Genomic DNA, 57,671 nt, shown 5'->3' on the forward strand with positions numbered 1-57,671 from the left:
CTTTTGTTTTTAACATAACGTTACGAAATTCATCCAAATAAGATAAATGGGCATTTACACGCTGCACTTCATTTTCTGGCAAGGCAATCATTAAGCTTGGATAAATAATATTAAATTCATGTAAAAATGTGTTTAACGTTTGTTGAAACTGTCCCGTATCTTCTTTTTTCATCGCTTTTTCCATTTGAGAAAAGGCATCCATTACTTTTCCTTCTCTTTCCATCCAAAGTGGTTGATATTTCGATACTTGCGCATCGACAGCGAGCTGCAGGGCTAACACATTATCAATTTTAACTTGTTTCCTTACATCTTCTTCCGCGAGAGATTGTTTCGCCTTGTCGTAAGCTAAAGAAATAACTCTAACTTGATCTGGCGTTACTTCCTGCTTTTTTTCATTCCCCTTTATTACAAACTGCTCCGAGAAATGTTGCAGTACTTGTACTGCTTTTTCATCTTCATTACGCTTCACTAATTGTAATGAGTCATCTAACAACCCTGCTAGTTCACTCCACTCCTCAGCATATATACGTAACGGAAACATGATAATTAGAAATGCAATCAGTCCAATTAATGTTCTCTTCATCACGGTCCCCCCTATAACTACTAGTACAAAATATGTTAATGTGGACAAGAATAGAACAGAACGGGACCGAAAAATATATTATCGTTTTACAAACAAAAAAATTCTCTTTAAACAGAGAATTTTTCTTTTGAAATCCTTTTCTTTTTTACGAAATATTTATACAAGCTATAACAAATTATGCTACCACATAAAATAAATAATAAAATAGCACACGCTGCATGCATAAAAAACTCTTCTGGTAACATTAATATAATCGGATCCGTTTCAATATCAAACATCCAATAATCATTACTGAATAAAAGCTTATGGAATATCACAAAACTCTTTTCAAAATTAATAGCAATCGGTAACACAAGCGCAATCGGAAAGATAATTGTTACAATCGATCCATGTAGTAAAAACTTTTCATTTTTCTTTTTTAACAAATAAATGCCGCCTATCATTGCAATCATAATTGTTGCATACATTACATATTGAATCTTTACTAAAATGTTTTTCACATCTACAAAATGAATACGGCCATTTGTAGACATATCTAGTGTTGGCAAATGTAATGCTCCGTCATAAAATGGCGATAAATATGTGATCAGCACATTATAATTTCTTTTAATGTCACCTTTCGTCATATCCGCTAAATCTGGAATGTTTAAAAAATCAATTTCAAAATAATATAGCCATTTTCCATATACAACCGCCGTTGTTGCGAGTGCAAATATAGAAAATGCTATGCTATATGAAACAACTATCGTAATCAATCGATCCAATATTTTTGTACCACTCTTATTTTTCTTCATTTTCTCCCCCTACATATTCTAACTATCATAAAGAAAACTGTTTTCGATTCTCACGTAAGCAATAATAATATGTCATACAAAGCACAGCAATGCTTAACCAGAACGTAAAATAACCAATTTCTCCTACAAACAAATGCATAATTCCGTATCTCGGCATTTGCCAGAACAAATAATCAATTGCATCATTATGTAATGTCCATATAGCGGCTACCGCAAAATGCCATTTTTTTATACGGTAAAACGGTGCATATAGCACTGCTTGTACTGCCATCGCAAAATGCGAAAGCATTAACATATACCCGATAAGGCCAATAGGACCTTTTACATAGATCATAACCCCATTTACAACAACAGCCCATATACCATATTTTATTAAAGTAACAATCGCTAGCGCCTCTATTAATCCCCAATTTTTCTTTATTAAAAAAGCGATTAAAACAAAGACAAAAAAGAGACTTGCCATAGGACTATCGGGTACAAACGGCCAAAATATAGGTGAAGTTTCTTTTAATTGATTTCCATACCATATAAATCCGTATATTGTACCTAATATGTTAACAACTAATAAAAATAATAATACAGAGCGTTGCCTTAACATTGCATACAAGTAAACCAAGCTGTATGTCCAACACCTTTCATTCTTTCATCAAACTCTACTCTATTATATAGTAAACTTTCTATCATCAAAATAAAAAGCTGACTACAAATTTTGTAGTCAGCTTTTTATTATTTTTTATTATACTTTGCAACGAATTCCGAAAGCTTCTTCAGTTCCTCATCTGTACCTTTAAATACACCTTTAGGCATGGAACCTTTTCCCTCTTTCGCAATTTTAGCAATTTCTTCTGGCTTTAAAGTTAAGTTTTGCAGTGCTGGTGCTGCTGCGCCGCCCTGTAAATTGTCACCGTGACATGTTAAACAAGTATTTTTTTGCATTAATTTATAACCGTCATCATTTTTATCAACTGGTGCTGTTTTTACAATTGCTCCTTGTTTTTTTGCAGCTTCCCAGTCGTGGTGTGCTACAGATTCCCAAGTTAAAAAGATAATCGATGCAACTGCTAAAAGCATAAATCCCGTTGCTACAGGACGCTTCAATGGGCGTCTTTCTGGGCCTCGATCAAGAAATGGAGCTAACAGTAATGCGCCAAACGCAATCCCTGGCATAATGAACGCTCCAATTACAGTAAATGAGCCAGAAGCATAAGAATACTTTAATAACTGATACAAGAATAAGAAATACCAATCTGGAAGTGGTATATACCCAGCATCAGTTGGATCCGCCATTCTTTCAAGCGGTGACGGATGCGCCACTGTTAAACATAAATAACCGATTAAAAAAACTGCACCAACCATCCATTCTTTTAACAAGAAGTTCGGCCAAAATGCTTCTGTTTTCCCTGGGTATTCCGAATAGTCTTTTGGAATATTTGGTTTCCGAGCTACTGGTACCCGAGAATCTCCTACAAACTTCATCCCTTTGCCGCGATGCATAATCTCCCTCCTTTAGTTCTTTCCCCTTTAATTTAGCAATCTCTTATAGCGGACCGGAAATACCTTGTTTGCGAATCATGATGAAGTGGAAGGCCATTAAACCTAGAAGTGCTGCTGGTAAGAAGAAGACGTGAATAGCAAAGAAGCGAGTTAATGTTTGAGCGCCAACAATTTCGGAATGACCAGCGAGTAATGTTTTAATGTAAGGACCAATAAGCGGCGTTTGCTCTGCAATTTGAATCCCTACTTTCGTAGCAAATAACGCTTTCATATCCCACGGTAATAAATATCCGGTAAAACCAAGACCTAACATAACAAAGAAAATAAGAACACCAACAATCCAGTTTAGCTCACGAGGCTTTTTATACGCACCCTGGAAGAAAACTCTAAGTGTATGTAAAAACATCATTACAATTACGAGACTAGCACCCCAGTGGTGCATACCACGAACAATTTGCCCATATGCAACTTCATTTTGCAAATAATAAACCGATTCCCAAGCATTTTTAATATCAGGCACATAATACATCGTCAAAAACATTCCAGATAAAATTTGAATTACAGTAACGAAAAAGGTAAGTCCGCCAAAGCAATAAACGAATGCAGAAAAGTGATGTGCCGGGTTTACATGTTCAGGTACTTCATGATCAGCGATATCACGCCATATTGGTGTAATATCTAACCTTTCATCTACCCAATCATAAATTTTATTTAGCATCTACTTTGCACCCCCTCTTGGCTTCGCTTTTCCTAGGTACAGCGTTCCATCTTTCACTTTAGATTCGTATACATCAAGTGGAGCAAGGGGCGGCGTGCCTTTAATGTTTATCCCGTCTTTTGTGTAACGGCCCCCGTGACATGGACAAAAGAATTGATTCGGATGTGCTTTGTCCGAATTCCAGTTCACTGTACATCCTAAATGTTTACATACTGGAGAGAACGCAACAATGTCTCCGCTTTCATCTTTATGAACCCAAGCTGATTTTGGCTCTTCGGACTTGTACCAACCATCAACCTGCTTCACCTTAAAATCGAAACGTTTCGGCTCTGTTGTAATATCCTTTACTTGTGCAACAGCAACCATATCCGTTCCCGCTTCTTTTCTTAACACCGGATCAAGCGCAAATCGCGTCATCGGCATTAAAATACCCGCTGCCATAAAGCCTCCTACCCCTGTAAGAGTGTAATTTAAAAACTGTCTTCTTGACACACGATGTTCTTTCTCGCTCACGAAAATTTCCCCCCTCTATCAGAAATTGTCCCCTCGTGATAAATTATATAAAAAATAAAAACTAGGACACTATCATGATATAATACGCTCATGCACAGGTCAATATCATACTACTCATAATAATAAGAACTTTCTGTTTATTATTGTTTTCCCCATTTTTCTTCTAACATTACCATTATATTTTTTATATGTGCATGAATCACTTCTCTTTTCGCTTGATCACTAAATTGTTCTAACGCTAATGAAGGAAACCAAAATAAATCTCCCTGCAATTCTTGCATATCTTCTTTCCATGAAAAATCACTTGTAACATAAGCAATATGCTTAAAACCTTGCTTTTGTAAATGATTTGTCCATTCTTGCAAACGACCTTTTTCATTCTTTTGACTTTCTACTAAATACGTAAATGCAGGTAATAAAAGGACTCTTCCTTTATATTCTCTTTCCAACTCCATACTCAACAGTTCAATAAATTCACCTTGTTCTACTACCGTTTTCATTTCTTTCGCTGCCGAAATTGATAAAAGTGGTATAATACCTGTATCTACATATTCTCTTGCTTGCTCAAACTGTTCCACATCTTTTACAATCCATTTCAAATGTCTTCCCTCCCCCACCTATAAATGACAGAACTTTCACTTTATATATATTAAACCATACTAAAAGAGGTAAAAAAAGAAAAACTACCTATATTAAGGTAGTTTTTCTTGAAAAAGTCTGAAATTTGTAAAATTTTATGAATCCAAATGAATTCTATAACATCTTTAACTCCGCTGTTAACCTATGAAACGCTTCCTTATCTTGCTTATCCAGCGCTTCATCAATTTGTTTCAAAAGACGTTCTCTTCTAAAAGAAAATACACTTTCTTCTAAAAATCTTTCTGCAAGTAAACGATCTTTTTCATTTACTTCAATGTGCTTTGGTAAATACGGGTTTTCTTCTAATACAGCTACGTAATTGGCATTTTGAAACGATGATTTAAAATTGAGTTGAATATAAATATCCTCATCTCGATTTAAACGAATATCATGAAACGATTTTTCAGCATCTGTTGTCATAACATTTTGTTTAAAAAAGTGAAACGGTGTATCTTTTACACAATTCGCGGACATTACTAAGCCACGCGGACAATATTTTGCATGCTCTACGAAGTGGACTTTATGCATCAATTGGTCGTGACTCATTAAATAATTCAAAATCCATACACATTCACGCTGTTTCAGTTGGTAATTATTCAAAAACCATTTTACAAAATCCTTCTTCTCGTTTACAGAAACAGGGGTATTCATAGCAATTAAGTCCCTCCTCTGTCTTTCTCTTTTCTTTTTAGATTCAAGAAGCGGCATTCAGTTTCCTTCCAACTTATGAAAAATCCTCTAAATTATATAACAATTCTTCAATATGAATTTGTGTCGGGTCTAGTTGTATTAACTGAGTAAATACTTCTTTCGCCTCTTTTCGCATACCTTCTTCCAATAAGAAATAACCGTACTCTTCCAAGAAGTCTGGATGATTCTTAAAAGAAGTATATGCACTTTCATAGTGTTTTAATGCATCCGAATACATTTCTAATTGTTTTTTTGCAAATGCAAGATCCCAAAGTAGTTGTGTATCTGGTTCTCCGCTATCAATTGCACGCTCTACAACAGCGATTAACTCTTCATATTTTTCTTGTTCCTTTAAGATGTACGCATATTTTAATGTTGCACCTAAATGTCCTGGATCTAACTCAAGCGTTTTTTGAAGTACTTCCTCTGCTTCCGCAATTTTCCCTAATTTCGCCGCAATGTTTGCTAATTCTACATAAAATGGTACAGAAAGCTCATCTACTTTAATTCCTTCATGAAGTGTTTCATAGCTTTCTTGAAGCATCCCTTCTTTTTCATAGCTTTTCGCTAAATACATGTAAAGCGATGCATACTCAGGATCTAATTCTTTCAGTTCTTGCCAAGCACCAATTGCTCTTTGGTATTCTTCACCTTGGTATAACGTGAAGGCATATCCAAATAATGAGTGAATATCTTTTTGTTCCTCTAAACCTGCTTCGTAGTAAGAAATCGCCTCTTCCCAATTTCCAATCGCGCTTAACGTTTCTCCAAGGCGTAGCGCAATGACAACACCACCCATTACTTTATGTTCCGCTAATAGCGACTCATAATAAGTGATTGCCTTTTGTTCTTCACCTTTACTACTATATAACTCTGCTAATCCAAACGTAATGACAGGTTCATCAGGCATCATTTCTTTCGCCTTTAATAGTTTTTGTTCTGCTACATCATCGAAACCTTGCATTTGGAATAAATCCGCTACAAGTAATAACGATTGAACATATAAATCATCATTTTCCGGAATATCATGAAGCACTTCAATCGCTTCATCTTCTTTATCTAGATCAATATATAATTCTGCTAAAAATACAGTGAATTCACTTTCTTCTGGATACAATAAACGCAAGTCTTCTGTAATAGATAACGCTTCATCCGTAAATCCCAGTGTATGATAGTAACGAGCGATATCATATCTCTCTTCATCATTCGCAACTTTTAATTGTTCTTTTAACAATTGTAATCCTTTTTCCGCTTCACCATTTTCAATATATGAAACAGCTTGTTCAAACTTTTGCATAAACGTCTCCTTTAATTCTAAAAAATATTCTTTTCTGTTCATTTACCCCGCTATTAACGGGCAGTAAGACCCCACCTCAAAATTCAGCTAGGGCAAAGAAGTTAGTTTTGGGGGCAACTGCCCGTAAAAGCCCGATTGGTTCAACTAATAATCAGCGGGGGATAAACATCCCCCCACTGATTAAAGTTTCACTTTATCATAAGCAACTCATTGTTAGAACGCAACCTTTAGAATGTGCATGCTTCTTCTTACAGAGTAGTTAATTGTTCAAAAGGTTCGGATATGATACCGATACCTTCTTCTATTGTACCGCTTTCTTTTATGACCGTGCAAATAACTTCTCCCACTAATTATCGAGCCATACCAATCTTGATTTACAGAACAACTTAATTACCAAACTTCAACTTTTTTAATGCGATAAAAAAGACTCCTCTAATAGGAGCCTTCACAATTTCTTAAGAATATGTTTCCTCTTTCTGTACTTGCTCATTTACAAGTTCTTTCAGTAACTCTATAATTTCATCATTTTCTTCTTTCAAACCGACAGTAATACGAATGCCATCATGTATACCAAATGCAGCACCAGAACGAACGATATAGCCTTTCTTCATTAATCGTTCGAAAGCTTCATTACCAGGAATACCGAGTTTTAAGAAAATGAAATTTGTTTGAGATGGATAATAGAATACGTTATATTCCTTACAAAATGCGTAATATTGATGTAATCCTTCTTCATTCTTTTTCACACATTCTTGTAAAAATGCTTGATCTTCTAATGCAGCAAGTGCTACAGATTGCGCTACAGTCGATGTATTAAATGGTAACCTTGCTACTTCTAGCTGCCCGATTAACTCCGTATTACCAACTGCATATCCGATACGAAAAGCAGCTAGACCATATGCTTTTGAAAACGTACGTAATACCATAAGATTTTCATACTTTTCAAGAAGTGGTAACGTTTGCGGATAGTCTTCTGCTCCCGCATATTCATAATATGCCTCGTCCATAATAACGAGCGCTGACTTAGGAACTGATTCTAAAAATGAAAGTAATTTTTGTTTCTCTACATATGTACCTGTCGGATTATTCGGATTACAAATCCATACAATCTTCGTTTGATCATCTACTTGCTGTAACATCGCATCTAAATCGTGAACGCCATCTTTAAGTGGTACTTCACGAACTTCTGCTCCTTCAATAACAGCATGGTGATGGTATTGTGAGAATGTTGGATTCGCCATTACAACATTTGTTCCTTCGTGTAGTAACGCACGACTAATCATTTGAATAACTTCATCTAATCCACTACCAAATAACAGTTGTTCCGCTTTAACACCTAAATGTTTTGCTACTTGTGTCCGAAGTTCAAAGGCATGTCCATCTGGATAAAGAGCGTATTGACTCGTTAAAGAAGTTAATGCTTCTGTTACGCGTGCTGAGCAACCGAATGGATTTTCGTTCGATGCTAATTTCACAATTTTTGATAATCCATATTCCCTTTTTACTTCTTCAATATTTTTCCCAGGTACATATGCTCTCAAAGTTAACAATTGTTCTTTTACTCTCATTTTTCTTCCCCCAGTCGTTTTATTCAATTCGATTACAATGAGGTTATAATCTCTCACTGCAATCGTTTATCTTAACCGTCACTATTACGAGGACACCTTGAAACAAGCACTCCTTAGCTCTTAAACCATATCCTTTTGAAATGCCTCTAACGCAATATGAACAGTCTCATCTGGAATAGATACGACATTCACTACCCCATATTCCTGCATAAGTACCATATGAATTGCTCCAGCATTCGCTTTCTTATCTTGTTTCATCAACCCGACGAGGCGTTCTACATTCAAATCACGTGGCATTTTTGGATAACCGTACTTTAAAAACCACTGCTTCATCTCTTCATAAGCAAGATTAACCTTATACACTTGCTCACTTAAGAATATAGCAAATAACATTCCAACCGCCACTCCGTCACCGTGAGTAATATTTCCGTATCCTAGTTCTTTTTCAAGAGCATGGCCTAACGTATGGCCAAAGTTTAAATGTGCACGTACACCTTTTTCTGTTTCATCTTGTGCTACAATGTTTGCCTTTACAGGAATTGCCTTCGTTAATATGTGGATTAATTTCTCATCACGAAGATCTGCTAATGTTTGCACTTCTTCTTTTAGCCAATGATATAGGTTTACATCACCAATTAGAGCATGTTTTATCACTTCTGCATAACCCGAGCGCCACTCTTTTTCAGGAAGAGACTGTAAAAACGGCGTATGATATACAACTGCTTCCGGTTGATGGAATGCACCTATCATATTTTTACCTAACGGATGATTGATTGCTACTTTCCCACCTACCGCGCTATCGTGAGCTAATAAAGTAGTCGGAACTTGAACAAAGCGAATTCCACGCATAAACGACGCAGCAACAAAACCAGCTAAATCTCCAATCATCCCGCCTCCAAGTGCAACAATTAAAGAATTTCTATCTAATTTATTTTCAAGAGCTGACGTATGAGCCGCATAGAAATTTTCAAAGGACTTCTCTTTTTCACCACTCGGTACAACAAATGAAAATACTTTTTGATCTATTTGCAACGCGTCTACAACTGTCTGTAAATGTAAAGATGCAACAGCTTCATCTGAAATGATCATAATATTTGATACAGATGGCTGCATGTTTTGAACGATTGTTGTCAAATGTGACAACGATTCTTTTCCTACATATACATCATATTCTTTTGATTTCGTTTGAATATGTATGTTTCCCATTAAAATCCCCTCGCATATTCATTATGTTTCTCAATATTTTCACGAATAAGGTCCATACGATCTAATCCGAATTGTTCTATTAAAGCTGTCGCTAATTCCCAAGCTACAACCGCTTCCGCAACGACACTAGCTGCTGGAACAGCACAACTATCTGAACGTTCAATACTTGCTGTAAAAGGCTCTTTCGTATCAATATCGACACTTTGAAGAGGTTTATATAGTGTAGGTATCGGTTTCATCACTCCGCGCACAACAATTGGCATTCCAGTCGTCATACCGCCTTCTAAACCACCCGCGTTATTTGTTCTTCTTGTATATCCATGCTCTTCATCCCACAAAATTTCATCATGAACTTCGCTACCCGGTCTATGTGCTGCTTCAAAACCAATTCCAATCTCGACTCCTTTAAAGGCATTAATGCTCATTATTGCGGCTGCTAATTTTGCATCTAGTTTTCGATCATAATGCACATAGCTGCCTACTCCAATTGGCATTCCTTCCACAATTACTTCCACGATGCCACCGATTGAATCACCATTTGATTTCGCATCATCAATTGCTTTTATCATTTGATTACCAGCTTCTTCATCTAAACAGCGTACAGGTGATGCTTCTGTAATACTTTTTAATTCTTCAATTGAACGATACGTAGTCTCTTTAGCCTGTACACCGCCAATTTCAATTACATGGCCTGCTACTGCAATACCAAGTTCCGCTAACACTTTTTTTGCAACCGCACCAGCAGCAACACGTACTGTCGTTTCGCGTGCCGAAGAGCGTTCCAGTACATTTCTCATATCTCTATGACCATATTTAATCGCACCATTTAAATCAGCATGTCCAGGTCTTGGTTTTGTTACTTTCCTTTTCATTTCTTTTTCTTCTTGTTCCGTTAACGGCTCTGCACCCATAATTTTTGTCCAATGTGCAAAATCACGGTTTTCAACAACAAGTGCAATTGGAGAACCTAATGTCTCTCCATGCCTAACACCACTTACAATTTGCACTTGATCTGTTTCAATTTGCATGCGTCTACCACGCCCATATCCCTTTTGCCTTCTAGCTAACTCTTCATTTATATCATCCGCTACTAATGGTAGTCCGGCTGGAACACCTTCTATAATCGTTGTAAGTTGTGGACCATGAGATTCACCAGCTGTAATATATCGCATACGTTATTCCTCTTTTCGTATATGTATTTATCTCGCTATATTAAGCAATAATTTTATCTTTCATTACTCTAAAAATATGAAAGAGTTATTCATACATCAGCCATTCGCTTATTCTCCGATAGGCCTTTACTTTACATATCAATATATCATAACAGCTCTAACTTCGTAACTAATAGAAATAAAAAAAGTGCAAGAAGAATACCCCTATTCTCCTTGCACTTTCTACTATTATCACAGTGATTAAAGCGTTTACAAATTATTTCAAAATAATTAGTAAATCCATTCATTCATTAATTTTGAGTAGTCAACTAATTCTTCTTCTTTAAAGAAAATAGCAATCTCGCGCTCTGCACTTTCTAACGAATCAGAACCATGGATAATGTTTTTTGCAACAGTTACACCGAAATCTCCACGAATTGTTCCAGGAGCTGCTTCATGTGGTCTTGTTTTACCCATCATGTTACGAGCTGTATCTACTACACCTTCACCTTGCCATACCATTGCGAATACAGGACCAGATGTAATAAAGTCTACTAATTCACCAAAGAAAGGTTTTTCTGTGTGCTCAGCATAGTGTTGTCCAGCGATTTCTGGAGTGACTTGCATTAATTTTGCACCAACTAATTGAAAGCCCTTCTTCTCAAAACGAGCTACAATTTCCCCAATGAAGGCACGTTGTACACCGTCTGGTTTAACCATTAGAAATGTTTTTTCCATAAAAAATCTCTCCACTTCTGAATTATGTATGTAATTGTATATCCCCACACACATATTAACACCCTTATCACAATTGTGCAATAGTTTTGAAATAGAGAGATTATTTTATTTTTTAGAAAAAACACTAAAATTTTCGTTTTCCAATATACTTTGCTACATTTTGTAATGCATACTTTGCTTGTCCACGTGGGAGTGGTTTTATCATTTCTAATGCTTTATGTAAATAACGTTCACTAAACGCAAATGCTTTATCAATAGCAGCACTATTCTTTACAGCTTCAATAATTTCTTTCATTTCGTCCGCTGTTGTATTTTCATGTACAGATCTGATTTTCTTACAAAGGATTGGATCTTCCATAGCATATAAGGCAGGAAGCGTAATGTTTCCTTGCAATAAATCGCCCCCAGCAGGTTTTCCAAGCTTCTCTTCTGTAGAAACGAAGTCTAAAATGTCATCAATAATTTGATACGACATCCCTACGAAATAGCCATACCAAAACAGACGGCTTACCGTATCACGATTAGCGCCAGCAGCAATCGCTCCTAGTTGGCAACTTGCAGCAATTAATAAAGCGGTTTTTCGCTTTATTCTTCTTAAATATGTTCTTAAATTTTGGTCATAGTTATACTTATCTTTAATTTGTTCGATTTCACCTTTACACACTTCTAAAATGGTATGCGATAGCGCCTGATGCGCCTCTGGAATTTCAATATTCGTTATACATTCAAGAGACTTAGCGAATAAATAGTCCCCTGTATACATTGCAATACGATCTCCCCATTTCGCATTCACAGTTGCACTACCACGTCGTAAAAACGCAGCATCAATAACATCATCGTGAACAAGAGAAGCCATATGAATAAGTTCTAACGCAACAGCTACATGCTTAATTGCATCTAACTTATAATCTCCAAATTTCCCCGCAAGCAACACAAATACAGGACGAATTCGCTTCCCACCAGCTTCAATAAGTTGTAATGCCGCCTCTTCTACTAATGGCTGTTCAGAAGCAACTGTCTTTTTTAATTCTTTTTCTATCACATTAATATCCGATCGTAAAAAAGAGTACATAAGTTGTAACTTCATATTGTTCACCTTAACCTAAAACTTCTTTTTTCTATTTTGATTCTGGTTTCATGCCTAAATGCATCGCTGCTACCCCAAAAGTAAATGGCTTCACTTGCACACGTTCAAGTCCAGCTTTTTCGAACATATTAGCCAATTCTTTCATACCTGGGAATGTACTAGCAGATTCTTGTAGCCATGAATATTCTTTATAACTTTTCGCAAATAACTTTCCAAATAACGGCATGATATATTTAAAGTATAAAATATAACCTTGTCGAAAACCAATCATTGTTGGTTGAGATGTTTCTAAACAAATTACTTTTCCACCTGGTTTTACTACACGCGTCATTTCTTTTAATACGTGCATATAATCCGGTACATTACGTAAACCAAATCCAATCGTTACATAATCAAACGTGTTATCTTCAAATGGAAGTTCCATTGCATTCCCGTGCAGAAGTTCTACTTGTTTTAATTGTAACGCCTCTACCTTTTGCTTACCAACAGATAACATATTTTCGCTGAAGTCTAAACCAACAACCTTGCCCTGTTCACCCACCGCTCCAGCTAGCGCAATTGTCCAGTCCGCTGTTCCGCAACATACATCAAGCGCTTTACTACCTGGCTTTACATCCATAATGCGCATCGTCTCTTTGCGCCACGCTTTATGTCTTTGAAAACTAATTACAGAATTCATCACATCGTATTTATCAGAGATTTTCTCAAATACATCATGTACTCTTTCTTCTTTTGATTGTTGCATGCTCGTACCTTCTTCCAATGTAAAATTGCTTATGTCTTCGATGTATCTCTTAACACAGAGTTTATTTCGCTTATATCTGTGTGATTTTCTAAAAATTGATTTTCTTTCTTTCCAAGTTTCATCATCCATCCATTCATAACTGTTTCTGCATCTGCTTTATCGTTCACAATCCCTTGAACAGCTTGAAAAACAGGTGAATGTTGTTTATTAACATGTAGTTCACATTCTTTTTGGAGACGATTTTTCCCTAGTACATATGTTATAAACGGCTTCCAATGCGCTAAATGAAAATGATCACATGTTTTTTGCAACAGTGCAGACTCAATCATTACTACACTCTCCATTATGTCATCCACCGTTTTATGCGCTTTTTGATATAACATTATTTTGTGTTCATTAATTTCTTTAATTCCTTCAGCAAGCGCACGAATTAAAACAATATCACGATTCATAGACAATAAGTAATAATATAACCCGCTATAGTAATCACCAGCAAGCACTGTTAACTGGCGACGCTTATGCGATTCATTCGCTTCTTCCCCTGCTTTATTTGATACTCTTTCATGTGTATCAAGCGCAATTTGCACAAGCATAATCGTCACTACATAATGCTCAATTTGTTCTATATGTAAATTTGCACCTTTTAAAGCACCATATAACAATGCGATTTTCTCTTCATCAATAAATGGTTCTTCAATATAGTTTATAAAATAAGGATGGCGTAATTTCACCATCAATTTCTCTCTTATACCCGCATACCCTCCGTAGATGTCACACACAAAAATCACCCTTGTTTTCTAATTCATAAAACTTATTATAACACATACACTCTATTTTCTATAACCAAAACTTGGCTACTCTTTCCAAACTTCTACCGAACTACATAACATCTTCTATTCTTTTAAGTAATCTTTCTATTCTCACTCTGCCTCGCTAAAACTATATCATTTATTTACAAAAAAAAAAAAAAAGAAAAGCAGTTTCCCACTTTTCTTTACTTCGTTTTAATAAAAGATAAAATTTCACTACGTGCTGCAGCATCATTTTCTAGCACACCACGTACTGCTGTTGTTACTGTTTTTGCACCTGGCTTTTTCACACCGCGCATCGTCATACACATATGTTCCGCTTCTACTACTACCATTACACCATGCGGCTCTAGTACTTCCATAATAGAGTTCGCTACTGTTGATGTAATACGTTCTTGCAGTTGTGGACGACGTGCAATTGTATCTACAGTACGAGCTAATTTACTTAACCCTGTCACTTTTCCGCCTTGCGGAATATATGCAACGTGAGCAACTCCATAGAATGGAACTAAATGATGCTCACACATCGAATAAAACGGTATATCTTTTACTAGTACAAGCTCCTCATGATCTTCTCCGAACACTTTGTGTAAATGTTCTTTCGGATCTTCATGCATACCTGAGAACACTTCTGCGTACATTTTTGCAACACGCTTTGGTGTATCAAGTACTCCCTCTCGATTAGGATCATCTCCAATTGCCTCTAAAATAAGGCGTACTGCATGTTCAATTTGTTCTAAATTAACTTTTGCCATCCGCTAGCCCTCCCGAAAACCTAAAAGTGATACGAACACATTCTAGCATATTTATGTTTTTAAAAGCAAAAAGAAGAGTTTCCAAAAAGGAAACTCTTCTTCCCTGTTAATATGTAAGGATTATTTAACCGCATCTTTTAATGCTTTACCAGGTTTGAATGCAGGTACTTTACTTGCAGCGATTTCAATCTCCTCACCTGTTTGTGGGTTACGACCTTTACGAGCCGCACGCTCACGAACTTCGAAGTTACCGAATCCGATCAGTTGTACTTTATCACCTTGTTTTAAAGCTTCTAAGATAGAATCAAAAACAGCGTCTACTGCTTTTGTTGCGTCCTTTTTAGAAAGGGAACTTGCTTCTGCAACAGCATTGATTAAATCTGTCTTGTTCATGCCATTCACCTCCTCCCAAAGATAAGACTGTATAATGATCATAAAATGAGTCTTACTTTCATTTGTAGGCAATTTTTGCAAATTCTATACTACAAAGATGTAGATAAATCATTATCAACGCCTATATTATACGATTCTCCTTTATAATTCAATATTTTTAAGGAAATTGTTACTCTTAAAATGTGAAAATCTGATGAAACTTGACAATTTACAACAATATATTAGATAATAACTGTTTATTTTCCTATTCTATATGCGAAAATTTAAAAATCCCTCTACGATGAGAGGGATTTTTTCTTATAATATAATCGCAATTAATCCGCCAGATCCTTCATTAATAATTCTTTCTAGCGTTTCTTTTAATTTATATCTCGCATTTTCTGGCATTAAAGATAGTTTCGCTTGAATGCCTTCCCGAACAATAGAACTCAGTGAACGTCCAAATATATCAGAATTCCAAATTGATAATGGATCATCTTCAAAATCTTGCATTAAGTAACGAACTAGTTCTTCACTTTGTTTTTCCGTACCAATGATTGGCTCAAACGTAGACTCCACATCTACTTTAATCATATGAATAGATGGAGCTACAGCTTTTAATTTCACACCAAATCTTGAACCGTGACGAATAATTTCTGGTTCATCTAAGCTCATGTCAGCTAACGCAGGCGCCGCTACACCATATCCTGTTTGTTTGACCATACGCAGAGCATCCGCCACTTGATCGTATTCTATTTTCGCATGAGATAAATCGAGCATAAGCTTCAATAAATGATCTTTCCCTCGAATTTCTACTCCTACTACTTCTTTTAAAATTTGATCATATAATTCATCTGGTGCATATAAATCAATCTCTGCTACGCCTTGCCCCATATCAATGCCAGCTAGGCTCGCTCGATCAATAAATTCATACTGACTAAACTGCCATACGACACGGTCTACATCACGAAGACGTTTTATATCCTTGACAGTCTCTTGAACGGCTTCTTGATAACTTTGGCGTAACCAATGCCCTTCATTTAGCACCATTACCCAGCTCGGAAGGTTCACATTCACTTCTAAAACAGGGAACTCAAATAACGCCTCTCGAAGTACATTGTATACATCTGTTTCTCTTAAACTTTCAACACTCATCGCAATGACTGGGATATCATATTCTTCAGATAAGCTTTGGCGCAATTGCTCTGTATCTGGATGATACGGCTGTACAGTGTTAATGATCATAATGAAAGGTTTTCCGACTTCTTTTAGCTCATTTACGACGCGTTCTTCTGCCTCTATATAATCTCTTCTTGGAATTTCACCAATCGTTCCATCTGTTGTAATGACAACACCAATTGTTGAATGTTCTTGAATTACTTTACGCGTTCCGATTTCTGCAGCTTCATGGAATGGAATAGGTTCTTCATACCAAGGAGTATTAATCATGCGCGGGCCATTCTCATCTTCATAGCCTTTTGCTCCTGGAACCGTATATCCGACGCAATCTACTAATCGAATATTCACTTCAAGACCTTCATCTACTTCAATAGAAACCGCTTGGTTTGGAACAAATTTCGGTTCCGTCGTCATAATTGTACGGCCAGCAGCACTTTGAGGTAGTTCATCCTGCGCCCTTTGACGGTCAGACTCATTTTCAATATTAGGAATAACTACAAGTTCCATAAATTTTTTAATGAATGTTGATTTCCCTGTTCGAACAGCTCCTACAACTCCAAAATAAATATCACCGCCTGTGCGTTCCGCAATATCTTTAAAAATATCTACCTTTTCCAAGTGATTCCCTCCCTCAATATTTTTGGGAATAATTCCACGTTTATAGTCAACTAATACCTTCTCTAACGTTGTCTATAATATCTGATATAATATAATGGTATTCTAGAAGTTCGGACAATATATCATATAATTTTGTCCAATTTCATATGACTATTAAAAAATACCTTTTGTTTGCATCGCAAGTTGTGTAACATAAAAAACCTTTCTTCTAGAACTTATTCACTAAAAGAAAGGTTCATGACTTATGATTTTTAAAAAATTGGTTCTCCATTCTTTACCGTATACGGTAAAGAATACGCAGGTACAAACGGAGAATCTTTCGAAAGTATATTTCGAATATCTTCTCCCTCCTTAAATTGCCCTTCATTTTTTTTCAACGCTTCATATAAGTCGATTCTATAATCAACATAAATTTCTCCCTTCTCATTAATTACAAAAGGAAGGCCTTTACCAGAATACGGACTTGTCACTTGCGGTACATCTTTATATCCAAGTTTTTTGAAATCTAATTCATACACACCATCTGAAATTACCTTTTTAAAAGGTGGATATTGATGTTCATCTCGATACATCCTAAGCTTTAATGATAATTCCTGAATTTGTTCAGCCATCCTAACATCAATTAACTTTACTGTTGGGTTTGTTTCAACGTCTATTAATACGTATTGATATACTCCCCCGCTTTCATAGGCATTCCCTGGTGCTTCTTGTATGTAACGCGGAGAAATCTTTTGAAAATCGATTGGATATTTTTGATAAATAGGCGTATTCATATCCCGCGTCTTAATTGGCAATATCCCTTCATTTTGCTCCTTAAATGTCACAACAGCTTTTTGAACGACTTGTAGCTGATCTTCATAAGGAACAGCATTTTGTTTCATATTTTCTTTTGGATACAGACATCCTGTTAAAATGCTCATACAACAAAATATTAAAATAATATGGACTTTTTTCACTAGTAATCACCTTTTCATACTAATATAACTCGCTCCGTACCATGCCCTTTACTGCTGTACAGGACCACTAAATACAACAAGAAAAATAACAATTCCTGACACAATCATGAGGGTGTACGCTACCAATGCTGTAATCCCTTTCAAAACTTTATTCTTTATTTTATATCTGCTTAGTAAAATAAAACTTACTGCAAAAAACATAAATCCAATTGCTCCTAAAGCAAACCACATTTTTATAAGCCCTTCCGACATATACACACCCCTTTTTATTAATCTATTTTTATACTATTTTAACAAATTAAAATCTTTAAACAAATACAAAAAAGAACATTTTACTACAAATCGAGAATATGTAGTTTTAATCAATAGGTTTTTCAGCATTTTCCACCAGTCTAGATAAAAATAAAACCGAAGCGAGCATATCTCTCGCTTCGGTTGACCAAATATGCCCAAAACAGCTCTATTCCCATACTTTCATGGCTATCATATGCAATTTACAAACTCTTTGTTTCTCATATTTTATTTTTTAAACATTTTGCTTAACGAGCCAAAATCTGTCGGCATATTATTGTTAATAATCGCTTTTACAATTTGATCCTCTTGTTCTTTCGGCACTTCACGTCCTGCCATAAGAGCCACTTGATGAATCAATTGACGAAGTACAGTCTCATCACGTAAATTCGCATTTTGTACAGATGAAGCTAATTTAAAAATATCTTCTTTATTCACTTTCGCTTCTTTTTCAATGTTATTAAAAATGTTGTTATCCATTCTTTTCACCCTCTCCTCAAGTTACTCTTCATCCTATGCAAAAATAAAAAAATGGTGAAAAGACCCAAAAAAATAAAAAGCGACAGAAGTACAATTGTACTTCTGTCGCTTTTCTTTAAAGTAAGTCAGGTATAGCTTCCACTTCATGTTTTCGAACACGCCCCATTAATGAGCCCACTGCATCTTTTACATTATTCCCATTGAATAAGACGTCATATAAAGCAGCTGTAATCGGCATTTCCACTTCCATTTTCTCTGCCAACTCATGCGCAGCTTTCGTTGTTCTTACACCTTCGACAACCATACCCATGCTTTCTAACACTTCTTCTAAAGAGTGTCCTTTTCCAAGCAAATTCCCAGCACGCCAATTTCGGCTATGAACACTTGTACAAGTTACAATTAAGTCTCCCATACCAGTTAGACCAGCAAACGTTAACGGATTTCCACCCATTTTTCTTCCTAAACGAGCAATCTCCGTTAAACCACGCGTCATTAATGCCGCTTTCGCATTATCACCTAATCCAAGACCATCAGTTATCCCAGCAGCTAATGCGATAATATTTTTTAACGCACCACCAAGTTCAACTCCAACGATATCTGGATTTGTGTATACACGGAAGTAACTATTCATAAACAAATCTTGTACTTCCTCAGCCGCTTCCATACGCTTTGCTGCAGACGTAACAGTTGTCGCTTGACGCAACCCTACTTCTTCAGCATGACTGGGTCCAGACAGTACAACAACATCTTTAATCAAGTCCTCTGGAATTTCTTCCTCAATCACTTCCGAAATACGTTTTGACGTACCAGGTTCAATTCCTTTACTTGCATGAATCCAAGTAGTCGGGCCTGCTACATATTTCTTCATATCTTGCAGTACTTCTCTATACGCTTTCGTTGGTACTACAAGAAGTACTACATTTACATCTACTAATGCTTCTTCTAAAGAAGAGTAGGCTACGATTGTGCTTGGCAATGTAATTCCTGGGAGATATCGACTATTCTCATGTTTTGTATTAATCTCATCCATAAGTTCAGAACGATTTCCCCAAATACGTACATCATGCCCATTGTCAGCTAATACCATCGCTAACGCTGTTCCCCAGCTACCTGCTCCAACTACTGTGATTTTTGTCATAAAATCACATCCTCTCCATTAGTCTCTTGCTCTAGCGATAATGTGAATCGGTGTTCCTACAAAGCCGAATGATTCACGTAAACGATTCTTTAAGAAGCGCTCATATGAGAAGTGCAATAGTTCTGGATCGTTTACAAACACAACAAATGTTGGTGGTTTTACCGCAACTTGTGTTGCATAGAAAATCTTCAGACGACTACCATTATGCGTTGGCGTTGGATTCATCGCTACCGCATCCATAATTACATCATTTAATACGTTCGTTTGAATACGGATACTATGGCTTTCATTTACCTCATCGATAACCGGTATTAACGTTTGTGTACGTTTTCTCGTTTTTGCAGATAAGAATACAATCGGTGCGTACTCTAAAAATTGGAAATGAGCACGAATGTTTTCTTCAAATGCTTTCATTGTTTTCTCATCTTTTTTCACTGCGTCCCATTTGTTTACAACAATCACGACAGCTCGTCCTGAATCATGAGCGTATCCAGCGATTTTTTTATCTTGTTCAATAATTCCTTCTTCACCGTCTAAAACGACTAAAACAACGTCAGAACGTTCAATCGCTCTTAGTGCACGAAGTACACTATACTTTTCTGTACTTTCATACACTTTCCCTTTTTTACGCATACCAGCTGTATCGATAATTACATAATCTTTTCCATCTTTACTATATGGTGTATCGACAGCATCACGAGTTGTTCCTGCTACATTACTAACAATTACACGCTCTTGACCAAGAAGAGCATTTACAAGTGATGATTTCCCTACGTTTGGACGTCCAATTAAAGAGAAACGAATTGTATCTTCATCATATCCGTCTTCTTCAATCTTTGGAAAATGCTGTGCAGCTTCGTCTAATAAGTCACCTAATCCTAATCCGTGTGTACCTGAAATTGGGAATGGCTCACCAAATCCTAATGCATAGAAATCATAAATGTCACTGCGCATTTCCGGATTGTCCACTTTATTTACTGCAAGTACAACCGGTTTATTTGAACGATATAATATTTTCGCAACTTCTTCATCAGCTGCTGTTACACCGTCACGACCATTTGTCATAAAAATGATAACATCCGCTTCATCAATTGCCACTTCAGCTTGTTGACGAATTTGTGTCAAAAATGGCTCGTCTCCAATATCAATTCCACCTGTATCAATAATGTTAAATTCATGATTTAACCATTCTCCAGCGCTATAAATACGATCGCGCGTTACACCTGGAATATCTTCTACGATTGAAACTCTCTCTCCAACAATTCTATTGAAAATAGTAGATTTCCCTACGTTCGGGCGGCCTACTATTGCTATTACTGGTTTCGGCATATACTTTCATCCTTTCAACTTGCTTCTGTTTATTATGTAAAAAACCCTTCTTTGTGCAAGAAGGGATTTGCATTCCAGAATATTTCTCAACGTATCAAAACACCTCACATTATAACACACGTTGCTAATGTTTCACAATAATATATACATTCTCTTGTAAGCGATGCGCAATGCCATCTAGAATTGCCTCTAAATTATTTGCAACAAATTCTAATTCCTCTGTCGATTCACAAGTAAACAGAGGGGCACCACCAGCAAATTTCTCCGGGGTCGTTGTAATAACTGCAAGAATTACACTTTCTAGCATCATCTCTTATCTCCCCTTCCTTTCGGGGCTTCCGATGACATATGAACAGCACTTTCTAACGTCGGCACGTTCCCTATGACACCTATCGCTTTCTCCGCATCTTGATCTTGTGGCAAGACAAAGATTCCAACCCTGCCATCCTCTAAATCACGCTTTGCTAACGGTACAAGTGCCGGCGTACCAGAATCTCTATAAATTCCTAAAGCAACAGAAACATCATGTAAAATAGCTTGTCGTTGTCCTAAGTTAGAGATTGTCACCATCGCATCAATTGATTTCGGTCTTAAAATAAAACCCATTCCATACTTCATAATTTCCTCTTGTCTTGCTGGCAATCCAATATTCATAATGTAAATATTATCAATATACAGCCCCGCTCCTTCAAAACGAAGTGGAACATGCTCGATATCAACAAGATCATGCAACCTCTTACCAGACATTAATTTTTTCGCGATAAAAAATGCGATGATAGCCATAACTACTCCAGCAATCCATGAACGGAACCCTATATAAGCAAACGTCGTTACAAACGACGTTAACATCGCCAAATAGTTGCGACTTTCAAAAACTAATGCAATTCCTTCAATATATGTATTCCCACGTGGTACAAGCTCATAACCATCTAATTGTTGCAATGTATTTCTTTCCATATTACGCACATCACGAAACTGTGTTGCTGCTAACGTAAGAAACGTAATGGCAGAAAAATCTTTTTTCAATATAGACGGAATTGCAATCGCTCCTAAAGCCGCCGCAATTAACCCCATCGCAATATGAATAATTTTCCCGTGGAGCCTCGTCGGATATTGCCGGGTATCTGTCCGAAGCATGAGCACTCTCGTTACTGTCCCTGCTATTACGCCGCATAAAATGGCCGGTGTATATTCAATCATGTATTACCCTCGCCTTTCTTTTACGTGTTTTCCTCTTAAACTGTTCCATGTGTACGGAGACTTTCGCAATCCAAAATAAAATTGCCATGAATAATGTAGAAACAGCAACGATATCAAAAAACGCTAAACTACCGTAATCGTAAGGAAAATGCAGTTTCCGAAAAATAATTGTCACAAACAATTCTCCCTGTAACATTCCTATATAAAGAGAACATAGTCGTAATATGCGATCCTCATGTAATAAAACGGATGCATATACAAGAGCACTACTTAACAAAAACAACCTGTCCACCACAATCCAAATTGGATCATATACTTCTAACAAATGAAAACTTGTATATAACATTGCAATAATAAGTGCCGAAAGTAAGCTATATAATTTTTTCCAAATAGAATAGAGCGTGAGTCCTATAAAAGCTATACCAGAAAGTAAAAGTGCATTTACTGATACTGTGAATGCAGCAATCGTTACATGTAACGGAGAACAAATAATAAAAATCAATATACAGGCGCTTATCTTCCACCGAATAGAGTCCTTTTTCATAAAAAATGTTACGACAATCCACCCTATCCAAGCTACAAAATAAAAAGTACTCCCTTCCATCATTTCACCTCCTATGTTTTCCATTATGGGAACTTTTTATGAAAGTTAATCCACTTTCTTCGCGCATAGTTTTTTCATATAACAGCAACACTTTTAATAAGGAGGTGCTATTCATTATGGGTAAAGATCGTCAAGAACGAAAACTAAGAGAATCTCGCCGCGTTGAATCTGATCGTGACCAATCACTACAATATCCGGGTGCAACTGGACTTGATACACCTGAGCAAGCTCGAAAACAGAATCAGCACTAATGAATACAAAAAGACGGTTTCGATATTGTACGAAACCGTCTTTTACATATTTCTTCATAATTTCTATTCATATTGAAATAACATTTCACATACAAATCTTTCTAAACTTTATTTTTATCCATACCTATTTTTCTTAGAAAAATTAAATCTTCTGCAATAATTCAATGGCACATTATCTACATTTCTCAGTCGCAAATTTTACAAGATACTGTTTATATATAGGAATTATTTCATTTTTCTAGAATATCAATTCCATCCCTCGCTTTATATTACTAAAATGAATAGAAAACAAAAAAATCAACCAAACGGTTGATTTTTTATCTCCTACTATAATGCGTCGTATCAATACCACGCTGCGTTAACCAATGATACGTTTCGCCCTTTACAACAAGAGGTACAGATTGTAACTCTTCTATCGTCTTCGCGCCAAGAGCTGTCATAATAAATTTCAAATCTGTATGTAGAAGATCAATTTCATCCACTAACTTCTCGATGCCATCTTGCATTAAAATGCGTAAAAAGTATCCAGCAAAAGCAGTTGTATTCGCCCCTAATGCGATTGCTTTCGCTACGTCAAGCGCTGTTTGTATACCCCCAGATGCAATAAAAGAGAGGTTATTATTTGTAGAGGTTGCTTCAATAATCGAGGTTGCTGTTTGTATGCCCCAGTTATTAAAATAAGAAAGCATTCGCTGTCTTCTTTCATTTTCAACAGCAGCAAAATTCGTACCACCTTGTCCGCCAATATCAATTGCCGTTACACCTATGCTCGCTAACTGTTGCATTGTTTCCTTACTCATTCCAAATCCAACTTCTTTCACAATGACAGGAACTTTACTATTTAAAACAATTTTCTCAACACGCTGAAGCACACCAGTAAAGTCACGGTCTCCTTCTGGCATCGTTAACTCTTGTATGACATTTAAATGAATTTGTAATGCGTTCGCTTCAATCATATCAACGGCACGCTCTGCCTGCTCAGTAGTTGCCTCACTACCTAAATTAGCAAAGAAAACCCCATGTGGATTTACCTTTCTAATTATCTTATAAGAAGCAGCCTCACTTTCATCTTTTAACGCAGCCATTTGCGATCCTACAGCCATAGCAAGATTATGATGTTTCGCTACATATGCTAATTGCTCATTAATATGTAACGTTTTCTCTCCTCCACCACCAGTCATCGCATTGATAAAAATCGGCGAACTTAGTGAAAGTTCGCCGATTTTTGTTTCACATGTTATTGTGTCATAATTTGAATTTGGCAAGCTTTGATGCACAAAATCAATATCATGAAAGCCATGCGTACGAGACTGACCAGTAGAAAGAGCGTATTCAATATGATCTAATTTACGTTTTGCCCTTACCACTTGTACCCCTCTTTATTTTTTTAATTTTTTCAGTTGTTCACCAATAATGTCACTTAATTGGAAAGTAGCAGAATCAGCATTCGGTTCATACTGACTATAATCTTCAGTTACATTATTTTCCTCAAGCGCTTCTTTTATACTTAAAGAAATACGTTTCTCTGCTACATGAACTTCAAGCACTTTCACTTTTACTTCTTGTCCCATTTCTAATACTTCATTTGGATTTTTCACGTGACGATTTGCAATTTGAGATACATGCACAAGACCTTCGACGCCAGGTAAAATTTCAACGAATGCACCAAATGTAACAAGACGTTTTACTATTCCCTCACGAATATCACCAGCTTTTACTTCACCAGCAATATTTTCCCAAGGTCCTGGTTGAGCTGCTTTAATTGATAAAGAAATACGTTGTGTATCAGCATCCACAGATAACACCTTCACCTTTACCTTTTGACCTTGCTCTAATACTTCAGAAGGTTGCTCTACACGTTCGTGTGAAATTTGTGAAATATGAACTAAACCGTCCACACCGCCAACATTAACGAAAGCACCAAAATCCGTTAGTCGTTGTACTGTCCCTTCAACAACGTCGCCTTCTTTTAATGAAGAAATTGCTTCTTTCTTCTTAGAATCTAGTTCTAATTCTACTACCGCTTTATGCGAAAGAATCACACGATTTTTTTCACGGTCCAATTCAACAATTTTCACGGCTAATGTTTTGCCTTTATAGTCAGTAAAATCTTCTACATAATGTACTTCTACAAGTGAAGCTGGTATAAAACCACGAACACCAAGGTCCACAACTAATCCACCATTCACGATATCTTTTACGGTAACATCAAATACGTGACCAGAAGTAAATTTCTCTTGTAATTCTACCCATGCTTTTTCTGCATCAACAGCACGTTTAGATAATACAAGATCATCCTCTTCTAACTTAATAACCTTTAATTCTAGTGTTTGATCTAATTCTACAACATCGCTTGCTTTTTCAATATGAACGTTAGCTAATTCACTAATTGGAATTACGCCATCTGTTTTGTATCCAACATTTACAAGCACTTGTTTCTCTTCAACTTTCGTTACAGAACCTGTAACAACGTCACCAACTTGTAATTCTTTTGAATCCATAACTTCTTCATTCATTTTCTCTACCATGGAAATACCTCCCTACAGAATTGACAAAGCATTTTTTATGTATATACGAAATGAAAACAATTGTTTTCATTTGCATGTTTAAGAATTTATCATCACATACGTAAGCTTCATACATTTCACTAGAAAATATATTAAACCTATATAAATAGTATACAGCAAAATCATCTTGAAGAAAGTATGTTTTGAAATATAATAGCGAATATATTCTGAAAGTTTTATCCCTCTTTTATTAACTTCTTACAAATCTGATTATTTGTCAAGGAAAGAGACTCACAATTCACGTATCCTTTACATTTCATAAATAAAAAAAGAAAGGGGCTATGCCCTTTCTTTATTTCGCAAACACTCCTGAAACAATACTCATAATCTTTTGGACAACTTCTTCAATTGATAAAGAAGTTGTATCTAATTCCAATGCATCATCAGCTTTTTTTAGAGGAGAAACTTCACGTTCTGAATCTAATTTATCACGCTGAGCAATTTCTTCTTTTAACTGCTCTAAATTAGAATCGAAGCCTTTATTCATATTTTCTAAATGTCTTCTCTCTGCTCTTTCTTCAACAGAAGCAAGCATAAAGATCTTCACTTCAGCATCTGGTAACACATGTGTACCAATATCACGGCCATCCATTACAACGCCGCCTTTTTCTGCTAACTCTTGTTGACGACGTACCATTTCTTCACGAACAAGGCGATGTTTTGCCACAATCGATACTCGATTCGTCACCTCAGGTGTACGAATGACTTCCGAAACATCTTGTCCATTTAAAAATACAAGTTGTGTATTTTCTCCTTGCAGAAACTCAATTTTCACATTTTTTACAACTTCCATTAACTGCTCTTCATTTTCAATGTCCACTTTTTGCTCAAGGGCTGCATATGTAATTGTACGATACATTGCGCCTGTATCAATATAAACGTAAGAAAGCTTCTTCGCCACAACTTTCGCAACTGTACTTTTTCCAGCCGCTGCTGGACCATCTATAGCAATTGAAATTCGTTTATCCATTGTAACACCTCATTTTTTCACTTATAAAACAAAACGAAAAGCAGGTATTCTCCTGCTTCTTCTCATTTGCTTCACGTCATTAAATCCTCAATTATTGTAGCATAATCCTTCATAGAAGAAAATGAAAACTACCTATTCACCCGTAAGATTTCTGCTTTGTTTTTTACCATGACACCTTCATAATAAACAATTTTAGATAAATATTTCACTGATGACTTATGTATAAATAACAATTGCACAACAGAAAGACAAATGAATTGTATTATTAATATACGAATAAGCATTCTCTCCATCTTTTTCAACGTAATGGCTCCCTCCTATACTGTATTTGCACATTTCGTTTCGTAATTTTATACATCGTACATATAGCATTTCATTTTATTGTCATTTTCGAGGCATACTTTTATACATTTCCATTGTCGAATTTACTCAAAACATGTTATGTTCTAAATGTATTTTTTTACTTGAAAGGGGTATAAGCATTGAAAAGAATCCTAGTTTTACACACAGGTGGAACAATTGCAATGGAGGAAGATAAAGAAACTGGGGTCGTACAACCAGGTGAAAAAAATCCTCTTTTAAAATTCATTCCTGATTTAGAAGACGATGTTGATTTAATCGTTGAAGATGTGTTTCATCTACCATCTCCTCATATGACACCGAGCGAAATGTTACAATTACAAGTCATCATTGATGAAAGAGTAAAACAAGACAACATTCATGGCGTAGTCATTACGCATGGTACGGATACATTAGAAGAAACAGCCTACTTCTTAGATTTAACAGTACAAGCAACTATTCCGATCGTTGTAACAGGCGCAATGCGCTCTAGCAATGAATTAGGTGCTGATGGTCTATATAACTTCTTATCAGCTGTAAAAGTCGCTAGCAGTAGTGAAGCTGCCGAAAAAGGCGTTTTAGTCGTATTAAACGACGAAATTCATTGCGCTACAAACGTAACGAAAACACATACAAGTAATGTAGCAACATTCCAAAGTCCACAGTATGGACCAATCGGTATGGTAACAAAACGTGGTGTTGTATTCCACCATGCTTTAGTACATCACGAAACATATTCAGTAAATAAGGTTTCTAAAAATGTAGTCGTTCTAAAAGCGTACGCTGGTATGGACGATACATTGTTAGCAGCAATTGAAAATCTTCCGGTAGACGGGATTGTTATTGAAGCGCTTGGACAAGGTAATTTACCTCCAAGAACACTTCCTAGTCTAGAACGGCTAATAAATAAAGGAATTCCTGTCGTATTAGTTTCTCGCTGTTTCAACGGGATCGTTCAAGATGTATATTCATATGAAGGTGGCGGCAAACAATTAAAAGATATGGGTATTGTATTCACATACGGTTTAAACGCTCAAAAAGCACGTATTAAATTATTAGTTGCATTAGAGAATACAACTTCTCATGAAGCAATCCAAAACATGTTTATGCACGATTAAAAAAGAAGCTGTCGAAGTTTATTCCGACAGCTTCTTTTTATATTTCTCTTGTTGCAATGGTTTGCGCAATCGCATCCCCATGAAATCGACCGTTCTCAATAAATATTTCATTTGCATTATTTCCAGCAGCAATTACACCTGCAATGAAAATATTTTCAGCGTTCGTTTCCATCGTATCCTCTGCATAAATTGGACGTCCTGTCTCTTCATCAATCCGAACACCCATCTTTGTTAAGAAACTATGATCAGGATGGTAACCAGTCATCGCAAATACAAAATCATTTTGGATTGTATATGCTTCGCCATCAACTGTATACGTTAATGTATGTTCAGTAATTTCTTTCACATGAGCCCCGAAATGCATATCAATTGTACCATTTCGGACTAACGCCTCAAACTCTGGCAAAATCCACGGCTTTATACTTGGTGAATACTCACTTCCGCGATATAAAACCGTTACACGCGCACCAGCTTTCACAAGCTCTAAAGCGGCATCTACACTCGAGTTTTTCCCACCTATAACGACTACATCTCGATCAAAATAAGGATGTCCTTCTTTAAAATAGTGAGCTACCTTCTTCAATTCCTCACCAGGAACATTCATATAATTTGGATTGTCATAATATCCAGTTGCTACTACAATATATTTCGCTATATATATTTCTTTACTTCCGTCACGCTTTGTCGTCTCAACCTGAAAAGCTTCTCCATCTTTTTGAACGTTCTCCACTCGTTCAAAAGCATTTACACGTACAGATTTACGCTTTACTACTTCACGATAATACGCAAGCGCTTGATTTCGAACAGGCTTACGATTTTCTGTAATAAAAGCTACATCACCAATTTCTAATTTTTCACTAGAGGAGAAAAATGTTTGATGAGTTGGATAATTATAAATTGCATTTACAATGTTTCCTTTTTCAATTACTAACGGATTTATCCCTACCTTTTGCAACGAAATTGCTGCTGCTAATCCGCACGGACCGCCTCCAATTATAATAGCTGTTTCTTTCTGCATACTCGGTTCACTCCTAGTCTTCTACCAATACACTATTTATAAAAACAAGAAAAAACCTACTTACAGCAGTAGGCACCTATCTTTATTGTATTCATTTTTCATATATTTGTCATCTAAACGAAACGTACATCCGATAGACATCTGCTAAAAACTGCTGAAATTTAATACCTTGTTTCCCTAATACATTTTCAGGATCAATCTTTCTAGCTAGGTCAAGTGTTTTATGTGATACGATATCTTTTTTCGGATTCAAGCCGAAGTTTTGACATAAATACGCATGATACCACGTAAAACGGGTATATGCTTCCCAAAAGTTAACATCACCACAATAACAAAGCTCTACTCCAATGGCAGCCTTATTGGCATCATACCCATATAAGTCATTATCTGTCGGCACACCATATCGAACATGGTAGGCAACTTCATTTATAGGAATAATTTCCAATATCGTTTTATCATCTATAAATGTATGTGCCGAAGCTTTCGGCTGTATTTCATTAAAATAATCCCGATTCCCAATCGCATTGCTACCAGGATTCCCCGTATCATGACTTACAATAAACCTTACTTTAGAAAGAGGAATACCCGGTCGTGAACTTCCATATCCAATATAGTTACGCTCTATAGGAAACATCGCCATTACTACCAACTCCCGCTTCAGAAGATTACCTTACTTCTTTATATATGTATTCGGTAGCAATGTCCTTATAGCATATTTCTTACGCGAAGAGAAAATCGAAAATATTTGATGTGAACACCATAAATAATAAAATACTTACAGCAACTCCATAAAAACCGTAAAACCAAACACAATCTTCTTTCGTATCTAAACCGAAAAATTTATTTACTGATTGTAATAATGTGCCGCGCTTACTTTGTTTGTTTCTTAATACTTCCACTCGTTCTACAACATCTGCTGGCATCATAAATCTTTGGTCTACTGTCATTTTCATCATTTATCTCTCCTTAAAATCATTTCCGTTTTGTTTATCTAAGGAGAGTATAGCACGTTTGTTCGTGCAGAACAAGCGTTCTTTTTGTTTTTATTTTATTTTTCAACAAACCAATTAATAATTACTAATATAAAAGCGATAATCGGTCCTACTACAACCGCACCAAATATTAAAAACAATAATCCTTCTCCGAACACCCGAGCGGTACTTGCTTTTCGGTCTTGCTTCGTTTTTACGAGTTCTCCCTCTAACCTCTTAACCTTTTCTTCTAATTGTTCTACCCGTTCCATCATTTCATTTCCCATTTACAACACCTCACTCTAATACTTCAACAAAAAAACGTGATTCCCTCGAAAGGAATCACGTTTTCTCACAATATAATATTATACCCAACCTCTGAAGCGACTTGCTTCAGCCATTTTACGAACACCGACCATATACGCTGCTAAGCGCATATTCACTTTACGAACTTGTGCTGTTTCATAAATAGAATCAAATGATCTTACCATTACTTTTTCTAAACGTTGTTCTACTTCTTCTTCAGTCCAGTAGTAACCTTGGTTATTTTGTACCCACTCAAAGTAAGATACTGTTACCCCACCAGCACTCGCTAATACGTCTGGAACAAGTAAAATTCCGCGATCTGTTAAAATTTTAGTTGCTTCTAATGTTGTTGGACCATTTGCAGCTTCAACAACAATTTTTGCTTTAATATCATTAGCATTTTCTTCTGTAATTTGATTCTCAATTGCAGCTGGAACTAAAATGTCACAATCAAGTTCTAACAATTCTTTGTTTGAAATTGTATTATTAAATAGTTTTGTTACTGTACCGAAGCTATCACGACGGTCTAATAAATAATCAATATCTAATCCATTTGGATCATGCAATGCGCCGTAAGCATCTGAGATTGCAATAACTTTTGCACCTGCATCATGCATAAATTTAGCTAAGAAGCTACCAGCATTACCGAATCCTTGAACAACAACGCGTGCACCTTTAATATCAATGTCGCGTTTTTTTGCAGCTTCGCGAATACAAATTGTAACACCTTTCGCCGTTGCTGTTTCACGTCCATGTGATCCACCTAATACAAGTGGCTTACCTGTAATAAATCCTGGTGAGTTAAATTCATCGATACGGCTATACTCATCCATCATCCATGCCATAATTTGAGAGTTTGTGAATACATCTGGAGCTGGAATATCTTTCGTCGGCCCTACGATTTGACTAATTGCTCGTACATAACCGCGGCTTAATCTTTCTAACTCACGGAATGACATTTCACGTGGGTCACAGATAATTCCACCTTTACCTCCGCCATATGGTAAATCGACAATACCACATTTTAAACTCATCCAAATTGAAAGTGCTTTCACTTCGTTTTCTGTTACATTCGGATGGAAGCGAATTCCACCTTTCGTTGGACCAACAGCATCATTATGTTGTGCACGATATCCTGTAAATATTTTAACAGTCCCGTCATCCATACGAACTGGTATTTTCACTGTCATCATACGAACTGGTTCTTTTAATAATTCATATACTTCGTTTGGATAACCCAATTTTTCTAACGCTTCACTGATAACAATTTGTGTTGAATTCAATAGTTCAAAATGTTGTTCCCTTTGTTGTTGTGTTTTTGTTTGAGTTCCCTTTTCGGCTACCATAGTAAGTAAACCCCCTGTAATTTCACTTGTTTAGTAAACCTTCATTGCCTAGTATACACCGTTAAATTTGGAATGCAATAGAAAACGCTAACAAATATATACAAAGTATTTTCTTTTGCAAGCGTTTTCACTATCATTATAGTCCTTTTATTACTTTTAGAAAAGTAAAATACTTAAATATTTAAATATTTTTTATTGTATTCATGTACAGTACTTTGAAAAGATACATTTAAGTAAGGTAAAAAAAACAAAACCTTAGCTATGTTACATTAGCTAAGGTTTTGTTTTTTCACAAAGTAATTGTGTATTTGTTCAATTGCTTGAGAAGCCATTAATTCTTTACCATACTCCATTAGACGATAAATAGTTGCTGTAGACGGATTACCATATTCCGCTAAAATAGCTATAAAATCTGCCTTCAGTAATTGAATTTGCTCCTCTTCTTCCATCCAAAGATAGAAACGCCCATCCCACGTATATAATTTTCCGCCAGTTACATCAAGGTTATATAAACGATTCGACAGGTTAATTACGTCATCTAGTGTAGCAAACTCATAAAGGATATGCTCGCTTTCATCTAGAGTCACTTGCATTTCAATAAACTCGTCACGAAACTCATCATCTGTATCCGCTTCTTGATGTTCTTTCGTTACAATTACGACCATTCCTTGCGCTTGTAGAGAAAATACTTCAACTGCAATCGGACCATCCGCTTCAAATCCTAATTCTTTATTTGCTTCTTGCATCATATCACGAAATAATTGCTGTACTTTCGGTGCATTTCTCCACAAATCTTCTTTCGTTAATCCTCTTTCAGATAAATCATCAAATGTTAAGAAAATTTTTATCTTATTGTAATTTAATCGTTCCAGCCTCATCTCATACCCTCCCTACGCAACCAATGAATATAATTTTTATTATATGAAATAGAAAATAGATGGTTCTTTTCGAACAACTATTCTAACATGTTTAACCAATTATCCCATTCTTCTTTCGTATCACCAATTAGGCTTGTTTGAATGTTCAACTGATCTCGAGCACCTATTTCTCCTATAATCCCAACAGAAAGGTTCTCATTTTTTTCTTGCAAAAAATCCACATAGCTCATTGCGTTCTTCCGTTCTCGTCCGTCATCAAAAGAGATTATTACATATTTAGGTCTTATTTGCTCAACAGCTAACGAAATACTATCTTCCGCTAAGCTTGCCCGAATATATATCACATCATATCCTTTTAATCGTAAATACGTTGAGAAAACAAACCCTTTCAACATATTACTTTCTAACACGACAACTTTGTCTATAGAAGAAAACGATGATGCATTATGATATACCATCCCTAGACGCGTTTGTAAAAATGATACGACATATTGGAATTGCACCATTGTAACTTCATTGTTATTTTTTAACGCTAACAATTTATTTGACACTTGAAGAACAATACTTGCTATAACTTTTTCTGTTGCATAAATACTAAAAGCCTCGTTTAACAATGCAGAAGTTGTAATTTCATCAAATTTTAACAAAGCTTGTAGTAAATCGTCCACTAAAACAACTTCTCTATCGTAATGTATTTCATTTTGAACATTACTCTGCAAACGATTCCCTTCTAATAATTGAACTGCTTGTCCAATCATCATGCCGGATGAAACCTTGTCCATTAACCATTTCAAAATTTGAATATGCTCTTCTGTATATAATCGATGCCCCGCGTGATTCCGCTTTGGGGCTATAATTTGATATCGTCTTTCCCATGCACGAAGCGTACTTGGTTGAATTCCAATTATATTCGAAACAGCTTTTATGTTATATTTTCCGTTTAGAGTTGGCATCATTTCCCTCCGCATAACGTAATAATATGTGTTTGAGCAGGTGCTCGGAAGCGAAGTGGAACCAACGTTGTTCCATACCCATTACTAACAAAAAGAGTCATATTTGAATGCTTATATACGCCACCTTTTAAATATTTTTTAGATGGGAATAATCGAATCTGTCCTCCATGTGTATGTCCACTTAACACAAGTGAAATTTGTTCTTTTCCAGATATTTTATTTATTATATCAGGGTTGTGGCTAATTAATATGCGAAAACCATCTTCTTTACAATCAGCCAACGCTAAATCTAAACGATCACGTTTCAAGCCAACATCATCTACACCGAGCAAACAAATTTTCTCTCCTAATTCAGACTCAAATACAACTCTTGTATTATCTAAAACTTTCACATTATTTTCTAATAATAAAGCATCCAATTCATGATATTCAATCTCATAATCATTATTTCCCCATACAAAATATACAGGAGCTATCGCTCTTAACTTTTGTATATTTGCAGAGATTTTCGATAAAGGGACACCTTTTTCCGCTAAATCACCACCAATAATTACAAGATCTACTTTTCCTTTTACTTGTTCAATTAACGAATTCGAAATGCCCCTTCTATGAATATCTGATATAAAGAATACATTTACTTTTTGAAAACTTTTCGGAAATTCTTCAAATATTAAAGTATGTTCTAGCACCGTATCACGCGTTGCTTCCGTATACATTACAAGAAGAAATATAATACCAATACAAACGAGAGTACTTAATAAGATAATCCATATCATATATTTTTTACTCCCTTCCTCATAAAGATAATTCCCAGTTTTTATAGTAAGTATTTTACTAACTCTCTCGCTTTGTGGACTTATCTTTTATCGGAATTTTTAATTCTTGACCTACATTCACTTCATCTTTTTGTAAATCATTATACTTTTTAATCACTTCGATCCCAGTTTCATCTGAAAAATATTGCTTCGCTATACTTTCTAAAGTTTCTCCCTCTTTCACCGTATGCGTGACGACTTTCTCAGATGATGCCTCGGACTGAGATTTAGCTGAATCAAAGAAAATGACCTCAAATGCACTTTTTCCAGCGTTATTACTATCACTTTTCACCTGAATATATTTATCTGTATACCATAAGATGCTAATTGGTAGTAATATGAATAGAAATGTTAAAACTCGAACGAAAATATGATTCATTTTAAACTTTTGTTTTTTTTCTTTATTTCTATGAATTTCACTACGCGGCGGTAAACCTTCTTTTTCTTCCACTCGCTCAACTTCTAATTCCTCTTCAAAATCAGGAATTCGTTTCCTCATGTTGTTCACCACCACCTTCCATTTATTTTCTTAATTGGAGTCCCATTATAAAATCAACAAGAAAGTGTGCAAAGATTGTTATAAACAAATTTCCTGTCCATTCAAATACGTAACCAAAGACAAAACTAATGAAACAGACGAAACAAAACAAAAATGGCTTTTTTATATACCGAATATGTAACACTGCAAATACGAAACTCGCTATTACAATTCCAAAGTGCGTCTGCACTACACCTCTAAATAAAAATTCTTCCGCAAAGCCGATAATGAATGTAATAACAAGTAGATGCATAACCGACATCCCTTGAAACATCCTATCATTAATACCACCATCATCAAACCAAGACTCTGGAAATACTCGCATTGCAACATAATCTAATAACACAATACCAATCGCTAACAAGCCACCTATTATAAGTATAGACACCGGTTCCCATTTCCACAGACTATACACCGATTTTATATCTCGGAATAGTATATATGCTAGTAAACAACCGATACCGATAATAATGAACTGTGTGATATACAGATTCAGCCTTATTTCTTTCGGACTCATATCTTCAATATTATGCCTTTGAATGTTCATCATTCCCCCATCTTTTCTAGACCGAAAAGCTTTTGTAACTCTGTTTCCCAATTATAGTCGAAATCCGATTGTTGCGCTTGTCTTTTTTTATAATCTGTTTTTGTAATATGACAGTAGTCGCAGCAATTCTTTAACTCGCCCTCTTTTCTGTAACCGAACTGTCGCAGCAAATATTCTCGTCTACATTCTTTCACTTGTATCCATGATTTCATGTTTTCTAGCTCACTATATTTATTACGTAGCCTGATTTCTACTTCAGCTATTAATCTTGTCATAATTTCATCTGACAAGCTCTCTAATATTAATTTTCTCTGTTGTATGATTCCAAGCTTTTCAAGATGATAGCGGATGAAACGCCAATATTGTTCATTAAATCTTGCTGCATTATAACAAATTTCTTCTACCTCTTCTATTGGTAATTCTTTCATTTGAAACATTCTTTCCTGCAGTAAAGAAAATAAAAATTGTATTTGTGACTGGCTTGGCAATTCATCTTCAATGATTGAAATTGGTAAATCGTGATCTAACGGACTGCATAGTAAAATAGCTATACTAGGTTCACCATCTCTTCCAGCTCTTCCGATTTCTTGTAAATAAGAAGCTATATTAGTCGGATAGTGGAAATGAATAATGTATCTCGTATTTGATTTATTTACTCCCATACCAAAAGCACTTGTACATATTACAAGCTGCAACTGGTCATTCATAAACTGCTGTTGAATTAACATGCGCTCTTCATGTTCCATACCACCATGATAGAAAGCGACACCAGTAACGCCTTTTCCTCTTAAATATTCCGTTAAACGTTCTGTCCACGCTCTGCTTGAACAATATACAATCCCCGGCCCTTGTAAATACATCACCTGTTCCAAAAGCGCCTCTTTCTTCTCTTCTATCGTCTCCACAAATTGTACTTCCATTGCTATATTTGGACGATCAATAGAATACACATGCTGCGTCACATTCTCCAAATGCAAACTCTCTGCTATATCTCGGAGTACATCTTTCGTCGCTGTTGCAGTTAATGCTAGCACCGTAGGAGACCCGATATTTTCAATAACTACATTTAGTTTTTTATAATCTGGTCTAAAATCATAACCCCATTGCGAAATACAATGAGCTTCATCCACAACAAATAATGAAATATGAACTTTCTTCAATTCTCTTATTAACAATTCCGACTGCAACATCTCAGGTGAAACAAAAATAAATTTATAGGAAGCTAACCTTTTCATTGCTTCTCTTTTTTCATGTAATGTCCGAAAACTATTAAATGCTATCACTCGGTTTTTCACAACATATTTTAATTGTGTAACCTGATCTTCCATCAAAGATAATAATGGTGATACAACAAGTACTGTCCCTTCTTGCATGAGCCCTGGAAGTTGATAGCACATAGACTTCCCTCTTCCGGTCGGAAGCATCGCTATAACATCTTTTCCTTCCAATAAATCTGTAATTACCCCTTTTTGACCTGGACGAAATTCAGAATATCCAAACCACCTATATAAATATTCCTCAAGTTTCATTTATACCCTCCATCCGCGCCAATACAAGACGAACTTCAAAATAAGAGATACCCTCTCCAACAGCTTGTTTCAACTCACGCAGCTTACGTGTTTGTAATGCATCAATTACTTCTGTTACTTTATCTATTTTGTCTTTTTCCATAAACATCTCAATAGAAAAATCTCTTTCTCGCAAAGCAATTTCAACAAAATGATCTTCTATCGTTGCTACCTTTAGATTTCTAATTGTCGCTATTTCTTCTAATGAGCGCCCTTGTCTCCAAAAATTATATGTTTTTTTTGTCGATAAACTAAATAATTCAGCTCTCTCATTTGGATAAGAAATAATTTCAGCTAATAACGGAAATTCATTTTCTTTATCGCGAACTTCTTGTATAAGGAAATGGATTGTACCCCAAAATAAAAAATACACCCTGAAAATATCTCGTTTCGTAATTTCCGCTAACTGCTGCAATGTACAACCGATACGTTCATATCCTGTTAATCTATATGTTACAATCGTCGCTTCTATCACATCACATTTCCCTAAAAGAATATGTATTTCTTTCCATAATCTTTTCGCCAATTCACTTCGCCTATATGGCATACCTGTTAAAAAGCGCTTCACCCAAACCATTATTTCTGTATCTTGTTGAATAGGAATAAACTTCGTATTATTCTGTTGTAAATTAGATACAGTTTGAATAATTAAAGATAATCTTTTCCAAAACGTTTCACCTAATTCACCATAGTGCAAACCATGCAAATGGGCTGGAAAAGCATACCCTTCCTCCCATGTATGTAACTGCTTTTTACCTTTAGGTGTTAACAAATATGTATTTTCATGTATTTCTTGAATCAAATCTGCTTGCAACAACTTTGCAACTTCACGATCATATTCATTTCTATTTAACGATTTATATATTCCAAACAAAAAAGAAATTCGGAACATATTTCCATCTTGTAACGTTTGCGAAGAACGTTTTCCCTTTAATAAATAATAAATAGAAGAAACGGTTCTTTCACCATTCAATTGTTTTAAACAATACAATACAGTATATTGCAGTTGCATTACCGCTTCCACCTTTCAATCTAACTTAATTACTTTTGATATGATTGCGCCCTCTACCGTTACTCATTAAACTTATCATATGGGCAATATATACTTGTATATATTATATTGTACCAAACGAAATAACATTTACGTATTTTGAAAATCTTATGACATAATGCAGAAATTAGTTGACACTCTAATTGATAAGGATTATCATTATAATTTTATGTTGAAAAGTTTTAAAAACCGTTTTACAATAAGGTTATAATTTTTATGGCGAGCTTTTCACATACATATTATCAGGAGGGAAAAAAGATGGCAAAATATACAATCGTTGATAAAGATACTTGTATCGCATGTGGTGCTTGTGGCGCTGCTGCACCAGACATTTATGACTATGATGATGAAGGTATTGCATTCGTAACATTAGACGATAACCAAGGTATCGTTGAAATTCCAGATGTATTACTTGAAGATATGATGGATGCATTCGAAGGTTGTCCAACTGACTCAATTAAAGTTGCTGACGAATCATTCGACGGCGATGCTTTAAAATTCGAATAGTCTTTTATTAACTTCAAAAAATACCCCTCATTCCTTTGAGGGGTATTTTTTGTTTTCTATTTTCATTCTCCTTATTAAAAAACCATTAGTAGTTACATACTACTAATGGTTTTATTTTATATTTTATGCATTTTTCATTTTTGCAAATACCCATACTTTCAGGCGTGAGAATAACGCTACAAATACAATTGTCACAACAATTCCTTTAATCAAATTAAATGGTAAGATTGCCGTTACAACCGTTGTTTTTATCGCTTCGCTAGACATAGCTGGTGAATTTAAAAACCAAGTGTAAGCTGGGAATATGATGATGTAATTTAATACACTCATAATGAGCGCCATTGTAATTGTCCCTAGCATTAATCCTGTCGTTAAACTCTTAACAGTACGATACTTCCTAAATAAGAAAGCTGCTGGTCCAATAAATAAACATCCTGCAATAAAGTTAGCAATTTCTCCAACTGGTACTCCCGTTAAACTCCCTTGAATCCCGTAATGTAAAATATTCTTTATCGCTTCTACAATTACCCCTGCAATTGGTCCGAAAATAATCGCAGCAATTAAAGCTGGCACATCACTAAAATCAATTTTTAAAAATGGCGGAAGCCCTGGGAATGGGAAATCCAACATCATCAGTAAATATGCAATACTACTTAGCATTGCTACACTCACCATCTGCACTACACTGTTTTTTTGTTTCATCTTTCTCTCTCCTTTTCCATCGATCATCTCATGGAAAGTGGAAAGGTTCTGCTATGCCTACTTTTTCATAGAACGAAAAAACCCTTTGTGTTTTACACAAAGGGAGAATTTAAGGCACATCAAACAGACGTTCAAATATCTATCTTTTTTGAACGCTTGAACCTCCATCTTCTCCCATCCAGACTGTACTGTCGGCTTTGGAATCACACCAAATCCTGCCTTAACGGCTCGCGGGCTTAGAACAAAATCACATATAGTTCATCACCGCCGGTCGGGATTTTCACCCTGCCCCGAAGATAGACCGATATTCTATATTCTATTTTCTACTTCATTATACAACAACATGATCGTATTGTGAACAAAAAAATCGTAACTTATTAAAAATAAGTTATTAATTTTACATAATCAAAATCATTCATTATATTTTACAATACACTCCATATTTTTTAGTATTCGGCATTTCTCCTATGAATCCCCTAGTCATATATAATTAAAAGTGATAAGATGTTGAATTGTTAAGATAAGAACATTTTCTGGATTATGGAGGAAATGTCATGAAGAAAGAGAAGAGACACTCTATTCGAGAAACAATGAAAAAAAACTTAAGGAAAGAATACTTTTACTTAAAAAAAGAATTACTTTTCTACTGTCCAATTGATTTAGGCACATTCTCAAGCGAGACATACTATGCTGCTTTCGATGAAGATGGCATCAGTATTTATCAGTATGATAAAAAGACAGAAAGTAAATTAAAATTATGTGAGCGTCATCCATGGAAGAGTTGGAATAAAGTAAAGGTTGATCATTATTTGACAACTTCACAATTTATTTTTCAAGGTGAGCGAAACTGGATATTATCCCTTTTCCAAAAAGGAAAAGAAGCTCAAAAAATAATAGAAGAGCATACATCTTTACAAACTGAAGTTGTTTCCCGCTCTTTCTTAAAAAAGCTTCCTGGTTTCCGTTCTAATGCACCATTGAATAAATACATCGGCAGCATTTGCTATACTGCACTCATTGCATTTTTATTAAAATGGATGATTCCATTTCAAGGACCACAAATCGCCCTGTACTCTATTTCAATCGGTTGTATGCTTCTTGGTTTACTTTGTTTGACAATTGGTTTAATTGAACCGACTATTGTACTATTTCGAACAAACGAAAAAACAAGAGCGAAAGTATTTTACTTATATAGCTACTTAGCTATTTCTGGATTTATATGTGTCTTTATTTTTTGGTAAAAAAGAGCTAGTTAAACTGAACTGCACCCCAATTGTTAGACACAGTCTAACAATTGGAGGTGCAGTTTTTCTATGGCTAAATTTACAGCTGATGAAAAAATACAAATCGTTCTACGTTATTTGAACGGAAATGAAAGTTATCGAGAAATGGGTAAATCGATTGGTATAAGTGACACAATTATTTTGAATTGGGTAAACCAATATAAACAGAATGGTATGGAAGCTTTTCTAAAACGATGTACAAATTACACACAACAATTTAAACTAGACGTACTAAACTTTATGATTGAAAACGGTATGTCCTTATTTGAGACGGCAGCTATCTTTAACATTCCTGCCCCTTCAACGATTTCTGTTTGGAAAAAACAGCTCGAAACACAAGGAATTGATGCCCTTCAATCTAAGAAAAAGGGGCGTCCATCCATGAAAAAAGATTCAAATAAACAAGTAAAACAAGCTTTAGCTGAAGGGTCAGTCGAAGCACTTGAAGCACGTATTCAACAGCTTGAAATGGAAAATGAGTACTTAAAAAAGTTGAATGCCTTAGTTCAAAACAAGGAAAAATCACGAAACAAGACAAGGCACAAGTAGTCTATGAATTAAGGCATAAATATTCGGTGAAGGCACTCGTGGAGCTAGCTGGTATTCCACGGAGTACGTATTATGATTTAGTAAAGAAAATGGATCGTCCGGATCAAGATGCCGATTTGAAAGCTGAAATGAAAGCAATTTATGAGGAAAATGAAGGTCGTTATGGCTACCGTCGCATTCGTGATGAGTTAACGAATCGTGGTCAAAAAGTGAATCACAAGAAGATTCAGCGCATTATGAAAGAGTTTGGATTAAAGTGTGTTGTGCGTATGAAGAAATATAAATCCTATAAAGGGAAAGTCGGTAAAATTGCACCTAATATTTTAGAGCGTAATTTTTATACAGATGTCCCGAATCAAAAATGGGTAACGGACATCACAGAGTTTAAATTGTTTGGAGAGAAACTGTATGTATCACCTGTATTAGACTTATATAATGGTGAAATTATTACCTATACAATCGGTTCTAGACCGACGTATTCACTTGTTTCAGAGATGTTAGAGAAAGCATTAGAACGTTTACCTGAAAACCACCAGCTACTGATGCATTCGGATCAAGGATGGCATTATCAAATGAGACAATACGTCCGTACACTTGAATCAAGGGGGATCGTACAGAGTATGTCTCGAAAAGGAAACTGTTACGACAACGCAGTAATAGAGAATTTCTTTGGGATTATGAAGTCGGAGTTCCTCTATATAAAAGAATTTGAAAGTGTAGAGCATTTTAAAATAGAATTAGAAAAATATATAGATTATTATAATACGAAACGGATTAAGGCAAAATTAAAAATGAGTCCGGTACAATACCGAACTCATTTTTATCAAGCTGCCTAATGAAATAACCGTGTCTAACTTTTAGGGGTCACTTCAAACTAGCTCTTTTTTTACTTTACATATAATTGTTGATTTGGATAAATCAGCTCTTGTTGCAACCCATTTTTTTCTTGAATTTCCTTAACTGACATTCTAAATTTCCGCGCAATGCTAACTAGAGTGTCGCCTTTTTGGACGACGTATAACGATGAAGAAACTGCTTCATTTCTTTGTTCATGTAAAACAAGCAATGGATTCATCGCATTTTTTTTCGCCATCGTCCATCTTCCTTGATGAACTTCTAAATGTAAGTGTGCACCTCGGGATTCTCCTGTATTCCCTACTTCTCCAATTATTTCTCCTTTTGAAATATAATCCCCTTGAACTACATATCTCTTATTTAAATGTGCATACACAGCCTCATATTCTCCATGTTTAATAAAAACAACGTTTCCATAACTACTTGAATAATAAGACTTTGTTACCTTACCTTCTTGAATAGCTGACACAGGCGCGCCGATCGGTGCCGCTATATCTATACCGTAGTGTTTTCCGTGCCTTGTCCCAAAATAATCACTTATCTGCCCTTCAACAGGCCATGCCCATTGATTTCCCTCTGCGTACACATGTAATTGAGATAAAAACAGTACTGTCAATAACATGACGCCATATTTTAAAGCTTTCATATACATCCTCCGTTTTCTAATTACGACCATACCTTCTCTATTTTGGTATATTACAGAAAAAACTATACAAAAAAAGAAAGTGAATCACTCCACTTCCTTCTCTTTCTTATCACGAAAAACGATTGCACTGCGATTATACTCTACATCTTTTACTTGTAATCGAGCGTTTATTACTCTAGCTACTGCAAATAAATAATCAGATAATCTATTTACATACTTTAGAACAACTTCATTTATTTCTCCTTCTTTTTGCAGGGACACGATACATCGTTCTGCTCGCCTTACAACTGTACGTGCAATATGAATAGCAGCTGCCGACTCGCTTCCACCTGGTAAAATAAACCGTTCTAGTGGCGGTGCTTCTTCTATATACGAATCAATCCTACTTTCTAAGTTTTCGACCATTTCAATTTTTACTTTATAAGGAATTTTCTCACCTACTATCGCCAAGTCTCCCCCGCAATCAAATAGTTCATGTTGAATCGTTTCAAGTTCATTGTAAATATCTCCGAAAGACCCACCTTGTAGTTTAGTCATCGCATATCCAATATGAGAATTCGCCTCATCTATCGTGCCATATGCTTCAACTCGGATATTATCTTTATCCACTCTGCCCCCTATTACACTTGTTGTCCCCTTATCTCCTGTTTTTGTATATAATTTCATCGCTTTACAACACCCCTCTCATTATTTTTTATTCGACTAAGTTAGAAAAAAAGCTCTACTATTATTTATTTAATTGATTTTACAAAAAAATAAAAAACAGTAGAACTTTATTCATTATCAACTTTAAAAACGCATATCTAAATTATACGATTCGGTAAATATACAGAGAATGTAGTTCCCTCTCCAACAATACTTGAAACAGCAATTTTCCCATCATGGCCTTGCACAATATTTTTTGCAATCGCAAGCCCGAGTCCTGTTCCACCTTTTTTCCCACGTGTTCTTGCTTTATCAGCTTTATAGAAACGATCAAATAAAAATGGAATATCTTCTTCTGGAATACCCGCGCCCGAATCTTGTACTTCAAAAATAAGACCATTATTTTTCGTATCAATTACAAGTGTTACATGTCCGCCTGCGTTCGTATGACGTATTGCGTTATCAATTAAATTCGTCAATACTTGTTCCATACGATCTGCATCAAATGGGTATTGCTCAATTGGATCTTTGAAATCAACCGTTAATGCGACTTCTTTATCCTTTGCAATCCCTTGGAATTTACGACCTATTTTTTCAACGAAAGGATGAATATCAACTTCACCTATATGTAACTCTACATTACCACTTTCCATACGCGCTAAATCTAACAATTCATTTACAAGTTTCCCTAAACGAACGGATTCATCATAAATGATTTGAACAAACTCATTAATTTCTTCTTTTGTTTGCACAATATCATCTAAAATTGCTTCACTATACCCTTGAAGCATGACCATCGGTGTACGAAGTTCATGTGATACGTTCGCAATAAAGTCTTGACGCATCTTCTCAAGACGGCGTTCTTCCGTCATATCACGCAATACAGCTACAGCCCCGCGAATTTTCGTTTGATTGTAAAGCGGCGTCATAAGAACTACATAGTTACCTTTTTGTAAATTAATTTCAACCACTTGTTGTTGTTCGCTTTCTACAACGAGATGGAATAGTTCAACAAGTTCAGAAGGTAGTTTTTTACTGAGCTCTATCTCTTTTTCTTCTTGCCAAACTTGTAAGAAATGTTCAGCCGGCGGATTGATTACAACGACTTCACCTTCTTGATTTAATGTAATAACCCCATCTGCCATACTACTTAAAATACTAGCTAACTGCTCTTTCTCTTGCTGCAGGGCATTCATATTAAACTTCAACTGTTTCCCCATTTGATTTAAGGCTGTTGCAAGCTCACCAATCTCGTCCTGGGATACCATAGGAGCTTTTGCATCAAACTTCCCACGCGACACCTCAAAAGCAACCTCACGCATTTTACGAAGTGGCGCTGTAATTCGAGTAGATAAGAAGAATGCAAAGAAAGTTGTTAATATAATCGCAATCCCTGCTGATAAGAATATAAAATCAGTCGTTCTTTCCATACCTTGTATCGGTACTTGTAAAGATTCGTATACAAACACTGCACTTTCATTTTTTGACTGCACTGGTTTTCCGACAATCATAATATCATTTTCAGTATTTTTATTCTTTCTACTATTAGAGGCTTTTCTAATGTTATTCTTAATTTCTTTTTTGTCTGTAAAAACAGCCGCTAATTCTTTATCTTCTTTCAAATCATCCATTGTAAGAGTGACTAATCCTTCTTGTTTCGGTGAAGAAGATATTTCTTTACCATCTTCTACAATAATGATCCTTGAAAGTGGGTCAGAGAATTTGTACGCGATATTCTCAATCGTTTTTACATCGGCACCTTCTTCAATTAACTCTGAAACACTTGTTGCAACTTTTTGAAGCCTAGCTTCACTCATATCTACATAATATGTTCTAAAAAACTGTGAAAGTAAAATCGCAACAAATCCAAGCACGAACGAAACGAGAAGTAATATGGTCATCCATAACTTCCCTACTACACTTCTCCAAAGCATCAGTCGTTCACAACCTCAAACTTGTAACCCACGCCCCAAACGGTAACAATCATCTTCGCAGCATCTGGTGATTTTTTGCTTAACTTCTCACGTAAACGCTTTACATGCGTATCAACTGTACGTAAATCTCCGAAGAATTCATATTGCCATACTTCTTTTAACAATTGCTCACGATCAAATACTTTATCAGGCGCTTTCGCTAAGAATAATAGTAATTCGTACTCTTTCGGTGTTAAGTTCACTTCATTACCATCTGCAGTAACACGGTGTGCATCATTATCAATTGTTAAATGTGGGAATACAGTAACATCTTTTGTCGTTGTATCTTGTGTAAAGAATGTTGTTGGTACAGAACGTCGTAAGACCGCTTTCACTCGAAGTACTACTTCACGTGGGCTAAATGGTTTCACAATATAATCATCAGTTCCTACCTCAAACCCTTGTACTCGATTTACTTCTTCACCTTTTGCTGTCAACATAATAATTGGCGTCGCTTTCTTCTCACGAACCCCTTTACATACTTCGATACCATCTTTACCAGGCATCATAAGATCTAATAAAATTAAATCATAATCATTTTGCAGTGCCATTTCTAAAGCTGTATCACCATTGTCTGCTTCTTCAATTGTGTATTGTTCTCTTTCTAAATACATTTTCAACAAACGACGAATACGATCCTCATCGTCTACAATTAAAATTCTTGATTCATTTTCCATTTCTACCCGTTGCGTACTTTTACCACAACGGTTCACACCTACCCTTCTATACTATTATGTTGCGCTATTCTCGTTTATTTAAGCAATCCTCTAAATGTTTCACTTTCCATATTATGCTTCACAAGAATAATAAAGTTTGTTCAATTTTTTTCCAAAACTATGTATTTTTTTCGAACAGTATATAATGTCCTCGACATCATTTTACAAAATCAACCGCTACTTTGTCATGTTTTTCTCAAAAAAGAAGAAAAGTTGACAAAAATAAAATAGGAAAGTGACATACACTCTCCTATTTTATTTCTCTATGCGTATGAATGTAAACCCGCGATAATTAAGTTTACTACAATAAAGTTAAACATAATAATTGCAAAACCAATTACCGCTAACCACGCTGACTTCTCTCCATGCCATCCTTTTGATAAACGTAAATGTAATACCGCAGCATAAAAGAGCCAAGTAATAAGCGCCCAAACCTCTTTCGGATCCCATCCCCAAAAACGTGTCCACGCTATTTGAGCCCAAATCATGGCGAAAATTAATGCACCTAATGTGAAAACTGGGAATCCAATTGCAATAGAACGATATCCTATTTCATCTAACAAATCGCTATTCGTATTTTTCACTAACGGCTGAAGTGCCGCTGATACTCGTTTACGTAAAATTAGCCTTAATACAATATAGAGTAACGTTCCGACTAACACTGACCAAATAACAGTATTTAATTTTTTCGCATTTACAATCGCCGGAACTTCAACTGTCGGCTCTAATTTATTTTCTGTCAGTAACTTCCCTTCATGCGGCCCCACTAAAGCCGGAAGATTGTATTTCATTTCCACTTGTTGTTCATTTTTATCAATCCATTGAAACTTTGCTTCATATTTCATACTAGAATATACCGTTGTTACTCCAATAAACCCAACTGTACAAACAAGTGTGAATACTACCGTCTCTAGCCAAAATGTACGTTTACTTTTCACTGATTGATCTACATTTTTCAATAAATACATAACGCCCGTAATAAAACTAATTGCTAAAATTGCTTGTCCTGCAGCCGCAGTCGTCACGTGAATATGTAACCAATTACTTTTTAAAGATGGAATAAGCGGTGATATTTCCCTCGGAAACATACTTGCATAAGCAATTAATAAAAGCGCAACTGGTAATGCAAATAGTCCGATTATACTTACGCGGTACATAAAGTACATGACAATAAATGCTCCGACAAGCATCATGCCGAAAAACGTACCAAATTCAAAAAAGTTACTAACTGGCGCATGACCTGATGCAATCCACCTTGTTACAAAATAAACTGTTTGTGCAATAAACCCTAAAATTGTAATCGTTATTCCTACATTTGCCCATTTATGACCCTTTTCTTTAATTGCTCCCCCAAAAAATAGAGTGGCAATTAAATATAAAATAAATGCGGTAAAGAGAAAGTTACTACTTATTTGCACCATATCGTTTCCCCACCTTAACTAATTTTTTTATCGACTACTTTATCATTTGGTTGCGGAATTGCTGTACCTTCTAGTACTCTTTCAATATCTTTCTTTAAACCGAACCAGTTTTTATTCGTATGTCCTGCAATCCACCATTCATCATTAACACGTTGTATCCAAATACGGCGATGATTCCAATACATTCCTTGAATGACACCAACCATAAATATAAACCCTCCAATACCGAGAATCCAAAGCGTTAAATCTTTTCTTACAGTAAGTGCTGTTGCATTTTGCATTTCCACACCTGCAAAGGACATTTTATATTTGTTATTCCCATCAGGTTCTATATTTTGCTGAATACCAACAAAACTCACTTCACCATCTGGTGTTTCAGGTGTAAACATTTTAAATACAAATGCAGGGTTGTTTGGTAATTTTGTTTTTGTATTTGGTCTTCCATTCTCATCAAAATAAAAATCAGGGAAATAGCTTAATAGTTCTAAAGAATAACCATTTCCTAAATCATATTTTTCTGCAGGGTTTGTTAAATCAACTTTAATCGGTCCCCACTTTTGATTATTTTCTTTATTTTGCAAACGGAAGGACATACTTTTAAATTCATTTTCTCTATAACTCAATTGATAAACAGCAAATTGATCAAATTTCAGCGGTTCATTTACTCGAATTTCAACTTCTTTTACTTTTTCCAATTTTGGTTTTTGTCCAGCTATCTTTTCACCTACCGCTTTATATAATACGGCATTCGTTTGGAAGTTTTTCGCAATCATTTTATCACCTACACGGTCAATTGCTTCATCAAAAACCTCCTTGTCCTTACTTTTATCATAAACTTCCTTTATAAACTTCTCACTTTTTAAATAATATTGGCCATCCGTCCCTGGTATTTCTTTCGTTTCACCATCACGTAACCAAAGCGTTTCATCTACATACATACTCGGTAAAAAACGAAGCATCGCACCGAATAAAAAGATAATAAGACCGATATGATTTACATATGGACCCCAACGCGAGAAACGCCCCTTTTCTGCTAAAACGTTTCCGTCTTCCACTTTCACATTATAGTTCGTTTTCTTTAAGTTCTTTTGAACTTTTTCAAAATCTCCCTCTTGCGGTGTACCGGTGCCATATAATCTTTGTCTCTTTAAAAAGCTAGGGTGTCTTTTTACCCCTTGCTTCTTTAAAGCTTTATAAAGTGGAATGACACGGTCTAAGCTACATATCACAAGAGAAATACCAATTGAAGCAATTAACATCATATACCACCATGAACCGTATAAATTATTAAAGCCTAATTGATAGTATAATTGCCCTAAAAATCCGTATTCTTGCTTATAATATTCAGCTGGTGCAATTCCTGGAGTTATGTACATTTCTTGCGGAAAAATAGTCCCTATCGCCGATGCAGCTAAAGTGATTACAATGAGCCATACACCTACTTTTACAGAAGAGAAAAAGCTCCAAATTTTATCAATAATCGTTTTTGTTTGCGTGAGAGATCTCCGAGCACTCCCCTCATAGCGCATATCCAATAGTTTTATATTTTCATTGCTTTCAAATGGTTTCCCACAAGCTTCACAAAAAACAGTTCCTATCGGATTCACATGTCCACATTCACATTTAATTTCTTTCAACACTCTCACCGCCCCTGTATCTATATGTACTATTGTATATTCTAACCTCAAGTTACCGCAATACTCAGAATTTTTAAACCGAAGGCACTATAGGTAAGCGCCTTGTATGTAAAGGTTTTCTTTATTACGGAGTGATTTTCTTTAAATACTCCTCCAATTGTTCCTTCGTTTGTTCACCTTTAATCTCTTGAATCACCTTACCATCTTTATCAATCAAGAAGCTTGTTGGTAATGGTATTACTCCATACGTTTTTATAATTTCTCCACCTTTATCGATTGCAACGGGAAACTTAAGATCGTATTGTTTCACAAAATTCTTAACAGCAATATCCGTTTCATCTGCATCTAACGCAATGATTTCAACGCCTTTTTCTTTATACTTTGGATATAGTTCATTCATATAAGGCATTTCTTTCTCACAAGGTTTACACCACGTACCCCAAAAGTTTAAAAATACACCTTTTCCCTTAAAATCTTTTAGCTCAATTTTCTTTCCTTCTAAATCTGTCACAACAAAGTTAGGTGCTTCTTTTCCAATTTCCATTTTCTCTTCTTTAGAGAAATATCCTTGATAAAGTGTAAATCCTACAGCACCGCTTAAAATGAGCAGAATAATAACGCGAAATAATAAGCGATTTTTTTTCATATTGTTTCCCCTCTCTTCGACGAGTGATGAATATATGTATTTTTAATAAATCACCAGCGGAGCATTCCACTGGTGAAAGTTTCACAATATCGATTAGCGAGGCTTTGTAGAAGCCAATGCACGTAATTGTTTCACCTCATGCGGTGTCAATTCTCTTGCATCACCAGGTCGCAAGCTACCCACTTCTAAAAAGGCGTAGCGTTCACGCTTTAGTTTCACTACTTTACAGTCTAAAGCTTCAAACATACGACGTACTTGACGGTTACGACCTTCATGAATTGTTAATTGTACAATCGCCATTTCTTTACGCTTGTCCCAAGAAATGATTTTCACACGCGCTGGTGCTGTTTTTCCGTCTTCTAACATAACACCGCGTTCTAACATGCGAATTTTCTCACCTGTTAGAGGACCTTTTATTTTTGCAACATATGTTTTTTCAACTTTATATCTAGGGTGCATTAATACATTTGCGAAGTCCCCATCGTTTGTCATTAATAATACGCCAGACGTATCATAATCTAAGCGTCCGATTGGGAATAAACGTTGTGTAATTTCCGGGAAAAAGTCTGTTACAACACTTCTTCCTTTATCATCTGATACACTTGAAATTACGCCAGTTGGTTTATATAGTAAAAAATAAACAGGTTCTTCTTTTTCAAGAGGGATGTTATTTACTTCTACTTTATCTTGAGGAGTTACTTTCGTTCCTAACTCCTTCACTATTTTCCCGTTAACTTTCACTTTTCCTTGCTGAATTAATTCCTCAGCCTTTCTTCTCGATGCAATACCTGCTTGCGCAATCACTTTTTGTAATCGTTCCATTTCTTTTTTTCACCTCGAATTTATCTTACCTTACATTAGAAAGACTTGGCAACCGCATACGCTTAACGGCTTTTCGCTTCCTCTTACTTAAACAACATAGCGATGATAATAAACATATAAAGGTCAAATCATGGTTTTACCTTTTATTATTGTCCATATTTTTCATATTGCTCACAATAAAAGTTCATTATTTTGTCAAAAATACCGCATAAAAAAACCACTATTAAGCAACACCTTAATAGTGGTCGTATACGTATTATAAGCGAAATAGCATAAAAAATGAATAGTATTACTTAAACATTAAAGAAACAAACACAATCGAACAAATAATTCCGATTAAATCAGCAAAAAGTCCTACTTTTAATGCATCTCCCATTTTTCTAATTCCAACAGCTCCGAAGTATACTGTTAAAATATAAAAAGTCGTATCTGTACTCCCTTGCATTGTAGAAGCCAATCGTCCAATGAACGAGTCTGGTCCATATGTGGCAATTAAATCGGTCGTAATACTTAAACCAGCAGAGCCCGAAATAGGGCGTATAAGTGCTAGTGGAACAATTTCTGCTGGGACATGAATTAAATCTAACATCGGCTTCATTACTGATATCATTGCATCTAATGCACCTGAAGCTCGAAATATAGAAATAGATACGAGCATTCCAACCATAAACGGTAAAATAGAGATTGCAATTTGAATCCCTTCTTTCCCCCCCTCAACGAACGATTCATACGTCGGCACTTTCTTTATCGTTCCATATAAAAGGATAAAACCAATTACACAAGGGATTACCCATAATGATATCGTATTAACAATACTCATTTTTTCCGCCCCTTCCTACTCCTTCTTCGGTAAAAATAGCGATCAATCCAAATCGCTCCGATCATAGAGAGTACTTGTGCAATGAATGTTACCCCAACAATTTCAGTTGGATTCGCTGATTCATACGTCATTCGAATTGAGATGACAGTAGTAGGAATTAAAGTAATCGCTGATGTATTTAACGCAAGAAACGTCACCATAGAACGGCTCGCCGAATCCTTTCCCCCATTTAACTCTTTCAATTGTTCCATCGCTTTTATACCAAGAGGGGTCGCAGCATTACCTAACCCAAAAAAGTTAGCCATCATATTCGATAAAATAAATCCCATTGACGGATGGTCCTTTGGTATTTCTGGAAACAATCTTTTTACTATCGGCATAAAAAGTGACACTAACTTTTTTAACAATCCTGCTTCCTCTGCAACTTTCATTAAACCGAGCCAAAATACTAAAACACTAATGAGTCCTATACAAATTGTTACTGCGTCTTTTGCTCCATCAAATACTGCTTTATTGATTGCTTCCATCGTTCCATTTATCATGGCATATACAATCCCTATGACTGCCATCGCTACCCATACGAGATTAACCATCGCTTCCAACACCTATCATATGAGAAAAAATTTCTTTCACATTATTCCAATACACTCCCGTTGTAGCTACTAACTTTCGTTTACTATAAAATAAATTTCGTTCTCCAACTTTCTCATTGCCAACATAAATTTCTGTCTTTCCAACCTTTACTCCATCCTTAAGTTTCGCACTTTTATCAAGTTCAACTTTTAATACGACATTCTTTCTTTCCTGCTCAGTTAAAGGTACCGCAAAACTATTTTTCGTATAAACATGATTGGCATATTTCTTTTCAGTTATTTCAGCAAGAGCTCCTTGTCCTACCACGTTTGTTTGTTTGAAACGTTCAAAACCTTTATCAAATAAATTCATATGATCATCCCAATCGCTAGAAGCGCTCAAAGTTACGACAATTAAATCTAGTCCATCTTTTGATGCTGTTGTAACAAGCGTCCGGCCTGCTTTCTTCGTAAAACCCGTTTTTCCTCCTGTTGCAAATTCATAATAAGACGTCACAAGTTTATGTTTGTTTTTCCACGGATAATCCCACGAATCTGATTTATACGTTTTTGTCCCAAAAATCTTCTTAAAGGTTTCGTTCCCCATTGCATACCTTGTTAAAAGTGCCATATCATAGGCCGACGAATAATGGGAGCCATCTCCATCCAAACCATGTGGGTTTGAAAAGTGAGTATCTTTCATTCCAATTTGTTTCGCCTTTTCATTCATTAAATATACAAACCCTTCTATACTCCCTCCTACATTTTCAGCAATTACTTGTGCTGCATCATTACCAGATCTAAGCATGAGTCCATATACTAAATCCTCTAATTTTACTTTCTGTCCAGGCTTTAAATAAATTGCTGAGCCTTCTACTCTCACTGCTTCATTACTAACCGAGACCATTTCTTTCATTTTCCCTGACTCAGCAGCTAACAAGGCAGTCATAATTTTTGTTATACTAGCAATCTTCTGCGGCTCATGTTCTGCTTTTCCGTATAATACGCGACCTGACTGTTGCTCCATTAATACAGCATTTCGAGCACTAACATTGCTGGTCATCTTTGCATATGTAGGAATTGGTATAACGCTTGCGTACATAATAAGAAGCGTAATGATTACACAAATTCGTCTCATATTTCCCCCCACGTCCTTTTGGCACTTTTTGTACAAGTGTATGCTTGGCCTTTTAAAATATGAACGAAATCTCCCTCTCCTTCCAATAAAAAAGACGCAGAGAACCTGCGTCTAATAAGGTGTCCATTCTATTTGTTTTGCACTTTCAAATCTTTTTTCTACATCCGGCCAATTTACAACATTCCACCAATTTTTAATATATTCATCTTTTCGATTTTGGTATTGTAAATAATACGCATGTTCCCACACGTCTAGTACAAGGAGCGGTATCGTATCCCATTGTGTAAATAATTGATGAAGTGTACTCTGTAAAATTTCTAATCTTCCCGATCGCGGAACCCAAACGAGAATTGCCCATCCTGAACCTTCCACTTTAGAGGCTGCTTCTGTAAAATGTTTTTGAAAACGCAAGAAACTTCCAAAATCTTGTTCAATCCGGTGTGAAAGAGCCCCTCTTGGACTTCCGCCGCCACCTTTTTTCATGTTATTCCAAAATATTGTGTGCAAGTAATGACCTGATCCATGAAAAGCAGCTTCTCTTTCCCAATGCTTAATTAAATCAAATTGATTTGTTTTTCTCGCTTCTTCCATCATCTTCTCTGCCTTATTTAATCCTTCCACGTAACTACGATGATGTTTATCATGGTGTAACATCATAATTTCTCTAGAAATATACGGTTCTAACGCATTATATGGATAAGGTAGTGGTGGGAGTATATGCCCTCCAATTGGAACAGCTCGTTCACTATCCCCTCTTTCACATAGTTCATATTCCTCTTCTCCCTGCACGAATACTTCCTGCAAATGATGCTGAATATGTTCTACATCATCACTTATTTCATACATAAACTCTGCATCTGTATCATACTCATGCTCTTTCATACGGTCTAATAACGTTTGAATTTTATAAGCAAGCATATGGACATCATACACTTCCATTGCACGGCTATCTAATACGTGAAGAACACTTTCACACCAGCTTTCTACTTCATGAAAGTAATCTGTGAATACACCTTGCTGACTCATGTTACACCTCCTTAATGCTATCCCCTTAAATATATTCAAAGGAAATCCCTTATATAACTGTACAAAAGGAAAAGAAGCTAAGTACCCTTAGCTTCTTTTTCACAATTAATATTTGTGTAACATCTTTGTTTGGTAATCCGTCTCATAATATTCTAGTTCTTCACGCATCAATTGAAATTTACCTTCTAAATTCTTCATTACTTGCTCTATAGATGCAGGTGGCGTTTGTTGAAAAACGATGGAGTTTTTCCCTGTATAAGCAGACCGACTATTTTCATACCAATGATCACTCTTTGGTGAAAAAAACTCTGCAATTACTTGATGATAAATTTTATATAAAATCTTTTCAGCTGCTGTCTTTCGAAATGGCTGGCTATTTAACAAAACAAAACACGCATCATGCCCTTCTTCACAAAAAACGAGAAGACGTCTTATTGACGCTAATAACCCTTTATAATATTGTTCGTTTCCTGCCGGTGTCTCTTCTAATAAAGAAGGCAACGTATGATAATTTACATAATTGGTTATCAAATGAATAACATCTTCTAAAAACATAGAAACTTGTTCTGTTTGATTTTCCACCATTAGATTAGACATTTTTCCCTCTCCTTTGCCAGTTCACTCTATTTCTACTCTTTTATTTTTATGTAATTCAGCCAATATTTCTTGTACTTTCACAACTATTTCCTCATCAAAATATTGTTGGAATTCTTCTATATTATTTAAATACAAACGTTTTTGCATGCGAAGCTCATTCTCTTTCAGTAAACAACAGATCGCTACAATATCCCGCAAATATATGTCTTGATTTTCTACTTTACATACCGGATTTCCTTCAAAAGGAGTAATTTCTTGTACAACTTCTTCAAAATATCGAACATATAAAACAGAAAAGGTTCTTTCTTTATCATTTAATATATATGTCACTTCAGATCTATTAAAAAAATCTTCTGACGTATTAGGTTTTGCTTTCTCTAGCTCATATCCCGCATAACCTATTATAATCATCTACTTCCCCTCTCTTCCTTCTTTCAATTCATTTTAACTTAATTTTCTGACAAACGAAATACTCTTTTAAATATAACCCTTATAAAAAATAGCTTCCTTATACAGGAATTTACCTTTTTATTTTTCTTGAAGTTTGTCATAATAATATTATTGTCTCAGTTTTCTTATACAAGGAGAGTTGTATTTATGTCGTTTTCATGGAAACGTTTCTTACAAATCGGGAAAATTATCTTCCCATTTGTTGTATTAACCATTGTATTCTTTCAAGCAAAAAAAGAATTAGCAGGCATTTCTTTTTTAGAAGCAATCAATACAATTAAAAACATTCCAACCGGAGGAGTCTTTTTAGCCATTACACTTGGTGCATTTGCCGTATCAACAATGTTCTTTTACGACTATGTTATGCTTCGTTATTTAAAAGCTGATATACCTGTCCAAAAGATTTTTCGTATCTCATGGATTGCTAATACCTTAAATGGATTTATTGGATTTGGTGGTCTCGTTGGAGCGGGTGTACGTACGATGCTTTATCGTCCATACATAAAAGAAAATGGCAAGCTGATTAAAAATATCGCCTGGATGACAACTGCTTTTATTAACGGACTCGCTATTCTTTCATTCCTCGGCCTTATTGGAATATTAGACACAAGTTTTATTTTGCATGAAAAACCGTGGCTATGGCCTGTTTTGATCTTCTTCGCCCTTTTCGTCCCTATATACATTGGCTTTTCTAAACTAAAAAATAGAAAACCAAAGCAAACCGAAGGACAAGATGAACGAGAAGAAGAGAAAAATCCAACTGTTTTATACTCATTAGTTTCATTAGTTGAGTGGGTATCTGCTGGTATTGTTATGTACGTCATACTAATATTATTTGGCATTGATATCGAATTTCAAAAGTTTTTAGGTGTGTATGTAATTGCTGCTTTAGCTGGTGTTGTTAGTCTTGTACCTGGTGGACTTGGTTCATTTGACCTTGTCTTTTTAACTGGGCTCGGACAATATGGCATTGATACAGGCGTATTACTACCTGCTATGTTATTATATCGCCTCGTCTATTACATTTTACCATTCTGCCTTGGTCTTATTTTTGCAGCTTTTGAAATGACAGGCGTGGCCATTAAAAAGTTTGAAGACAAACCTTTTATTGCGCCTGCATTAGAAACAACTGGTGTTATATGGACTTTGCAGCGTGATTTTCTAGGAAAACTAGGTTCGTGGGCCTCTGCTGCTTTAACAGTATTTGCTGGATTAATGGTTATTTTATCGACCATTCTACCGACAAGTATAAACAGAGCACACGCCTTACATATTCTAGCTCCAAAACATCTTATTCAATTTTCTTTTAGCTTATCACTAACATTCGGTATTCTCCTCCTGATCCTTTCACGAGGCATATATTATGGAACAAAACGTTCTTACTATATGACGATTATTTCTTTAATCGGAGCAGCTATCTTTAATACGCTAAAAGGGATTGATATTGAAGAAACGTTTATTTTATTAATTGTACTCGCTGTATTATATATGCTTCGTAAAAGATTTATACGCGAGAAAATGGAAGTCTCACTTTCTGATATCGTAAAAGTTTTTATATTCTTACTTATAACTTTATATTTATATAAAAACTTAGGTATTTTATTTGCAGGTGCAAAAGAAGCTTTTAAACCTGATTTTGTCGTTCGTAATATTACGCAAGTAAAACGAAGTGCATTAGCAGCTGCCTTTTTCGTTCCTACATTTTTACTGATTGGCTCACTCATTGCTAATCGTTATCGAAATGAATTTCCCGGGCAACCAGCTAATGATAAAAGATTACAAAACTTTTTAGATGAACATGGTGGAAATGTACTTAGTCATTTAGGTTTTTTAGGCGATAAACAATTCTTCTTTAGTAGTGATGGGAAAGCGCTCCTTCTCTTCTCTATAACTGGAAAACGTCTTGTTGTGCTAGGTGATCCAATTGGAGATCCTTCCTCCTACCGTACTGTGTTACAAGAGTTTTTAGCTGAAGCTGACCGATTTGGATACATTTGTGTATTCTACCAAATCGAAAGTAAATGGATGAGTTTATATCATGATTTTGGTTACAACTTCTTTAAGCTTGGTGAAGAAGCTGTCGTTGATTTGAATACATTTACAATAACAGGAAAAAAACGCGCCGGTATGCGAGCGACTTTCAACCGTTTTGAACGAGAAGGCTATATATTCTCTATTCACCAGCCGCCGTTCTCAGATGAACTATTTGAAGAATTAAAAAAAGTTTCAGATGCATGGCTCGGTGGAAAAAAAGAGAAAAGTTTCTCACTCGGATACTTTGATCGTGAATATATTAGCCGTGCTCCTATCGCTACATTATCTGATGCAGATGGAAAAATCATTGCATTCACGACATTTATGCCCGTATATCAAGACGGATCATTGTCTGTTGATTTAATGCGCTATTATCCAGATGCGCCTAGCGGCATTATGGATGCAATTTTCATCCACCTATTCCAGTGGGCAAAAGAAAATG

The 57,671-nt window shown here is 35.7% G+C and carries 64 protein-coding genes and 1 riboswitch (2 of these 65 cut by a window edge); of the genes, 6 read left to right on the forward strand and 58 right to left on the reverse strand.

Annotated elements, in window-relative coordinates:
- From ypjB to QCI73_RS19675, 27 genes are all read right to left on the reverse strand, one after another.
- Positions 1-583, reverse strand: partial view of a sporulation protein YpjB gene (ypjB, locus tag QCI73_RS19545; RefSeq protein WP_353823589.1) — the 5' portion only. The gene continues 206 nt to the left of window position 1, outside the view; only the first 583 of its 789 coding nucleotides appear in the window; the start codon lies at positions 581-583; the stop codon falls past the left edge of the window.
- Positions 584-690: 107 nt separating this feature from the next.
- Positions 691-1,377 (reverse strand): lipoprotein intramolecular transacylase Lit, encoded by a 687-nt coding sequence (gene lit, locus QCI73_RS19550; protein ID WP_353823591.1) that lies wholly within the window; start codon positions 1,375-1,377, stop codon positions 691-693.
- Positions 1,378-1,402: 25 nt separating this feature from the next.
- Positions 1,403-1,993, reverse strand: a complete 591-nt coding sequence (lhaT, locus tag QCI73_RS19555) for a lipoprotein heptaprenylglyceryl N-acetyltransferase LhaT (protein WP_327922243.1) — start codon at positions 1,991-1,993, stop codon at positions 1,403-1,405.
- Positions 1,994-2,103: 110 nt separating this feature from the next.
- The gene (qcrC, locus tag QCI73_RS19560; RefSeq protein ID WP_000554606.1) at positions 2,104-2,871 is read right to left on the reverse strand and encodes a menaquinol-cytochrome c reductase cytochrome b/c subunit; all 768 of its coding nucleotides are present in this window, start codon (positions 2,869-2,871) and stop codon (positions 2,104-2,106) included.
- 43 nt (positions 2,872-2,914) lie between these two features.
- Positions 2,915-3,589, reverse strand: coding sequence for a menaquinol-cytochrome c reductase cytochrome b subunit (gene qcrB, locus QCI73_RS19565; RefSeq protein WP_000932700.1), 675 nt, complete (start codon positions 3,587-3,589; stop codon positions 2,915-2,917).
- Positions 3,590-4,102, reverse strand: coding sequence for a menaquinol-cytochrome c reductase iron-sulfur subunit (gene qcrA, locus QCI73_RS19570; protein ID WP_001290418.1), 513 nt, complete (start codon positions 4,100-4,102; stop codon positions 3,590-3,592).
- 140 nt (positions 4,103-4,242) lie between these two features.
- Positions 4,243-4,701, reverse strand: a complete 459-nt coding sequence (locus QCI73_RS19575; RefSeq protein ID WP_000871301.1) for a YpiF family protein — start codon at positions 4,699-4,701, stop codon at positions 4,243-4,245.
- Positions 4,702-4,855: 154 nt separating this feature from the next.
- Entirely contained in the window at positions 4,856-5,392 is a 537-nt protein-coding gene (locus QCI73_RS19580; protein ID WP_001095923.1) for a ReoY family proteolytic degradation factor, read from the reverse strand.
- A gap of 73 nt (positions 5,393-5,465) precedes the next feature.
- Positions 5,466-6,728 (reverse strand): tetratricopeptide repeat protein, encoded by a 1,263-nt coding sequence (locus QCI73_RS19585; protein ID WP_353823593.1) that lies wholly within the window; start codon positions 6,726-6,728, stop codon positions 5,466-5,468.
- A gap of 455 nt (positions 6,729-7,183) precedes the next feature.
- On the reverse strand, positions 7,184-8,296 hold the full coding sequence (gene hisC, locus QCI73_RS19590) for a histidinol-phosphate transaminase (RefSeq protein WP_070805617.1): 1,113 nt from the start codon (positions 8,294-8,296) through the stop codon (positions 7,184-7,186).
- Positions 8,297-8,416: 120 nt separating this feature from the next.
- Complete coding sequence (aroB, locus tag QCI73_RS19595; protein ID WP_070805616.1) at positions 8,417-9,502, reverse strand: 3-dehydroquinate synthase; 1,086 nt, start codon at positions 9,500-9,502, stop codon at positions 8,417-8,419.
- Entirely contained in the window at positions 9,502-10,674 is a 1,173-nt protein-coding gene (aroC, locus tag QCI73_RS19600) for a chorismate synthase (RefSeq protein WP_001269362.1), read from the reverse strand. Before aroC ends, aroB begins: the two co-directional genes overlap by 1 nt.
- 270 nt (positions 10,675-10,944) lie before the next feature.
- Positions 10,945-11,391: a nucleoside-diphosphate kinase gene (gene ndk, locus QCI73_RS19605; protein ID WP_000415885.1), complete on the reverse strand. Its 447-nt coding sequence runs from the start codon at positions 11,389-11,391 to the stop codon at positions 10,945-10,947.
- Positions 11,392-11,515: 124 nt separating this feature from the next.
- Positions 11,516-12,478, reverse strand: a complete 963-nt coding sequence (gene hepT, locus QCI73_RS19610) for a heptaprenyl diphosphate synthase component II (protein ID WP_000776082.1) — start codon at positions 12,476-12,478, stop codon at positions 11,516-11,518.
- Between the two features lie 31 nt (positions 12,479-12,509).
- A complete protein-coding gene (menG, locus tag QCI73_RS19615; RefSeq protein WP_001187667.1) occupies positions 12,510-13,223 on the reverse strand; it encodes a 2-heptaprenyl-1,4-naphthoquinone methyltransferase in 714 nt (237 codons plus the stop codon).
- A gap of 29 nt (positions 13,224-13,252) precedes the next feature.
- Complete coding sequence (locus QCI73_RS19620; RefSeq protein WP_041184091.1) at positions 13,253-14,002, reverse strand: heptaprenyl diphosphate synthase component 1; 750 nt, start codon at positions 14,000-14,002, stop codon at positions 13,253-13,255.
- Between the two features lie 215 nt (positions 14,003-14,217).
- Complete coding sequence (gene folE / locus QCI73_RS19625) at positions 14,218-14,787, reverse strand: GTP cyclohydrolase I FolE (RefSeq protein ID WP_001151482.1); 570 nt, start codon at positions 14,785-14,787, stop codon at positions 14,218-14,220.
- A 120-nt stretch (positions 14,788-14,907) separates the two neighbouring features.
- The gene (locus QCI73_RS19630) at positions 14,908-15,180 is read right to left on the reverse strand and encodes an HU family DNA-binding protein (protein ID WP_001043860.1); all 273 of its coding nucleotides are present in this window, start codon (positions 15,178-15,180) and stop codon (positions 14,908-14,910) included.
- A 297-nt stretch (positions 15,181-15,477) separates the two neighbouring features.
- Positions 15,478-16,956, reverse strand: a complete 1,479-nt coding sequence (spoIVA, locus tag QCI73_RS19635; RefSeq protein WP_000416519.1) for a stage IV sporulation protein A — start codon at positions 16,954-16,956, stop codon at positions 15,478-15,480.
- Between the two features lie 251 nt (positions 16,957-17,207).
- Entirely contained in the window at positions 17,208-17,912 is a 705-nt protein-coding gene (locus QCI73_RS19640; protein WP_353823594.1) for a hypothetical protein, read from the reverse strand.
- A 48-nt stretch (positions 17,913-17,960) separates the two neighbouring features.
- Positions 17,961-18,164 carry a DUF2768 domain-containing protein gene (locus tag QCI73_RS19645; RefSeq protein WP_001288998.1) on the reverse strand — a complete coding sequence of 68 codons (204 nt, stop codon included), beginning with the start codon at positions 18,162-18,164 and terminating at the stop codon, positions 17,961-17,963.
- Between the two features lie 267 nt (positions 18,165-18,431).
- Positions 18,432-18,683 (reverse strand): stage VI sporulation protein F, encoded by a 252-nt coding sequence (locus tag QCI73_RS19650; RefSeq protein WP_000369754.1) that lies wholly within the window; start codon positions 18,681-18,683, stop codon positions 18,432-18,434.
- 115 nt (positions 18,684-18,798) lie between these two features.
- Positions 18,799-19,821 carry an NAD(P)H-dependent glycerol-3-phosphate dehydrogenase gene (locus QCI73_RS19655; protein ID WP_000161775.1) on the reverse strand — a complete coding sequence of 341 codons (1,023 nt, stop codon included), beginning with the start codon at positions 19,819-19,821 and terminating at the stop codon, positions 18,799-18,801.
- A gap of 18 nt (positions 19,822-19,839) precedes the next feature.
- Positions 19,840-21,150, reverse strand: a complete 1,311-nt coding sequence (gene der, locus QCI73_RS19660; RefSeq protein WP_001125893.1) for a ribosome biogenesis GTPase Der — start codon at positions 21,148-21,150, stop codon at positions 19,840-19,842.
- A 124-nt stretch (positions 21,151-21,274) separates the two neighbouring features.
- Entirely contained in the window at positions 21,275-21,460 is a 186-nt protein-coding gene (locus QCI73_RS19665; protein WP_000979054.1) for a capping complex subunit for YIEGIA, read from the reverse strand.
- Positions 21,457-22,350: a YIEGIA family protein gene (locus QCI73_RS19670; RefSeq protein ID WP_000575281.1), complete on the reverse strand. Its 894-nt coding sequence runs from the start codon at positions 22,348-22,350 to the stop codon at positions 21,457-21,459. Before QCI73_RS19670 ends, QCI73_RS19665 begins: the two co-directional genes overlap by 4 nt.
- A complete protein-coding gene (locus tag QCI73_RS19675; protein WP_000399217.1) occupies positions 22,343-22,954 on the reverse strand; it encodes a YphA family membrane protein in 612 nt (203 codons plus the stop codon). Before QCI73_RS19675 ends, QCI73_RS19670 begins: the two co-directional genes overlap by 8 nt.
- 116 nt (positions 22,955-23,070) lie before the next feature.
- Between QCI73_RS19675 and QCI73_RS19680 the strand changes: the two genes are divergently transcribed.
- Positions 23,071-23,205, forward strand: a complete 135-nt coding sequence (locus QCI73_RS19680; RefSeq protein ID WP_000513900.1) for a YpzI family protein — start codon at positions 23,071-23,073, stop codon at positions 23,203-23,205.
- A 317-nt stretch (positions 23,206-23,522) separates the two neighbouring features.
- Here QCI73_RS19680 and QCI73_RS19685 read toward each other — a convergent pair whose 3' ends face one another.
- The 4 genes from QCI73_RS19685 to QCI73_RS19700 all read right to left on the reverse strand — a co-directional run bounded on the left by QCI73_RS19685 (position 23,523) and on the right by QCI73_RS19700 (position 27,044).
- On the reverse strand, positions 23,523-24,572 hold the full coding sequence (locus QCI73_RS19685; RefSeq protein WP_000251030.1) for a type 2 isopentenyl-diphosphate Delta-isomerase: 1,050 nt from the start codon (positions 24,570-24,572) through the stop codon (positions 23,523-23,525).
- 12 nt (positions 24,573-24,584) lie between these two features.
- The gene (rpsA, locus tag QCI73_RS19690) at positions 24,585-25,733 is read right to left on the reverse strand and encodes a 30S ribosomal protein S1 (RefSeq protein ID WP_000229565.1); all 1,149 of its coding nucleotides are present in this window, start codon (positions 25,731-25,733) and stop codon (positions 24,585-24,587) included.
- Positions 25,734-26,064: 331 nt separating this feature from the next.
- The gene (cmk, locus tag QCI73_RS19695; RefSeq protein ID WP_262725968.1) at positions 26,065-26,742 is read right to left on the reverse strand and encodes a (d)CMP kinase; all 678 of its coding nucleotides are present in this window, start codon (positions 26,740-26,742) and stop codon (positions 26,065-26,067) included.
- Positions 26,743-26,870: 128 nt separating this feature from the next.
- A complete protein-coding gene (locus QCI73_RS19700; protein ID WP_014893178.1) occupies positions 26,871-27,044 on the reverse strand; it encodes a YpfB family protein in 174 nt (57 codons plus the stop codon).
- Between the two features lie 180 nt (positions 27,045-27,224).
- Here QCI73_RS19700 and ansA point away from each other — a divergent pair, with 180 nt between their 5' ends.
- A complete protein-coding gene (gene ansA, locus QCI73_RS19705) occupies positions 27,225-28,199 on the forward strand; it encodes an asparaginase (RefSeq protein WP_000822000.1) in 975 nt (324 codons plus the stop codon).
- Between the two features lie 37 nt (positions 28,200-28,236).
- Here the strand turns inward: ansA and QCI73_RS19710 are convergent, their stop codons facing one another.
- From QCI73_RS19710 to QCI73_RS19765, 12 genes are all read right to left on the reverse strand, one after another.
- Positions 28,237-29,217, reverse strand: a complete 981-nt coding sequence (locus QCI73_RS19710; protein ID WP_138322254.1) for a YpdA family putative bacillithiol disulfide reductase — start codon at positions 29,215-29,217, stop codon at positions 28,237-28,239.
- A 109-nt stretch (positions 29,218-29,326) separates the two neighbouring features.
- On the reverse strand, positions 29,327-29,857 hold the full coding sequence (locus QCI73_RS19715; RefSeq protein ID WP_353823595.1) for a peptidoglycan recognition protein family protein: 531 nt from the start codon (positions 29,855-29,857) through the stop codon (positions 29,327-29,329).
- A 79-nt stretch (positions 29,858-29,936) separates the two neighbouring features.
- Positions 29,937-30,173: a DUF3961 domain-containing protein gene (locus QCI73_RS19720; RefSeq protein WP_001983018.1), complete on the reverse strand. Its 237-nt coding sequence runs from the start codon at positions 30,171-30,173 to the stop codon at positions 29,937-29,939.
- A 92-nt stretch (positions 30,174-30,265) separates the two neighbouring features.
- Positions 30,266-30,475, reverse strand: coding sequence for a hypothetical protein (locus QCI73_RS19725; RefSeq protein WP_000526183.1), 210 nt, complete (start codon positions 30,473-30,475; stop codon positions 30,266-30,268).
- Positions 30,476-30,553: 78 nt separating this feature from the next.
- Positions 30,554-31,840 carry an NAD-specific glutamate dehydrogenase gene (gudB, locus tag QCI73_RS19730; RefSeq protein ID WP_000225176.1) on the reverse strand — a complete coding sequence of 429 codons (1,287 nt, stop codon included), beginning with the start codon at positions 31,838-31,840 and terminating at the stop codon, positions 30,554-30,556.
- A gap of 269 nt (positions 31,841-32,109) precedes the next feature.
- Positions 32,110-32,718 (reverse strand): genetic competence negative regulator, encoded by a 609-nt coding sequence (locus QCI73_RS19735; RefSeq protein WP_001235392.1) that lies wholly within the window; start codon positions 32,716-32,718, stop codon positions 32,110-32,112.
- A 77-nt stretch (positions 32,719-32,795) separates the two neighbouring features.
- Positions 32,796-33,671 carry a MerR family transcriptional regulator gene (locus tag QCI73_RS19740; protein ID WP_353823596.1) on the reverse strand — a complete coding sequence of 292 codons (876 nt, stop codon included), beginning with the start codon at positions 33,669-33,671 and terminating at the stop codon, positions 32,796-32,798.
- Positions 33,671-34,447, reverse strand: a complete 777-nt coding sequence (locus QCI73_RS19745) for a metallophosphoesterase (RefSeq protein WP_070805609.1) — start codon at positions 34,445-34,447, stop codon at positions 33,671-33,673. The genes QCI73_RS19740 and QCI73_RS19745 overlap by 1 nt, the downstream gene beginning before the upstream one ends.
- A 58-nt stretch (positions 34,448-34,505) precedes the next feature.
- Positions 34,506-34,985, reverse strand: a complete 480-nt coding sequence (locus tag QCI73_RS19750; protein ID WP_070805608.1) for a LysM peptidoglycan-binding domain-containing protein — start codon at positions 34,983-34,985, stop codon at positions 34,506-34,508.
- A 22-nt stretch (positions 34,986-35,007) separates the two neighbouring features.
- A complete protein-coding gene (locus QCI73_RS19755) occupies positions 35,008-35,571 on the reverse strand; it encodes a CPBP family intramembrane glutamic endopeptidase (RefSeq protein ID WP_001025765.1) in 564 nt (187 codons plus the stop codon).
- A complete protein-coding gene (locus QCI73_RS19760) occupies positions 35,571-37,100 on the reverse strand; it encodes a RecQ family ATP-dependent DNA helicase (protein ID WP_353823597.1) in 1,530 nt (509 codons plus the stop codon). The genes QCI73_RS19755 and QCI73_RS19760 overlap by 1 nt, the downstream gene beginning before the upstream one ends.
- Complete coding sequence (locus QCI73_RS19765) at positions 37,090-38,151, reverse strand: YpbB family protein (RefSeq protein ID WP_070805606.1); 1,062 nt, start codon at positions 38,149-38,151, stop codon at positions 37,090-37,092. Before QCI73_RS19765 ends, QCI73_RS19760 begins: the two co-directional genes overlap by 11 nt.
- Before the next feature lie 297 nt (positions 38,152-38,448).
- Here QCI73_RS19765 and QCI73_RS19770 point away from each other — a divergent pair, with 297 nt between their 5' ends.
- Positions 38,449-38,697, forward strand: coding sequence for a ferredoxin (locus QCI73_RS19770; protein ID WP_001151996.1), 249 nt, complete (start codon positions 38,449-38,451; stop codon positions 38,695-38,697).
- A gap of 123 nt (positions 38,698-38,820) precedes the next feature.
- Here QCI73_RS19770 and QCI73_RS19775 read toward each other — a convergent pair whose 3' ends face one another.
- Positions 38,821-39,399, reverse strand: coding sequence for an ECF transporter S component (locus QCI73_RS19775; RefSeq protein ID WP_353823598.1), 579 nt, complete (start codon positions 39,397-39,399; stop codon positions 38,821-38,823).
- 162 nt (positions 39,400-39,561) lie between these two features.
- Positions 39,562-39,701: riboswitch (FMN riboswitch) on the reverse strand.
- 252 nt (positions 39,702-39,953) lie between these two features.
- On the opposite strand from QCI73_RS19775, the gene QCI73_RS19780 reads away from it, so the two are divergent.
- A complete protein-coding gene (locus tag QCI73_RS19780; protein ID WP_000711807.1) occupies positions 39,954-40,640 on the forward strand; it encodes a hypothetical protein in 687 nt (228 codons plus the stop codon).
- A 72-nt stretch (positions 40,641-40,712) separates the two neighbouring features.
- Positions 40,713-42,067, forward strand: a protein-coding gene (locus QCI73_RS19785) for an IS3 family transposase (protein ID WP_353823599.1) whose coding sequence is annotated in 2 segments (ribosomal slippage) — positions 40,713-41,166 and positions 41,166-42,067 — 1,356 coding nt in all. Because the reading frame shifts where the segments join, the coding sequence is not laid out codon by codon here.
- Between the two features lie 50 nt (positions 42,068-42,117).
- Here the strand turns inward: QCI73_RS19785 and QCI73_RS19790 are convergent.
- The 14 genes from QCI73_RS19790 to QCI73_RS19855 all read right to left on the reverse strand — a co-directional run bounded on the left by QCI73_RS19790 (position 42,118) and on the right by QCI73_RS19855 (position 55,156).
- Positions 42,118-42,732 (reverse strand): peptidoglycan DD-metalloendopeptidase family protein, encoded by a 615-nt coding sequence (locus QCI73_RS19790; RefSeq protein WP_000645699.1) that lies wholly within the window; start codon positions 42,730-42,732, stop codon positions 42,118-42,120.
- An 84-nt stretch (positions 42,733-42,816) separates the two neighbouring features.
- Positions 42,817-43,398, reverse strand: a complete 582-nt coding sequence (locus tag QCI73_RS19795) for a cob(I)yrinic acid a,c-diamide adenosyltransferase (protein ID WP_000781286.1) — start codon at positions 43,396-43,398, stop codon at positions 42,817-42,819.
- A 137-nt stretch (positions 43,399-43,535) separates the two neighbouring features.
- Entirely contained in the window at positions 43,536-45,311 is a 1,776-nt protein-coding gene (gene resE / locus QCI73_RS19800) for a sensor histidine kinase ResE (RefSeq protein ID WP_262725972.1), read from the reverse strand.
- Entirely contained in the window at positions 45,311-46,027 is a 717-nt protein-coding gene (gene resD / locus QCI73_RS19805) for a DNA-binding response regulator ResD (protein WP_000426862.1), read from the reverse strand. Before resD ends, resE begins: the two co-directional genes overlap by 1 nt.
- Positions 46,028-46,329: 302 nt before the next feature.
- Positions 46,330-47,487: a cytochrome c biogenesis protein ResC gene (gene resC, locus QCI73_RS19810; protein WP_000250096.1), complete on the reverse strand. Its 1,158-nt coding sequence runs from the start codon at positions 47,485-47,487 to the stop codon at positions 46,330-46,332.
- Between the two features lie 14 nt (positions 47,488-47,501).
- On the reverse strand, positions 47,502-49,127 hold the full coding sequence (gene resB, locus QCI73_RS19815; protein WP_000910531.1) for a cytochrome c biogenesis protein ResB: 1,626 nt from the start codon (positions 49,125-49,127) through the stop codon (positions 47,502-47,504).
- 121 nt (positions 49,128-49,248) lie between these two features.
- Positions 49,249-49,770, reverse strand: a complete 522-nt coding sequence (gene resA / locus QCI73_RS19820) for a thiol-disulfide oxidoreductase ResA (protein ID WP_000742210.1) — start codon at positions 49,768-49,770, stop codon at positions 49,249-49,251.
- Between the two features lie 93 nt (positions 49,771-49,863).
- On the reverse strand, positions 49,864-50,592 hold the full coding sequence (gene rluB, locus QCI73_RS19825) for a 23S rRNA pseudouridine(2605) synthase RluB (RefSeq protein ID WP_000440555.1): 729 nt from the start codon (positions 50,590-50,592) through the stop codon (positions 49,864-49,866).
- A gap of 289 nt (positions 50,593-50,881) precedes the next feature.
- Positions 50,882-51,412: a spore maturation protein SpmB gene (gene spmB / locus QCI73_RS19830; RefSeq protein ID WP_000029511.1), complete on the reverse strand. Its 531-nt coding sequence runs from the start codon at positions 51,410-51,412 to the stop codon at positions 50,882-50,884.
- Positions 51,409-52,005: a spore maturation protein SpmA gene (gene spmA, locus QCI73_RS19835; RefSeq protein ID WP_000247807.1), complete on the reverse strand. Its 597-nt coding sequence runs from the start codon at positions 52,003-52,005 to the stop codon at positions 51,409-51,411. Before spmA ends, spmB begins: the two co-directional genes overlap by 4 nt.
- Positions 51,998-53,122, reverse strand: a complete 1,125-nt coding sequence (gene dacB / locus QCI73_RS19840) for a D-alanyl-D-alanine carboxypeptidase DacB (RefSeq protein WP_001252623.1) — start codon at positions 53,120-53,122, stop codon at positions 51,998-52,000. The genes spmA and dacB overlap by 8 nt, the downstream gene beginning before the upstream one ends.
- 111 nt (positions 53,123-53,233) lie before the next feature.
- A complete protein-coding gene (locus QCI73_RS19845; RefSeq protein WP_000082666.1) occupies positions 53,234-54,148 on the reverse strand; it encodes a superoxide dismutase in 915 nt (304 codons plus the stop codon).
- Positions 54,149-54,253: 105 nt separating this feature from the next.
- Positions 54,254-54,745 (reverse strand): YpuI family protein, encoded by a 492-nt coding sequence (locus QCI73_RS19850; protein ID WP_000067566.1) that lies wholly within the window; start codon positions 54,743-54,745, stop codon positions 54,254-54,256.
- A 21-nt stretch (positions 54,746-54,766) separates the two neighbouring features.
- Positions 54,767-55,156: a hypothetical protein gene (locus QCI73_RS19855; protein ID WP_000583786.1), complete on the reverse strand. Its 390-nt coding sequence runs from the start codon at positions 55,154-55,156 to the stop codon at positions 54,767-54,769.
- A 186-nt stretch (positions 55,157-55,342) separates the two neighbouring features.
- On the opposite strand from QCI73_RS19855, the gene mprF reads away from it, so the two are divergent.
- A protein-coding gene (gene mprF / locus QCI73_RS19860; protein ID WP_353823600.1) for a bifunctional lysylphosphatidylglycerol flippase/synthetase MprF crosses the window boundary here: on the forward strand, positions 55,343-57,671 show its 5' portion. The gene runs 257 nt beyond the window's last position; only the first 2,329 of its 2,586 coding nucleotides appear in the window; its start codon is at positions 55,343-55,345; the stop codon falls past the right edge of the window.

It is taken from the genome of Bacillus cereus group sp. MG16 (assembly GCF_040459875.1).
Taxonomy (GTDB): domain Bacteria; phylum Bacillota; class Bacilli; order Bacillales; family Bacillaceae_G; genus Bacillus_A; species Bacillus_A paranthracis.

Bases quoted from the DNA above. Each gene is read 5' to 3' on its own strand.
- lit (WP_353823591.1), bottom strand. From the start codon at position 1,377: ATGAAGAAAAATAAGAGTGGTACAAAAATATTGGATCGATTGATTACG.
- qcrC (WP_000554606.1), bottom strand. From the start codon at position 2,871: ATGCATCGCGGCAAAGGGATGAAGTTTGTAGGAGATTCTCGGGTACCA.
- qcrB (WP_000932700.1), bottom strand. From the start codon at position 3,589: ATGCTAAATAAAATTTATGATTGGGTAGATGAAAGGTTAGATATTACA.
- QCI73_RS19580 (WP_001095923.1), bottom strand. From the start codon at position 5,392: ATGAATACCCCTGTTTCTGTAAACGAGAAGAAGGATTTTGTAAAATGG.
- QCI73_RS19585 (WP_353823593.1), bottom strand. From the start codon at position 6,728: ATGCAAAAGTTTGAACAAGCTGTTTCATATATTGAAAATGGTGAAGCG.
- hisC (WP_070805617.1), bottom strand. From the start codon at position 8,296: ATGAGAGTAAAAGAACAATTGTTAACTTTGAGAGCATATGTACCTGGG.
- aroB (WP_070805616.1), bottom strand. From the start codon at position 9,502: ATGGGAAACATACATATTCAAACGAAATCAAAAGAATATGATGTATAT.
- aroC (WP_001269362.1), bottom strand. From the start codon at position 10,674: ATGCGATATATTACAGCTGGTGAATCTCATGGTCCACAACTTACAACG.
- ndk (WP_000415885.1), bottom strand. From the start codon at position 11,391: ATGGAAAAAACATTTCTAATGGTTAAACCAGACGGTGTACAACGTGCC.
- hepT (WP_000776082.1), bottom strand. From the start codon at position 12,478: ATGAAGTTACAACTTATGTACTCTTTTTTACGATCGGATATTAATGTG.
- menG (WP_001187667.1), bottom strand. From the start codon at position 13,223: ATGCAACAATCAAAAGAAGAAAGAGTACATGATGTATTTGAGAAAATC.
- folE (WP_001151482.1), bottom strand. From the start codon at position 14,787: ATGGCAAAAGTTAATTTAGAACAAATTGAACATGCAGTACGCCTTATT.
- QCI73_RS19630 (WP_001043860.1), bottom strand. From the start codon at position 15,180: ATGAACAAGACAGATTTAATCAATGCTGTTGCAGAAGCAAGTTCCCTT.
- QCI73_RS19645 (WP_001288998.1), bottom strand. From the start codon at position 18,164: ATGTCGGAAGGGCTTATAAAAATGTGGTTTGCTTTAGGAGCAATTGGA.
- QCI73_RS19650 (WP_000369754.1), bottom strand. From the start codon at position 18,683: ATGGATAACAACATTTTTAATAACATTGAAAAAGAAGCGAAAGTGAAT.
- QCI73_RS19655 (WP_000161775.1), bottom strand. From the start codon at position 19,821: ATGACAAAAATCACAGTAGTTGGAGCAGGTAGCTGGGGAACAGCGTTA.
- der (WP_001125893.1), bottom strand. From the start codon at position 21,150: ATGCCGAAACCAGTAATAGCAATAGTAGGCCGCCCGAACGTAGGGAAA.
- QCI73_RS19665 (WP_000979054.1), bottom strand. From the start codon at position 21,460: ATGATGCTAGAAAGTGTAATTCTTGCAGTTATTACAACGACCCCGGAG.
- QCI73_RS19670 (WP_000575281.1), bottom strand. From the start codon at position 22,350: ATGATTGAATATACACCGGCCATTTTATGCGGCGTAATAGCAGGGACA.
- QCI73_RS19675 (WP_000399217.1), bottom strand. From the start codon at position 22,954: ATGGAAGGGAGTACTTTTTATTTTGTAGCTTGGATAGGGTGGATTGTC.
- QCI73_RS19680 (WP_000513900.1), top strand. From the start codon at position 23,071: ATGGGTAAAGATCGTCAAGAACGAAAACTAAGAGAATCTCGCCGCGTT.
- rpsA (WP_000229565.1), bottom strand. From the start codon at position 25,733: ATGGTAGAGAAAATGAATGAAGAAGTTATGGATTCAAAAGAATTACAA.
- cmk (WP_262725968.1), bottom strand. From the start codon at position 26,742: ATGGATAAACGAATTTCAATTGCTATAGATGGTCCAGCAGCGGCTGGA.
- QCI73_RS19710 (WP_138322254.1), bottom strand. From the start codon at position 29,217: ATGCAGAAAGAAACAGCTATTATAATTGGAGGCGGTCCGTGCGGATTA.
- QCI73_RS19715 (WP_353823595.1), bottom strand. From the start codon at position 29,857: ATGGCGATGTTTCCTATAGAGCGTAACTATATTGGATATGGAAGTTCA.
- QCI73_RS19720 (WP_001983018.1), bottom strand. From the start codon at position 30,173: ATGATGAAAATGACAGTAGACCAAAGATTTATGATGCCAGCAGATGTT.
- QCI73_RS19725 (WP_000526183.1), bottom strand. From the start codon at position 30,475: ATGGGAAATGAAATGATGGAACGGGTAGAACAATTAGAAGAAAAGGTT.
- gudB (WP_000225176.1), bottom strand. From the start codon at position 31,840: ATGGTAGCCGAAAAGGGAACTCAAACAAAAACACAACAACAAAGGGAA.
- QCI73_RS19735 (WP_001235392.1), bottom strand. From the start codon at position 32,718: ATGAGGCTGGAACGATTAAATTACAATAAGATAAAAATTTTCTTAACA.
- QCI73_RS19740 (WP_353823596.1), bottom strand. From the start codon at position 33,671: ATGCCAACTCTAAACGGAAAATATAACATAAAAGCTGTTTCGAATATA.
- QCI73_RS19745 (WP_070805609.1), bottom strand. From the start codon at position 34,447: ATGATATGGATTATCTTATTAAGTACTCTCGTTTGTATTGGTATTATA.
- QCI73_RS19750 (WP_070805608.1), bottom strand. From the start codon at position 34,985: ATGAGGAAACGAATTCCTGATTTTGAAGAGGAATTAGAAGTTGAGCGA.
- QCI73_RS19755 (WP_001025765.1), bottom strand. From the start codon at position 35,571: ATGAACATTCAAAGGCATAATATTGAAGATATGAGTCCGAAAGAAATA.
- QCI73_RS19760 (WP_353823597.1), bottom strand. From the start codon at position 37,100: ATGAAACTTGAGGAATATTTATATAGGTGGTTTGGATATTCTGAATTT.
- QCI73_RS19765 (WP_070805606.1), bottom strand. From the start codon at position 38,151: ATGCAACTGCAATATACTGTATTGTATTGTTTAAAACAATTGAATGGT.
- QCI73_RS19770 (WP_001151996.1), top strand. From the start codon at position 38,449: ATGGCAAAATATACAATCGTTGATAAAGATACTTGTATCGCATGTGGT.
- QCI73_RS19775 (WP_353823598.1), bottom strand. From the start codon at position 39,399: ATGAAACAAAAAAACAGTGTAGTGCAGATGGTGAGTGTAGCAATGCTA.
- QCI73_RS19780 (WP_000711807.1), top strand. From the start codon at position 39,954: ATGAAGAAAGAGAAGAGACACTCTATTCGAGAAACAATGAAAAAAAAC.
- QCI73_RS19790 (WP_000645699.1), bottom strand. From the start codon at position 42,732: ATGAAAGCTTTAAAATATGGCGTCATGTTATTGACAGTACTGTTTTTA.
- QCI73_RS19795 (WP_000781286.1), bottom strand. From the start codon at position 43,398: ATGAAATTATATACAAAAACAGGAGATAAGGGGACAACAAGTGTAATA.
- resE (WP_262725972.1), bottom strand. From the start codon at position 45,311: ATGCTTTGGAGAAGTGTAGTAGGGAAGTTATGGATGACCATATTACTT.
- resD (WP_000426862.1), bottom strand. From the start codon at position 46,027: ATGGAAAATGAATCAAGAATTTTAATTGTAGACGATGAGGATCGTATT.
- resC (WP_000250096.1), bottom strand. From the start codon at position 47,487: ATGGTGCAAATAAGTAGTAACTTTCTCTTTACCGCATTTATTTTATAT.
- resA (WP_000742210.1), bottom strand. From the start codon at position 49,770: ATGAAAAAAAATCGCTTATTATTTCGCGTTATTATTCTGCTCATTTTA.
- rluB (WP_000440555.1), bottom strand. From the start codon at position 50,592: ATGGAACGATTACAAAAAGTGATTGCGCAAGCAGGTATTGCATCGAGA.
- spmB (WP_000029511.1), bottom strand. From the start codon at position 51,412: ATGAGTATTGTTAATACGATATCATTATGGGTAATCCCTTGTGTAATT.
- spmA (WP_000247807.1), bottom strand. From the start codon at position 52,005: ATGGTTAATCTCGTATGGGTAGCGATGGCAGTCATAGGGATTGTATAT.
- dacB (WP_001252623.1), bottom strand. From the start codon at position 53,122: ATGAGACGAATTTGTGTAATCATTACGCTTCTTATTATGTACGCAAGC.
- QCI73_RS19845 (WP_000082666.1), bottom strand. From the start codon at position 54,148: ATGAGTCAGCAAGGTGTATTCACAGATTACTTTCATGAAGTAGAAAGC.
- QCI73_RS19850 (WP_000067566.1), bottom strand. From the start codon at position 54,745: ATGTCTAATCTAATGGTGGAAAATCAAACAGAACAAGTTTCTATGTTT.
- QCI73_RS19855 (WP_000583786.1), bottom strand. From the start codon at position 55,156: ATGATTATAATAGGTTATGCGGGATATGAGCTAGAGAAAGCAAAACCT.